The sequence below is a fragment of the Rhizobium altiplani genome, assembly GCF_001542405.1.
Classification (GTDB): Bacteria; Pseudomonadota; Alphaproteobacteria; order Rhizobiales; family Rhizobiaceae; genus Rhizobium; species Rhizobium altiplani.
Genome location: NZ_LNCD01000070.1, coordinates 1 through 55822, shown reverse-complemented (window position 1 = coordinate 55822; position 55822 = coordinate 1). Strand labels below are relative to the sequence as shown.

Annotated in this window: 54 protein-coding genes and 2 tRNA genes; 34 read left to right on the top strand and 22 right to left on the bottom strand. The window is 61.3% G+C overall.

Translation table 11 applies throughout. From position 1 onward, the window contains the following. Nucleotides 1-3: 3 nt before the first annotated feature. Nucleotides 4-2721, top strand: a complete 2718-nt coding sequence (gene ppdK, locus AS026_RS15360; protein WP_062370467.1) for a pyruvate, phosphate dikinase — start codon at nt 4-6, stop codon at nt 2719-2721. Here the strand turns inward: ppdK and AS026_RS15355 are convergent. Next, entirely contained in the window at nt 2654-2929 is a 276-nt protein-coding gene (locus AS026_RS15355; RefSeq protein WP_082728544.1) for a hypothetical protein, read from the bottom strand. The genes ppdK and AS026_RS15355 overlap by 68 nt on opposite strands. A 181-nt stretch (nt 2930-3110) precedes the next feature. Between AS026_RS15355 and AS026_RS15350 the strand changes: the two genes are divergently transcribed. After that, nucleotides 3111-3356, top strand: a complete 246-nt coding sequence (locus AS026_RS15350; protein ID WP_018116436.1) for a hypothetical protein — start codon at nt 3111-3113, stop codon at nt 3354-3356. 19 nt (nt 3357-3375) lie between these two features. Here the strand turns inward: AS026_RS15350 and AS026_RS15345 are convergent, their stop codons facing one another. After that, nucleotides 3376-3762, bottom strand: a complete 387-nt coding sequence (locus tag AS026_RS15345) for a hypothetical protein (protein ID WP_018860461.1) — start codon at nt 3760-3762, stop codon at nt 3376-3378. A 213-nt stretch (nt 3763-3975) separates the two neighbouring features. Between AS026_RS15345 and AS026_RS15340 the strand changes: the two genes are divergently transcribed. After that, nucleotides 3976-4884, top strand: a complete 909-nt coding sequence (locus AS026_RS15340; protein ID WP_062370463.1) for a DUF1499 domain-containing protein — start codon at nt 3976-3978, stop codon at nt 4882-4884. 74 nt (nt 4885-4958) lie between these two features. On the opposite strand, the gene AS026_RS15335 is transcribed toward AS026_RS15340, so the two are convergent. Together AS026_RS15335 and AS026_RS15330 are read right to left on the bottom strand one after the other, a co-directional pair. Next, complete coding sequence (locus AS026_RS15335) at nt 4959-5876, bottom strand: MBL fold metallo-hydrolase (protein ID WP_062370461.1); 918 nt, start codon at nt 5874-5876, stop codon at nt 4959-4961. After that, nucleotides 5877-6173: a cupin domain-containing protein gene (locus AS026_RS15330; protein WP_018116440.1), complete on the bottom strand. Its 297-nt coding sequence runs from the start codon at nt 6171-6173 to the stop codon at nt 5877-5879. Between the two features lie 161 nt (nt 6174-6334). Between AS026_RS15330 and AS026_RS15325 the strand changes: the two genes are divergently transcribed. Next, nucleotides 6335-6409: transfer RNA gene (locus tag AS026_RS15325), tRNA-Gln, on the top strand. A 133-nt stretch (nt 6410-6542) separates the two neighbouring features. Here the strand turns inward: AS026_RS15325 and AS026_RS15320 are convergent. Further along, on the bottom strand, nt 6543-6956 hold the full coding sequence (locus AS026_RS15320) for a hypothetical protein (protein ID WP_025661130.1): 414 nt from the start codon (nt 6954-6956) through the stop codon (nt 6543-6545). A gap of 272 nt (nt 6957-7228) precedes the next feature. Here AS026_RS15320 and AS026_RS15315 point away from each other — a divergent pair. From AS026_RS15315 to AS026_RS15310, 3 genes are all read left to right on the top strand, one after another. Beyond that, nucleotides 7229-7305, top strand: a tRNA-Pro gene (locus tag AS026_RS15315). 581 nt (nt 7306-7886) lie between these two features. Next, nucleotides 7887-8144, top strand: a complete 258-nt coding sequence (locus AS026_RS41705; protein WP_131815323.1) for a hypothetical protein — start codon at nt 7887-7889, stop codon at nt 8142-8144. A gap of 373 nt (nt 8145-8517) precedes the next feature. Continuing rightward, entirely contained in the window at nt 8518-8751 is a 234-nt protein-coding gene (locus AS026_RS15310) for a hypothetical protein (RefSeq protein WP_018858477.1), read from the top strand. 145 nt (nt 8752-8896) lie between these two features. On the opposite strand, the gene AS026_RS15305 is transcribed toward AS026_RS15310, so the two are convergent. Then, nucleotides 8897-9112, bottom strand: a complete 216-nt coding sequence (locus tag AS026_RS15305; protein ID WP_018116466.1) for a hypothetical protein — start codon at nt 9110-9112, stop codon at nt 8897-8899. 125 nt (nt 9113-9237) lie between these two features. Between AS026_RS15305 and AS026_RS15300 the strand changes: the two genes are divergently transcribed. Continuing rightward, nucleotides 9238-10059, top strand: coding sequence for a bifunctional allantoicase/(S)-ureidoglycine aminohydrolase (locus tag AS026_RS15300; protein ID WP_018116467.1), 822 nt, complete (start codon nt 9238-9240; stop codon nt 10057-10059). 59 nt (nt 10060-10118) lie between these two features. On the opposite strand, the gene cysN is transcribed toward AS026_RS15300, so the two are convergent. From cysN to AS026_RS15285, 3 genes are all read right to left on the bottom strand, one after another. Then, nucleotides 10119-11606, bottom strand: a complete 1488-nt coding sequence (cysN, locus tag AS026_RS15295; protein WP_062370459.1) for a sulfate adenylyltransferase subunit CysN — start codon at nt 11604-11606, stop codon at nt 10119-10121. A gap of 1 nt (nt 11607) precedes the next feature. Continuing rightward, nucleotides 11608-12561, bottom strand: coding sequence for a sulfate adenylyltransferase subunit CysD (cysD, locus tag AS026_RS15290; RefSeq protein ID WP_018116469.1), 954 nt, complete (start codon nt 12559-12561; stop codon nt 11608-11610). Nucleotides 12562-12672: 111 nt separating this feature from the next. Further along, the gene (locus AS026_RS15285) at nt 12673-13419 is read right to left on the bottom strand and encodes a phosphoadenylyl-sulfate reductase (protein ID WP_018116470.1); all 747 of its coding nucleotides are present in this window, start codon (nt 13417-13419) and stop codon (nt 12673-12675) included. Between the two features lie 413 nt (nt 13420-13832). Here AS026_RS15285 and AS026_RS15280 point away from each other — a divergent pair, with 413 nt between their 5' ends. The 3 genes from AS026_RS15280 to AS026_RS15270 all read left to right on the top strand — a co-directional run bounded on the left by AS026_RS15280 (nt 13833) and on the right by AS026_RS15270 (nt 15288). Then, nucleotides 13833-14279 (top strand): RrF2 family transcriptional regulator, encoded by a 447-nt coding sequence (locus tag AS026_RS15280; protein ID WP_018116480.1) that lies wholly within the window; start codon nt 13833-13835, stop codon nt 14277-14279. 142 nt (nt 14280-14421) lie between these two features. Continuing rightward, the gene (locus AS026_RS15275; protein WP_018116479.1) at nt 14422-14808 is read left to right on the top strand and encodes a DUF6152 family protein; all 387 of its coding nucleotides are present in this window, start codon (nt 14422-14424) and stop codon (nt 14806-14808) included. 3 nt (nt 14809-14811) lie between these two features. After that, nucleotides 14812-15288: a DUF6644 family protein gene (locus AS026_RS15270; RefSeq protein WP_062370457.1), complete on the top strand. Its 477-nt coding sequence runs from the start codon at nt 14812-14814 to the stop codon at nt 15286-15288. Between the two features lie 14 nt (nt 15289-15302). On the opposite strand, the gene betA is transcribed toward AS026_RS15270, so the two are convergent. The 3 genes from betA to betI form a co-directional block, all read right to left on the bottom strand. Further along, a complete protein-coding gene (betA, locus tag AS026_RS15265) occupies nt 15303-16955 on the bottom strand; it encodes a choline dehydrogenase (protein WP_062370455.1) in 1653 nt (550 codons plus the stop codon). 107 nt (nt 16956-17062) lie between these two features. After that, a complete protein-coding gene (gene betB / locus AS026_RS15260) occupies nt 17063-18532 on the bottom strand; it encodes a betaine-aldehyde dehydrogenase (protein WP_062370453.1) in 1470 nt (489 codons plus the stop codon). Beyond that, a complete protein-coding gene (gene betI, locus AS026_RS15255) occupies nt 18529-19128 on the bottom strand; it encodes a transcriptional regulator BetI (RefSeq protein ID WP_018116475.1) in 600 nt (199 codons plus the stop codon). The genes betB and betI overlap by 4 nt, the downstream gene beginning before the upstream one ends. Nucleotides 19129-19270: 142 nt before the next feature. On the opposite strand from betI, the gene AS026_RS15250 reads away from it, so the two are divergent. From AS026_RS15250 to AS026_RS15235, 4 genes are all read left to right on the top strand, one after another. Then, the gene (locus AS026_RS15250; protein ID WP_062370451.1) at nt 19271-19819 is read left to right on the top strand and encodes an HdeD family acid-resistance protein; all 549 of its coding nucleotides are present in this window, start codon (nt 19271-19273) and stop codon (nt 19817-19819) included. Between the two features lie 183 nt (nt 19820-20002). Beyond that, entirely contained in the window at nt 20003-20245 is a 243-nt protein-coding gene (locus tag AS026_RS15245; protein WP_018116473.1) for a ribbon-helix-helix domain-containing protein, read from the top strand. Between the two features lie 137 nt (nt 20246-20382). Continuing rightward, complete coding sequence (locus tag AS026_RS15240) at nt 20383-22188, top strand: GGDEF domain-containing protein (protein ID WP_062370449.1); 1806 nt, start codon at nt 20383-20385, stop codon at nt 22186-22188. Nucleotides 22189-22266: 78 nt separating this feature from the next. Continuing rightward, on the top strand, nt 22267-23262 hold the full coding sequence (locus AS026_RS15235) for an NAD(P)H-quinone oxidoreductase (protein WP_025661139.1): 996 nt from the start codon (nt 22267-22269) through the stop codon (nt 23260-23262). Here AS026_RS15235 and AS026_RS15230 read toward each other — a convergent pair. Next, complete coding sequence (locus AS026_RS15230; RefSeq protein ID WP_062370447.1) at nt 23259-24473, bottom strand: MFS transporter; 1215 nt, start codon at nt 24471-24473, stop codon at nt 23259-23261. The two genes, AS026_RS15235 and AS026_RS15230, sit on opposite strands and share 4 nt — an antisense overlap. A 206-nt stretch (nt 24474-24679) precedes the next feature. Next, complete coding sequence (locus AS026_RS15225; RefSeq protein ID WP_062370445.1) at nt 24680-26113, bottom strand: MFS transporter; 1434 nt, start codon at nt 26111-26113, stop codon at nt 24680-24682. 107 nt (nt 26114-26220) lie between these two features. Between AS026_RS15225 and AS026_RS15220 the strand changes: the two genes are divergently transcribed. The 3 genes from AS026_RS15220 to AS026_RS15210 all read left to right on the top strand — a co-directional run bounded on the left by AS026_RS15220 (nt 26221) and on the right by AS026_RS15210 (nt 28833). Beyond that, nucleotides 26221-26841: a helix-turn-helix transcriptional regulator gene (locus AS026_RS15220; protein WP_062370443.1), complete on the top strand. Its 621-nt coding sequence runs from the start codon at nt 26221-26223 to the stop codon at nt 26839-26841. 95 nt (nt 26842-26936) lie between these two features. Further along, a complete protein-coding gene (locus tag AS026_RS15215) occupies nt 26937-27944 on the top strand; it encodes an asparaginase (protein WP_025662832.1) in 1008 nt (335 codons plus the stop codon). A 139-nt stretch (nt 27945-28083) separates the two neighbouring features. After that, the gene (locus AS026_RS15210; protein ID WP_025662831.1) at nt 28084-28833 is read left to right on the top strand and encodes a hypothetical protein; all 750 of its coding nucleotides are present in this window, start codon (nt 28084-28086) and stop codon (nt 28831-28833) included. On the opposite strand, the gene AS026_RS15205 is transcribed toward AS026_RS15210, so the two are convergent. After that, nucleotides 28808-29563, bottom strand: coding sequence for a DeoR/GlpR family DNA-binding transcription regulator (locus tag AS026_RS15205; protein WP_062370441.1), 756 nt, complete (start codon nt 29561-29563; stop codon nt 28808-28810). The two genes, AS026_RS15210 and AS026_RS15205, sit on opposite strands and share 26 nt — an antisense overlap. Nucleotides 29564-29683: 120 nt before the next feature. Between AS026_RS15205 and AS026_RS15200 the strand changes: the two genes are divergently transcribed. After that, a complete protein-coding gene (locus AS026_RS15200) occupies nt 29684-30040 on the top strand; it encodes a hypothetical protein (RefSeq protein WP_026371959.1) in 357 nt (118 codons plus the stop codon). A 93-nt stretch (nt 30041-30133) separates the two neighbouring features. Beyond that, complete coding sequence (locus AS026_RS15195) at nt 30134-30751, top strand: glutathione S-transferase family protein (RefSeq protein ID WP_025662373.1); 618 nt, start codon at nt 30134-30136, stop codon at nt 30749-30751. Nucleotides 30752-30778: 27 nt separating this feature from the next. Here AS026_RS15195 and AS026_RS15190 read toward each other — a convergent pair whose 3' ends face one another. Both AS026_RS15190 and AS026_RS15185 read right to left on the bottom strand, forming a co-directional pair. Next, nucleotides 30779-31129 (bottom strand): MmcQ/YjbR family DNA-binding protein, encoded by a 351-nt coding sequence (locus AS026_RS15190; RefSeq protein WP_025662372.1) that lies wholly within the window; start codon nt 31127-31129, stop codon nt 30779-30781. Between the two features lie 50 nt (nt 31130-31179). Continuing rightward, nucleotides 31180-31368, bottom strand: coding sequence for a hypothetical protein (locus AS026_RS15185; protein WP_025662371.1), 189 nt, complete (start codon nt 31366-31368; stop codon nt 31180-31182). Nucleotides 31369-31488: 120 nt separating this feature from the next. On the opposite strand from AS026_RS15185, the gene AS026_RS15180 reads away from it, so the two are divergent. Then, a complete protein-coding gene (locus AS026_RS15180) occupies nt 31489-32385 on the top strand; it encodes a LysR substrate-binding domain-containing protein (RefSeq protein ID WP_025662370.1) in 897 nt (298 codons plus the stop codon). On the opposite strand, the gene AS026_RS15175 is transcribed toward AS026_RS15180, so the two are convergent. Together AS026_RS15175 and AS026_RS15170 are read right to left on the bottom strand one after the other, a co-directional pair. Beyond that, nucleotides 32386-33045 (bottom strand): glutathione S-transferase family protein, encoded by a 660-nt coding sequence (locus tag AS026_RS15175; protein ID WP_025662369.1) that lies wholly within the window; start codon nt 33043-33045, stop codon nt 32386-32388. Nucleotides 33046-33144: 99 nt separating this feature from the next. Beyond that, nucleotides 33145-34521: a TIGR03808 family TAT-translocated repetitive protein gene (locus AS026_RS15170; protein ID WP_100248174.1), complete on the bottom strand. Its 1377-nt coding sequence runs from the start codon at nt 34519-34521 to the stop codon at nt 33145-33147. Nucleotides 34522-34631: 110 nt separating this feature from the next. On the opposite strand from AS026_RS15170, the gene AS026_RS15165 reads away from it, so the two are divergent. From AS026_RS15165 to AS026_RS15145, 5 genes are all read left to right on the top strand, one after another. Next, on the top strand, nt 34632-35642 hold the full coding sequence (locus tag AS026_RS15165; RefSeq protein WP_029867593.1) for a ligase-associated DNA damage response exonuclease: 1011 nt from the start codon (nt 34632-34634) through the stop codon (nt 35640-35642). Beyond that, a complete protein-coding gene (locus AS026_RS15160) occupies nt 35642-37270 on the top strand; it encodes a cisplatin damage response ATP-dependent DNA ligase (protein WP_062370437.1) in 1629 nt (542 codons plus the stop codon). The genes AS026_RS15165 and AS026_RS15160 overlap by 1 nt, the downstream gene beginning before the upstream one ends. A gap of 110 nt (nt 37271-37380) precedes the next feature. Then, nucleotides 37381-38304, top strand: coding sequence for an alpha/beta hydrolase family protein (locus tag AS026_RS15155; protein ID WP_025662365.1), 924 nt, complete (start codon nt 37381-37383; stop codon nt 38302-38304). Between the two features lie 109 nt (nt 38305-38413). After that, nucleotides 38414-39244, top strand: a complete 831-nt coding sequence (locus AS026_RS15150; protein WP_062370435.1) for a L,D-transpeptidase — start codon at nt 38414-38416, stop codon at nt 39242-39244. A gap of 167 nt (nt 39245-39411) precedes the next feature. After that, nucleotides 39412-40140 carry a L,D-transpeptidase family protein gene (locus AS026_RS15145; protein WP_029867486.1) on the top strand — a complete coding sequence of 243 codons (729 nt, stop codon included), beginning with the start codon at nt 39412-39414 and terminating at the stop codon, nt 40138-40140. A gap of 37 nt (nt 40141-40177) precedes the next feature. Here AS026_RS15145 and AS026_RS15140 read toward each other — a convergent pair whose 3' ends face one another. Continuing rightward, nucleotides 40178-40891 carry a DUF1194 domain-containing protein gene (locus tag AS026_RS15140; protein WP_062370433.1) on the bottom strand — a complete coding sequence of 238 codons (714 nt, stop codon included), beginning with the start codon at nt 40889-40891 and terminating at the stop codon, nt 40178-40180. Nucleotides 40892-41004: 113 nt separating this feature from the next. Between AS026_RS15140 and AS026_RS15135 the strand changes: the two genes are divergently transcribed. Next, nucleotides 41005-42927, top strand: coding sequence for a BTAD domain-containing putative transcriptional regulator (locus tag AS026_RS15135; protein WP_062370431.1), 1923 nt, complete (start codon nt 41005-41007; stop codon nt 42925-42927). Nucleotides 42928-42961: 34 nt separating this feature from the next. Here AS026_RS15135 and AS026_RS15130 read toward each other — a convergent pair whose 3' ends face one another. Next, nucleotides 42962-43429: a MarR family winged helix-turn-helix transcriptional regulator gene (locus AS026_RS15130; RefSeq protein WP_018859622.1), complete on the bottom strand. Its 468-nt coding sequence runs from the start codon at nt 43427-43429 to the stop codon at nt 42962-42964. A gap of 123 nt (nt 43430-43552) precedes the next feature. On the opposite strand from AS026_RS15130, the gene AS026_RS15125 reads away from it, so the two are divergent. The 3 genes from AS026_RS15125 (at nt 43553) to AS026_RS15115 (ending at nt 45161) form a co-directional block, all read left to right on the top strand. Then, the gene (locus tag AS026_RS15125; protein WP_062370429.1) at nt 43553-43975 is read left to right on the top strand and encodes an organic hydroperoxide resistance protein; all 423 of its coding nucleotides are present in this window, start codon (nt 43553-43555) and stop codon (nt 43973-43975) included. An 87-nt stretch (nt 43976-44062) separates the two neighbouring features. Continuing rightward, entirely contained in the window at nt 44063-44446 is a 384-nt protein-coding gene (locus AS026_RS15120; RefSeq protein WP_062370427.1) for an MbcA/ParS/Xre antitoxin family protein, read from the top strand. Continuing rightward, nucleotides 44406-45161 carry an RES family NAD+ phosphorylase gene (locus AS026_RS15115; protein ID WP_062370425.1) on the top strand — a complete coding sequence of 252 codons (756 nt, stop codon included), beginning with the start codon at nt 44406-44408 and terminating at the stop codon, nt 45159-45161. The genes AS026_RS15120 and AS026_RS15115 overlap by 41 nt, the downstream gene beginning before the upstream one ends. 23 nt (nt 45162-45184) lie before the next feature. Here the strand turns inward: AS026_RS15115 and AS026_RS15110 are convergent, their stop codons facing one another. Then, entirely contained in the window at nt 45185-45631 is a 447-nt protein-coding gene (locus AS026_RS15110) for a MarR family winged helix-turn-helix transcriptional regulator (RefSeq protein WP_062370423.1), read from the bottom strand. Between the two features lie 89 nt (nt 45632-45720). Here AS026_RS15110 and AS026_RS15105 point away from each other — a divergent pair, with 89 nt between their 5' ends. The 4 genes from AS026_RS15105 to AS026_RS15090 all read left to right on the top strand — a co-directional run. Next, complete coding sequence (locus AS026_RS15105) at nt 45721-46449, top strand: DUF899 domain-containing protein (protein ID WP_062370421.1); 729 nt, start codon at nt 45721-45723, stop codon at nt 46447-46449. A 33-nt stretch (nt 46450-46482) separates the two neighbouring features. Further along, nucleotides 46483-46950: a DUF1579 domain-containing protein gene (locus tag AS026_RS15100; protein ID WP_062370418.1), complete on the top strand. Its 468-nt coding sequence runs from the start codon at nt 46483-46485 to the stop codon at nt 46948-46950. 59 nt (nt 46951-47009) lie between these two features. Continuing rightward, complete coding sequence (locus tag AS026_RS15095) at nt 47010-47789, top strand: VOC family protein (RefSeq protein WP_062370557.1); 780 nt, start codon at nt 47010-47012, stop codon at nt 47787-47789. Between the two features lie 336 nt (nt 47790-48125). Then, a partial coding sequence (locus AS026_RS15090) for a DUF5801 repeats-in-toxin domain-containing protein (protein WP_131815322.1) occupies nt 48126-55822 on the top strand: 7697 nt, incomplete at its 3' end.

The following is a 55822-nucleotide window of genomic DNA, read 5'->3' as shown; positions in this document are numbered from 1 at the left end:
AATATGACCAAGTGGGTCTATACATTTGGCAATGGTCAGGCAGAGGGTAGTGCCCTTGAGGGCGAGCGTTTGGGCGGCAAAGGCGCAAACCTCGCGGAAATGTGCAACCTGGGTCTGCCTGTCCCTCCTGGTCTGACGATCATCGCCGGCGCCTGCTCTGCCTACTACAAGAACGGACGGCAGATTGCAGAAGAGCTGAAGGCACAGGTCCGCGCCGGCATTGAAGGGATCGAGGAAATTACCGGCCGGCGGTTCGGCGCGGGCGATCGGCCGCTGCTGTTGTCCGTGCGCTCGGGAGCGCGCGTTTCGATGCCGGGGATGATGGACACCGTCCTCAATCTCGGCCTCAACGATGAAACCGTACAAGCGCTCGGCCACGATGCCGGCGACGCACGGTTCGCCTGGGATAGCTACCGCCGTTTCATCCAGATGTATGCCGACGTCGTCATGCGTCTCGATCACGAGGTGTTCGAGGAGATCCTCGAGGACGAGAAGGCGCGGCTCGGCTATGAGTTTGATACCGAACTGACCGCCAACGAATGGCAGCACGTGGTCTCGCTCTACAAGAGCCTGATTGAGGAGGAGCTGGGCGAGGAGTTTCCTCAAGATCCCGAGGTGCAGCTATGGGGCGCTGTGGGCGCCGTCTTCGCCAGCTGGATGAGCGTCCGCGCAGTCACCTATCGCCAGCTTCACAATATTCCTGAAGGCTGGGGCACGGCGGTCAACATCCAGGCGATGGTCTTCGGAAACCACGGTAATTCGTCCGCGACCGGTGTTGCCTTCACGCGCAATCCGTCGACGGGCAATAAATCGCTCTATGGCGAATTCCTCGTCAATGCGCAGGGCGAGGATGTGGTTGCCGGCATCCGCACGCCGCAGAGCATTACCGAGGAGGGACGCATCAGCTCCGGTTCCGAACGACCGTCGATGGAAAAGCTGATGCCGGATGCCTTCAAGGAGCTGTCAGGCATCTGTTCTGAGCTTGAAACGCATTATCGCGAGATGCAGGACATCGAGTTCACCATCGAGCGCGGAAAGCTCTGGATGCTGCAGACCCGCGCGGGCAAGCGCTCGACGCGCGCTGCGATGAAGATCGCCGTCGACATGGTAGATGAGAAACTCATCACCGAAGAAGAGGCGGTGCTTCGCATCGAACCTTCGTCACTGGACCAGCTCCTGCACCCGACGATTGACCCGCGTGTTACCCGCGAGATCATCGGCACCGGCCTGCCGGCCTCGCCCGGCGCGGCGACCGGCGAGATTGTCTTCACCGCCGAGGAGGCCGTGACAGCGTCCGAGGAGGGGCGCAAGGTTATCCTGCTGCGTGTCGAGACCAGTCCAGAAGACATCCACGGCATGCACGCGGCCGAGGGCATTCTGACGACACGTGGCGGCATGACCAGCCATGCCGCCGTTGTCGCACGCGGCATGGGCATCCCCTGCGTGGTCGGCGCTGGTGGCATGCGCATCGACGCCCGCAACGAGCGGCTGATCGGCGTCGGCGTCACGCTGAAGAAGGGCGACGTCATCACCATCGACGGTTCGGCCGGGCAGGTGTTGAAGGGTGACGTGCAGATGATCCAGCCGGAGCTCTCCGGCGATTTCGGGCGCATCATGCAATGGGCCGATCGGGCGCGGCGCATGACCGTGCGCACCAATGCCGATACGCCGGCTGATGCGCGCGCGGCTCGCTCCTTCGGTGCCGAGGGCATCGGCCTTTGCCGCACCGAGCACATGTTCTTCGAGGGCGACCGCATTCATCTGATGCGCGAGATGATCCTGGCGGAGGATGAAACCGGCCGCCGCGCCGCTCTCGATAGCCTGCTGCCGGTCCAGCGCCACGATTTCACCAGCCTGTTCAACGTCATGCACGGCCTGCCGGTGACGATCCGTCTGCTCGATCCGCCGCTGCACGAATTCCTGCCGAAGACGGACGAGGAGATCGCCGACGTTTCTGCCGCAATGGGCATGGACGCTGCAGCACTGCGCCAGCGCGTCGATGCGCTGCATGAGTTCAATCCAATGCTCGGCCATCGCGGCTGCCGACTGGCGATTTCCTATCCTGAAATTGTCGAGATGCAGGCGCGCGCCATTTTCGAGGCGGCGGTCGCCGCAGCCCATGAAACGGGCGCTGCCGTCGTGCCTGAGATCATGGTGCCCCTGGTCGGGCTGCGCTCCGAGCTCGACTACGTCAAGGAGCGCATCGACGCCATCGCCGGGGACGTCATGGCGGAGGCCGGCATGCGGATCGACTACCTGGTCGGCACGATGATCGAACTGCCGCGCGCGGCCCTCAGGGCCCATATCATCGCTGAAGCGGCGGAGTTCTTCTCCTTCGGCACCAACGACCTGACGCAGACAACCTTCGGCATCTCGCGCGACGATGCATCCGCCTTCATTCCGACCTATCAGCGCAAGGGGATCATCGAGCACGATCCCTTCATTTCGCTGGATTTCGATGGTGTCGGGGAGTTGATCCGCATTGCCGCCGAACGCGGTCGGCGCACGCGCAACGACATGAAGCTCGGGATTTGCGGCGAACATGGTGGCGATCCGGTATCCATCCATTTCTGCGAGGAAATCGGATTGGACTACGTGTCCTGCTCACCCTTCCGCGTGCCGATCGCCCGGCTTGCCGCCGCGCAGGCGGTCATTACCAATGGCGCCCGTATCCGCGACCGTAGTAAGGACGGTCGAGATCATAGGACATCTGCAACATGAGCAAATCGCTGTCGTAACGCGCCTGGGTACGGCGATAGAGATCGATTCGCTGCATGCAGCCTGCGAAGCCGTCCGTACCGCGCCGGAAGCCGTAGCGCAAGCATTGAGCCTCGTCGGCAGCGCGCCGCTCTTCCGGCGTCATTGTTTGGCAGGCCGAGAGGCCGATTGATACCGCGGCAAGCGCGAGAGCTAAAACGAGCGTACGCATCGACATGTCTCTGCAATCAAAACTCTGCGCCATCAGATGACGCCAATCGGCGGTTACAGTCAACCAAAAGAATAACTTAGGTCGAAGCGGTGCGCTGCATCGCTGCTTTCAACGCCTGTGGCCTTCCGTCTGTGGAGGATCGTCTGTAAGAAGACGGCTCGGACGACATTGGAAGATAAACATGGCACTACGCGATCGATTCTCGAAGAAACTGACCTGCCCGCAATGCGGCAACGCCGGCTTTGCGGAAGCGTCCGAGACGGATGATCCGAAGCGCAAGCATCCGGGCTTCAGCGTCGATCATCTACCGCGCGGCTTCTTCATCCAGCGCGCGTCCAACCATCAGGAAACTTCCATGATCAAGTGTGAGTGCGGGCGCAAATTCCCGTTCCGCAGCCTGGCTGAAGCAGCGGCGCAACGCGATTAGAGCCGAAAGGCTCTCTAGCTCAGAACCGTTCAAGAACCTTGATGAAGGCGTCGGCGAAGCGGATGAGGTGGGCCGTCGCAGGATCCGGCGCTTCCATGCGAATTTCCGTGCCGCTGTGATCCAGCACGGCAAGAACGACACGCATCTGTTCGCTCATGGACGGGATGCGCAGCACTGCAATGCGCTTGCAATCGTCCATCAATCCCTCGGCGGGAAGATCAAACAGGAATTCTCCGCCAGCCTTGGCGGATGCTACGCGGACGGTTTCGCAGAAGTCGGATTTGCCATCGTATCCGTCGAGCGACAATTCCAGTTCCAGAAGCTCTATCGGCAGAAGCGGATCTGCATGATCGGCTGCGCCCAGCGTCGGCGACTGGGTTCCCGATGCGGGCTCCGGTGCAATCATTGCCCTTCTCCTGTTGGTCGGTTGCGACCCAAACCATACAAAATCAAGGAATATCAGAAAATGCTTACGCACGCCATTGTCGTCTTCCCCGTGGATTGCGCCCATCGGAATGACACAACAGTTTCAATTTAGGCGAATCTTGCACTAAACAAGTGGAGGGCGATTTTGCGCGTTCATGCGGGACGCGCCGCTTGCGAGTAACCGGTAAGTTTGATGGCAATCCGTTTCGACCGCCCTGTTTCAAATGCTGCCCGCTTCTCGCGGCGCTTCGCAGCGTTTGCCCTGGTTCTCTGCCTTGCGGCTCTGGTTGGTCATCGCTTCGCCGGCCTTTCTACGCCATACCTTGTGCTGGTTCTACTCGTTTCCGCGGGCTTCGCGCTGCTTGGGACCCTGCTTGCCGTTGCCGGGCTGCGCAGCCTTTGGCTGACGGGTGCCGAAGGCGGGCTAGATGCCTTGAAAGCCTTGATCTATGTGGCCCTTCCGCTCGCGATCGGCGGGATTGCCGCCGAACGCTATTTCGCGCTGCCGGCGATCTATGACGTGTCAACCGATATCGTCTCGGCGCCGGACTGGCTGAAGACGCCGAACGTAGATCAGATCTGGCTGAAGCGAGAGCCGGCGGTCACGCCCGAGGACCGCGAAAAGCAGCTCGAAGCCTACCCGGAACTCACAGGCCGTCGCTACGACGGCGCTATCGACCGCGTGCTCGAAGCCGTCAAGAAGGTCGCCAAGGAGAATGGCATCCGCATTACCCGCGCCGACGGTGACAGCGAGCCAAGCCCCGATATTGAGAAGCGACCGGCGAAGCCGCAGCCAGATGATGCTGCGGTTGCTGAGGCGCCAGAAGCCGTGCCGGTCCCGACGCCACGGCCCTACGACGACGACGTTGCGCAGCTGATTCGCCGGGCAAATGGCGTAACGCTGCAGGGCGAAACCCGCACCTTGGTTCTCGGCCTGCGCTTCGACATCGTCATCCGCCTGCGAGAGGAAGCGGAAACCACCTTCGTCGACGTTAGGGTCGCCTCGCGCTACGGCCCGCATGATCTCGGCCTCAGCGCCGATATCGCGGAGAACTACCTCAAGGCGCTCGATTCCGAATTGCTCGGCATCGCCGGCAGCTAACCTCGTCCGCCTCAATATTTGCCATCGAAGACGATGACAGGCTTGTCGTCGGCAAATGCAGGCGGCGACGTGAGCTATTTCCGCGTCGCAGGTCGGTAGGAGCCGAAAAGGGCAGGCGGTCCATCCGTTTCGATCTCGCCCCGCTCCACCAGATCCTCGATATGGGCGAGAACCGAAAGCGCCGCAGCGCCATGCAGGCGCGGATCGGTCTCGCGATAAATCACCTTCACCATGTCGGGGATGTTCGTATCGCCAGCGCGGATGCGGCCGAGCACGGCGCGTTCGCGCATCCGCCGATGCGTTTTCAGGGCTCGCATGAAAGAGATCGGTTTGCGGACGGGGCCGCCATGTCCGGGAAGCAGCAGGCGGTCGTGCCTCTCGATCAGCTTGTCGAGGGAGGCCATGTAGTCGGCCATCGAGCCATCGGGCGGCGCGACGATGGAGGTAGCCCAACCCATGACATGATCGGCGGAAAACAGGATTCCAGTTCCCTCGAGCGCGAAGGCCGCGTGATTAGCGGTATGCCCGGGCGTCAGCACGCCAGTCAGCCTCCAGCCGTCGCCCTCGATCGTCTCGCCGTCGCCGATTGTGACGTCGGGCCGGAATCCCAGGTCCGAGCTTTCGGCGAAGGGATTGATCTCGCCCTGATGCAGTGGCCGGGCAGCGCGGTGTGGTCCCTCGGCGACGATCCGCGCCCCGGTCGCCGCCTGCAGGCGCCGAGACAGCGGGGAGTGGTCGCGATGGGTATGACTGATGAAGATATGGGTGACCTCGCGTCCATCGAGCGCTGCCATCAATGCCTGCAAGTGTGCCTCGTCCTCCGGCCCAGGATCGATGACCGCCACGGAGCGATCCCCGACGATGTAGCTGTTCGTGCCGTGAAACGTGAAGGCGCTCGGATTGTTGACCGTAATGCGCTGCACGTCTGAGGCAACAGGCACGGCCTGGCCATAGGCGGGCTCGAAGGCCAGATTGAACTCGGGACTTGCCATTTATTTGTATTCGATCTCGATGAAGGACATCGGCTGATTGCCGGCATTGACGACATTGTGCTCGGTCCCGGCGTCGCGGCGGTAGGCAGCGCCCTTGGCAATATCGACCCTGCGACTGCCGCCCTTTTCCTCCAGCAGAAACTGGCAATCGGTCATCGGCACGACGACATAGCCCATCCCATGCGTATGGACGCCGGTATCGGCACCTGGCTCGAAATCCCAGCGCGTGATCCGAACCACGGCATCGTCGAGCAGCAGCGTTGCGAGGGCAGGCGGTCGGGCGCGGTACTGGCTCATCGTTACTCCATCGTCCTGGACGGCTGCGGCGAGACCTAGCATGGTGACGCTAAAAGCGCACAGAAATATGCAATGGCCCGAAACTTAATGATTGTGACCTCAGGCGAGCTTTGCTAAGCAGGCGTCGATTTGGCAAGCGGGTCTCCGCTTTCAAGCTCTGGTGGGGCGTCGCCAAGCGGTAAGGCACCGGTTTTTGGTACCGGCATTCCCAGGTTCGAATCCTGGCGCCCCAGCCATTGAATTCCAGCAATGGTGAAGTCTTTTTGCCGCGGTGTCAGCCGCGAACGGAGGCCGCGCAGCAACTCAGAACACTCGATATAGAAAAAGGCGACCAATGGGCCGCCTTCCAAACGCTCGCTCTGTCGTTTCTTACTGCGCGGGCTGCGCCGGCGCCAGGAACTCGGCGCAATAGGACGGGCCGTTCACGCCCGGGATATCGCCGACGACATGGATGCTGCGGATCGTGTAGTCGGCGTTGGTGACGATTTCGGCCTGGCAGCGGAAATACTGCGTGCGGGCCGCCGAAATCTGCTTGCCGCGCTTGCCATCTGCACCTTCTGCGTATTTCGCCGGGATGCGGACCGTCTTGTAGCCGCCCTTCCAGGTGTAGGTGACGCCGCCGTCGCTCTCGACGTCGCTGATCGGCGGGCCGTAGGCGGCAAAGAACTTGCCGGCCGACTGGCCAACCCAGCGGCTGGAGATCGGATCTGCGGAGGTCGGAATCGTCGTGCAGCCGGCAAGCGCAATGGCAAGCCCAGCCGCGGCAAAGGTGCGGAGTTTCATTCTATCGTCCTTGAAAAGTTGTCGCGCATTCGACGGCGGGAATCGCTGGTCTGCAGCGGTTTCCGCTTGTCCTGCCGAGCGCTTTAACGCGGAACCCAGCAAAAGAAAATCGGCCCGCCTTCGCAATCGCAAAATATGCCGCAAGTGTGTCATTTTGCTCCACTTAGTGCTCTCAGGAGGTGCGCCGGCCCTGTCGAAAAAAAATGCGCCGGCTTTTGAATTTTGGTGCTTGCGCAACGAGATGGGCCGGTCTATAGAGGCGCCGCTGGTCACGGAGTGTAGCGCAGTCTGGTAGCGCACCACGTTCGGGACGTGGGGGTCGAGTGTTCGAATCACTCCACTCCGACCAGCCGAAAAGCCCGCGCAAGCGGGCTTTTTTCATTTGTGCCAATGGACGCACAAAAACCTCACCAACAGATTCACCAGGTGATTGGAATTCCAATCCGTCGGAAAGCCGTCGGCGGCTACAAATTCTCGACTGTGGTTTGCTTAAGCCGACGGCGAAGACAAACGCGCCGCCGACACACGGAAAGAGCAACTCGAAATGCCGTCATCTCTGTTGGCTGGACAGGTTGGATATTGGGCGGCGATTTGGGGTACGAGTGATAATTGAAACGCTGATGCCGAAGCTCCGCTGTACGAGCTGTGGAAATGTGGGGTGCATCTCCAGTGGATCTTGACTCTTTACTTCGCGTCCATCCGAATTACGCGGCCGGAAGCCGTAACTGTGCATTCTAGAGTGTAATGTCGGGTCGCGATCGTCAGAAGCCAGGTGGGACCGGTCCGCTCGGCTGCTTTGACGACGTTCGTTCCCCCTCGGGGACTCTGATATCGATCGGCCCGTCGGCTGCACGCGCGCAAAGCGCGAGCCGGAACGTTGCTCAAGTCCGGCGATCCTGCGGAAGCTTCGCTGCATGCAGACGGCTTCAATTGATCGATACGCGAGTAGCGGCCAAACGACGCGCGTACATCGACACACGTGCCTGTCTTGGCGTTCCACCAAGTGCTGCTCCTGACGTGCCGGTAGCCACGGGCCTGCATCTTGGACACGGCGTCCGTCGCACGAGTACCGACGAGATCGGCGACATCACTGGGCGCGGCAGCGAAAGCAAAAATAGAAAACGAGCAAAAGATGGCCGCAAGGCCGACTATCCTTTTCACGAAACCCTCCTTAAATCGAGCCTCTGAAGACCATCGCTTTGCCATCCGCGGTTAAAACGGGTGCCTCGAACAGTAGCCGCAATAGTCGGTAGAGAACATGTCTTCTGGGTGGATCGGATCACAAACGAGACCAACGGTTAAGTAAGCAACAGTAAATTTACGGCTCGTGAAGATTCACGATCTATCCGGACTTCTCGGGATCAGCCTTGGAGTCCTGGACCGACTCTACGGCAAGCATCGGATCCACCATCAAAGATCGACATGGCTGTCGCATCGTCTGTCGCAAACAGAGGCTCATATGTCGCATTTCGGTATCCATAAAAATAAGCGAGAACTAAAGTACGCAGCTTCACATAAAGATATATCAGACAAGCGCGCTTCGGCGGGCGGGGAACAGTGCATGAAGACCTCAGAATACAAAGCTGCGGTTGCCGTCACGGGACTGAGCGCCGCTGGTGTCCAAAAGCTCTTTGGTGTCGATCAGACGACGACACGTCGCTGGGCGTCGGGTGAAACCGAAGTACCGCGCGCGGTCGGCCTGTGCCTGCTGTTGATGGCGTCGGCAAACGTGTCCGTCGCGCAGGCTGAGATCTTGGCCGATGACACCGATGTCAGGCTTGCCAGGATCGCGTAAGACGGCTTGCCCAATCATTTCAGCAATCGGATGCAGCACCCGTAGTGGCCAGGGTCCCCGACCCTCGGGCCCGGCTACGGACGCGCAGCCCCCATTGCTTCGATCCAGCACCGCTGGTGCAGCGGCTGTTCCGGCTTCGAGCGCACTATGCTCCGAGAATGGCATCGATTTCGGCAATCAGGGTCGCATAGGTCTCGATATGCCGATAATACTCGTTGCGGATCTGCTCGGTGATATCGGAGAGCGGCCCGCCACCCTCCGCGCGGAAGTGTTTGACGTCGTTCTCGGACATGGATTTGAGATTGTCCTCGTATTCCTTGACCCTCTGAACATAGTCTTCCCGAAGTTTTTCGAGACTCATCAATCCCTCCTGAGCTAGCGAGGCACCGCGGACAGTCTGCCGCGGCGACGGCAATCTAAAGGTTGCCTAGAAGAGATGCGGCGCTTAAACCAGATTGACAATCCCGGCCCGTGAAAAGGGAACCAATGAGCAGCTCGAACTTCTACTCCAGCATGGGCGGCCTGCCGCCGCAGACCGAACTCCTCTCCAGCAAGGCGGTGTTCACGACGGCCTATGCCGTCATCCCCCGCAGCGTCATGACTGACATCGTCACCAGCTATTTCCCGCACTGGGAAGGCACGCGCGCCTGGGTGATCTCCCGCCCGCTGACCGGTTTTTCCGAGACGTTCTCGCAGTACATCATGGAAGTGCAGCCGGGTGGCGGCAGCGACCGGCCGGAACCGGAGAAGCGCGCCGAAGGCGTGCTCTTCGTCGTCGACGGTGAGATGACCGTCGAGTTCGACGGAAAGGCACAGCAAATGCGCCCCGGCTCCTTCGCCTTCCTGCCCGCCGGCTCCTGTTGGGCGCTGTGGAACAAGAGCGCTGCACCCGTGAAGTTCCACTGGATCCGCAAGGCGTTCCAAGAGGTCGAGGGGCAGGAGCCGCCGCCGGCGATCTTCACGCATGAGGAAAATCACCCGCCTCAACCGATGCCGGATACGGACGGCGCCTGGGCCACGACGCGCTTCATCGACACGGCCGATCTTCGCTACGACATGCATGTCACGATCGTCACCTTCGAGCCCGGCGGCGTGATCCCGTTCATGGAAACGCACGTGATGGAGCACGGCCTCTACGTGCTCGAGGGCAGGGCCGTCTATCGTCTCAACAAGGATTGGGTCGAAGTCGAAGCCGGTGACTTCATGTGGCTGCGCGCCTTCTGCCCGCAGGCCTGCTATGCCGGCGGTCCCGGACGCTTCCGCTACCTGCTCTACAAGGACGTCAATCGCCACATGCCACTGTGGTAGGGGTCACGCGGCGAGTTTAGAATGAGAAACGGGGCCGATGTGGCCCCGTTTCCGTTTGCCTAGATGTCGCTTGCCGCGTTCGACCAGAGGTCGGCCGCCTCAGCGGCGGTCATGCGTCGCACCTCCGCCTCGTGGCGGCGGTTGGCGAAGAGTTCGCTCGCCATGATCTGGTCGGCGAGATCGGCCGGCAGAGACAGGATCACGCGGGCATCGCCGCCGTGGATGCCGCCGAGCTCGCTCCGCTTTCCGCTGACCATGCCGCCGGCCACCGTATTGTTGGTGTCGGGGTCGATCAGGATAAAGGAGCCGGTCGCCCGGTTCTGCTCGTAGGGGTCGAAGATCGCTTGTTCGTCGAAGGCGAGGCGCACCTTGCCGATCGCATTCATGTAGAGCGTATCGACAGGAGCCCAGGCGCCGGTCTTCAGTTCAAGCTGCGCCAACGGCTGTACCTGCACGCGCTGGCGGCGGCTGCCGCTCTTCAGCCAGTAGCGCTTGCCGGCTTCGATACCCTCCGGCTGCAGTGCGACGATCTGCGCGTCGAAGGAGAGGCCGACCTGCGGCTGGCTGTCGATCGAGACGATCATGTCGCCGCGCGCGACGTCGACCTGCCGGTCGAGGACCAGCGTGATCGCATCGCCGGCGACTGCCGCGTTGCGCACCAGATCGAAGGTGACGATCTTGGAGACGTTGGCGACCATGCCGGACGGCAGGATCATGACGCTATCACCCGGCTTGACGGACCCGCCGGCAACGGTGCCCTGGTAGCCGCGGAAGCTTTCGCCGGGGCGGGAGACGCGCTGCACCGAGAAACGGAAGCCGGTCGCCTGCGAGGAGCGAACGGTCGCAAGTTCGAGCGTCTCGACTAACGTCGGGCCGGCATACCACGGCATCGACGCTTCACCGGAGTAAACGACGTTCTCGCCCTTCAGGGCCGACATCGGGATCGCGGTGATCTGCTTGACGCCGAGCGACAGCGCGAATTCGCGGAATTCATGCGTAATCTTCTCGAAGCCGGCGCGATCGTAGTTCGTCAGGTCGATCTTATTGATGGCAAGCACGAACTGCTTGATGCCGAGCAGCGAGGCGATCGTTGCGTGGCGACGCGTCTGCTCCAGAATGCCGGCGCGCGCGTCGACGAGCAGCACGGCGAGGTCGGCGGTGGAGGCGCCGGTTGCCATGTTGCGGGTGTACTGCTCGTGGCCGGGCGTGTCGGCAACGATGAAGGAGCGCTTGTCAGTCGAGAAGTAGCGATAGGCGACATCGATGGTGATGCCCTGTTCACGCTCGGCCTGCAGGCCGTCGAGCAGCAGGGCGAAATCGGGCAGGCCGAGATCGTTCTGCTTGCCGGTGGAATCGCGCTGTAGCGTGGCGGCCTGGTCTTCCTTGACTGCCTTGGTATCCCAGAGCAGGCGGCCGATCAGGGTGGACTTGCCATCATCGACGCTGCCGCAGGTGATGAGGCGCAGCGGTCGCGAGTCGCGGGTCGCCGTCGCGGGTTCTGCGGCGGGCACGGCGAGGGCGTGTGCGGCGGTTACGGCTGCGGTCATCTCAGAAATATCCTTCACGCTTCTTCTTTTCCATGGAACCGGACTGGTCGCGGTCGATGGCGCGGCCCTGACGTTCGGAGACAGTGGCAATTTCGAGTTCGGCAATCACCTCTTCGAGCGTGGTCGCCTTCGATGGGATGGCGCCCGTCAGCGGAAAATCGCCGAGGGTGCGGAAACGGATCATGCCTTCCTGGCGCACTTCGCCGGGCAACAGTTCCAGCCGCGGATCTTCGGCAAGGATCATCATGCCGTCGCGCTCAACATAGGGGCGCTTCTTGGCGTAGTAGAGCGGCACGAGCGGAATGTCTTCGGCCTGGATGTAGCGCCAGATATCGACTTCGGTCCAATTCGACAGCGGGAAAACGCGAACGCTTTCGCCCTTGCGGATCTGGCCATTGTAGATGTTCCAGAGTTCCGGGCGCTGGTTGCGCGGATCCCAGCGATGATCCGGCGTGCGGAAGGAATAGATGCGTTCCTTGGCGCGGCTGGCTTCCTCGTCGCGGCGCGCGCCACCGAAGGCGGCATCGAATTGGCCGGCGTCGAGGGCCTGGCGCAGCCCCTCGGTCTTCATGATGTCGGTAAAGGCGGCCGAGCCATGCGTGAACGGCGTGATGTTTTCAGCCGCACCGCGCGGATTGATGTGCTCGATCAGGTCGAGGTCGTATTTCTTCGCGGTTTCATCGCGAAAGGCAATCATCTCGCGGAATTTCCAGCCGGTGTTGACATGCAGCAGCGGGAAGGGGACGCGACCGGGATAGAAGGCCTTACGGGCCAGATGCAGGAGGACCGACGAATCCTTGCCGATCGAGTAGAGCATGACGGGACGCTCGAATTCGGCGGCGACCTCACGGAAAATGTGGATCGCTTCGTTTTCGAGCGCCTTCAAATGCGGGTCGAGCGGCGGCTTCGCGCTCCGGGGATTGTTGAGTTCCGTATCCGGACGGCTATCGGGCATTTCTAACTCCAGGCTTCAATCATTCTCGGAAGGGAGGCATCCGGAATGGGTGCATTTCAGACTTCGAGGAGCGCAGGCGACGGGCCGCGCTCCGATCCCGAAGTCGACGGGTTACTGTTGTGCGGCAATCGCCGAGGCCTCTTCAGCCACGTGCAGGCCGCATTCGCGCTTTTCGTCCTGTTCCCACCACCAGCGGCCGGCGCGTTCCGGCTCGCCCGGCTTGATCGCCCGGGTGCAGGGTTCGCAGCCGATCGAGGGATAGCCGCGGGCGTGCAGCGGATTGATCGGCACGCCGTTGTCGGCGACATAGGCCTTGATAACGTCGAGGTCCCAGTCGGCGAGCGGGTTCACCTTCAGGAGATGACGCTCCGCGTCATATTCCGCAAACGGCGTCTCAGCGCGGTTGGCCGATTGGCCACGGCGCAGGCCGGTGATCCAGATCGTCGCCCCTGCCAGGGCTCGCGCAAGCGGCTTCAGCTTGCGCACGCCACAACAGGCATGCCTAGCTTCGACGCTCTCGTAGAAGCCGTTGAGGCCGTACTTGGCGGCATAGGCATCGATATCTGCCTGTTCGGGCTCGTAACGGCTGATGTGAAGATCGTATTGCTTCTCGGTCTCGTCGATCAGCGCCAGCGTTTCCGGAAACAACCGTCCGGTCTGCAGCGTCACGACGTCAATCGGAAGGCGGTGGTTGCCGATTTCGGCGGTGATGACTTGGTCCTCGATGCCGAGGGAGGTGGTGAAGACGACGCGGCCGCCAAGACCGGCGACGAGCGACAGACGCTCCGCAAGGTCAAGGCTCGCGAGGTTCGCGTTCAGCGTTTCCGCTTCAGCGTTCGGATTGGCAGCAACAGTCATGGGGATCCTGTCCTTGATGTTGGCCGGAGTATCGCAGGTCGGGCTTGGATCGGACAGAAAAACGGATTTCGAAAGCAGGCGCGATAGGAGCAAATATCTCTCCCCGGCCGCTGCAATGCGGAAAAGCAGCCGCACCGGCGATGGTTTGTCGACGGTCAGCCAAATTGTCTATTGATTTAGTAGAGTAACGCGTTGCCTGTCAATCGGAAATGTGAAGTGATGACATCGCAAGTGCATTTTGACGTAGATTTGCAGTATTGGCCGAGCGTGAAAAAACAAGGCCAAAAACCTTGTCTCTCAAGGGTTTCGCCGGCTTGTTCAAATTCCGTTCATGCTGCGCATGCCATAGAGACAGGATCCTGCTTGCGGCGGGTCTGTGATTCCGCCCGCCATGTGTGTGTCGACGGTCAAAAATGATTACGCAAAAGGCAAAATATGCGCTGCGGGCGCTGACGGTGTTGGCGGCAGCCGATGACGGCGAGCCGGTGATGATCTCAGACATTGCGGCGCAGCAGAAGATCCCGAAGAAGTTCCTTGAACAGATCCTTCTCGACCTGAAGCATCAGGGCATCGTCGTCAGTCGCCGCGGCAAGTCGGGCGGGTATCTGCTGCTGAAGCCGGCCGACATGATCACCTTCGGTGAGGTGCTTCGGATCATCGACGGCCCGATCGCACCGCTTCCATGCCTATCGATCACCGCTTATCGCAAATGCGATGATTGCGATGGCGAGCAGAACTGCGAGATCCGCCATGTCTTCGCCAAGGTGGCGGATGCGACCCGCAAGGTGCTGTTCTCCACGACGATCGCAGATGCTGTCGCGCCGGCAAAGGTCGCGGAAGTCACCCGCCTGCTCGCCTAGGCTTTACGATAGCGAATGCTGAGACCCGTTGCTTGAGGCCATCAGGCACGCGGACGTGGCCGCTTCAAGATTTGGTGAGATAGCTTTCAATTGCCTGGCGCTACGCCAATTCGCCCCTGTCCTGAGGCAGGGAGAAACGAATATGCGTCTCATCAACTCGAAACGGATGGTAATTGGTGCGATCCTCGCGCTGAGCGTGGCGACGGGAGCCGCAGCGCACCATGGCTGGTCGTGGGCCGAGGGTGAGCAGACGGAGCTGCGCGGCACCATCGAGAAGGTAACGATGGGTGGCCCGCACCCGACGCTCGACGTTGCGACAACGGCCGACGGCATCTGGCTCGTCGAACTTGGCAATCCCAGGCAGACTGAACGCTCGGGCTTTGTCGAAGGCTCCGCGAAGAAGGGGGATCCGATTGTTGTCCTCGGAAACCGTTCGCTGAAGGCCGACGAAAAGCGGATGAAGGCGGTGCGGATCACCGTCGCCGACAAGCGCTACGACATCTATCCGGAACGGATCCAGACGAACTAAGCAATGGCGATCGAGTTCCTCGAATGGCTCGCCGCAACCCCGCTGTCGTCAGGGCTGCGGCGCTCGGCGCTTGTCTACATGGTCGTCAACGCCGCCCATATCCTTTCGATCGGGCTGCTGATCGGGGCGATCCTGCCGCTGGATCTGCGGCTGATGGGCTGCGTCGGCTCGGTGCCGCTGGCGGTGGTTGGCCCGTTCCTGTCGCGGGCCGCGGCTGTCGGGCTCATGGGAGCTGTTATCACCGGCTTTGCCCTTTTCAGCGTCAAGCCGATCGAATACGCCGAAAATCCCGCCTTCCTGGCGAAGCTGGGGCTGTTGGTCCTCGGCATTCTGAACGCCGCCGTGGTCCATGCCCAGGCAGCCTGGCGACGGGCCGTGTCAGGCTCTGCGCCCGCGTTGAGCTTGCGCCTGCAGGCGGGCCTTTCCGCGGCCGTATGGATATCCGCGCTCCTTGCCGGCCGCTGGATCGGCTTTGTCTGATGGCAATCGGCAGGTTACCGATCACTCACTTCCCAGCGCGGATTGATCCACGGCTCCTGGTTGGAGCGCGGCAGCGGCTGCTTGCCGAGGATATGGTCGGCAGCCTTCTCGCCGGTCATGATCGACGGGCCGTTGAGATTGCCGTAGGTGACGTGCGGGAAGATCGAGCTGTCCGCGACGCGCAGCCCGTCGACGCCGATGACGCGCGTTTCGGGATCTACGACCGCCATCGGGTCGGTTTTCGCGCCCATCTTGCAGGTGCCGCATGGGTGATAGGCGCTTTCCAGGTGCTCGCGCAGGAAGGCGTCGATCTGCTCATCGCTCTGGACGGCCTCGCCCGGCTGGATCTCCGGGCCGCGATACTGGTCGAACGCCTTCTGGCCGAAGATCTCGCGGGTGAGCCGCACGCAATGACGGAACTTTTCCCAGTCCTCGGGATGGCTCATGTAGTTGAAGCGAATGACCGGATCGGTCTTCGGTTCCGAGGAACCAAGCGTGACATTGCCCCGCGACTTCGACAGATTGTAGCCGACATGCACCTGGAAGCCGTGGCTCTTGGCTGCCGCCTTGCCGTCATAGCTGATCGCGACCGGCAGGAAGTGATACTGGATGTCAGGCTGCTTGACGCCAGGCGCGGAGCGCAGGAAGGCGCAGGCCTCGAACTGGTTCGAGGTGCCGAGCCCCGATTTGGTGAACATCCATTGCGCGCCTGCGACCCCCTGCCAGAACCAGGGAAGCCAGGAATAGAGCGAAACCGGCTTGGTGCTGACCTGTTGGAAGTAGAATTCCATGTGGTCTTGCAGGTTGGCGCCGACGCCCGGCCGGTCTGCCTCTATCTCGATCCCCATCTCCTGCAGATGCGCGCCCGGCCCGATGCCTGAGAGCATCAGGAGCTTCGGCGAATTGAAGGAGGAGGCCGAAACGATGACCTCGCGATTGGCCTTGACGATCTCGACCCTGCCGCCGCGCTCGATTTCGACGCCGGTCGCCCGGCCGTTCTCGATTATCACCTTCTGGGCGTGGCCATAGACGACTTCGACATTCGGCCGCTTCAGCGCCGGTTTCAAATAGGCTGACGCAGCCGACCAGCGCCGGCCGCCGAAAATCGTCTGCTCCATCAGCCCGAAGCCTTCCTGCTTCGAGCCGTTGTAATCCTCGGTTGCCTCAAAGCCCGCCTGCTTGCCGGCCTCGATGAAGGCGCGAAACAGCGGGTTGCGAAAGACGCCGCGCTGGACGTGCAGCGGACCGTTAGTGCCGCGCCAGCCTTCCTCGCCGCCATGGCTGTGCTCCATCCGCTTGAAGTAGGGCAGCACGTCGGCATAGGCCCAGCCTTGCGCGCCGAGCTCTTCCCAGCGGTTATAGTCCTCGGCGTGGCCGCGCACATAGACCATGCCGTTGATCGAGGAGGAGCCGCCGATCACCTTGCCGCGCGGCGCGGTGATCCGCCGGTTGTTCAGGTTCGGCTCGGGCTCGGAGAGATAGCCCCAGTTGTAGCGCTTCATGCTCATCGGCCAGGCAAGCGCCGCCGGCATCTGGATGAACGGCCCGAAATCGGAGCCGCCCGCCTCGATGACGATGACGGTATTCTTGCCGTCTTCCGAAAGCCGGTAGGCGAGGGCGGAACCCGCCGAGCCGGAGCCGATGATGACGAAATCTGCCTGCTGCATGATGTGCTTCTTTTCCGATTCACCACCTCGTCCTCGGGCCCGCTGGTGAGCCGATCGTGACGAAGCGAAAATTGAATGCTACCTGCCGGGACCGGCCGCCTGCTGCCTCAATAGGGCGCCTGCACCGGCCCCATGCCGACATAAACCGTCTTCAGCTCCGAATAGTGCTCCAGCGCGGCCAGCGAATTCTCGCGTCCGAAGCCGGATTGCTTGGAGCCGCCGAACGGGATTTCGACAGGGCAGAGATTGTAGGTGTTGATCCACAGCGTGCCCGCCTCGAGCTGGTCGACGACGCGATGGGCGCGCGTCAGGTCGGCGGTGAAGACGCCGGCGGAGAGACCGAATTCCGTGGCGTTGCCGCGGGCGATCACCTCCGCCTCGTCGTCGAAGTCGAGCACGCACATGACAGGGCCGAAGATCTCCTCGCGGGCGATCGTCATCTCGTCGGTGACGTCCGCAAAGACCGTCGGCTGCACGTAGTAGCCTTCGCCGGAGACGTTGTTCGGGATGCCGCCGCCGGTGACGAGCCTTGCGCCTTCCGCCTTGCCCTTCTCGATGTAGGAGAGAACCTTGTCGCGCTGCGCCCAGGACACCATCGGCCCGAGCTGGGTCGCCTCGTCCATCGGATCGCCGATGGCGATCGCCTCGGTGCGAGCCTTCAGCCGCTTCAGGAACTCCGCCTTGATTTTCCGCTGCACGAAGACGCGGGTGCCGTTCGAACAGACCTGACCGGTCGAATAGAAGTTGCCGAGCATGGCGCCGCCGACGGCGCTGTCGATATCAGCATCGTCGAAGACGATTAGAGGCGACTTGCCGCCGAGCTCCATGGTGACGTGCTTGAGATTGCCGGCAGCGGCCGCGGCGACCTTGCGGCCGGTCGGCACCGAGCCCGTCAGCGACACCTTGGCAACGTCAGGGTGATTGACCAGCAGGGGGCCGGTCTCGCGGTCACCCTGGATGACATTGTAGAGCCCCTTCGGTAGGCCCGCCTCATGAAGGATCTCGGCAATGGCAAGCGCGCCGAGCGGCGTGTTTTCCGACGGCTTGAAAACCATGGCATTGCCGGCGGCGAGCGCCGGTGCACCCTTCCAGCAGGCGATCTGCTGTGGATAGTTCCAGGCGCCGATGCCCACGCAGACGCCGAGCGGCACGCGCTTGGTGTAGGCGAAATCGCCACCGAGCGGGATGTAGGAACCATTGAGGCCGGCAGCGGCAATGCCGCCAAAGTATTCGAAGCTGTCTGCCCCCGATGTCGGGTCGGCGACAATGGTTTCCTGGATCGGCTTGCCGGTATCGAGCGTCTCGAGTTCGGACAGCTCGCGGTTGCGCTCGCGCATGATGTCGGCGGCACGTTTGAGGATGCGGCCGCGCGCCGTCGGGCTCATCGCCGCCCATTCCGGCTGGGCGCGCTTGGCCGACGCGATCGCCTTTTCGACGATAGCAGGGGTTGCCGCGTGCAGCCGGGCGATGATTTCGCCGGTCGCCGGATAGATGCTTTCGATGACGCTGCCCGCGTCATCCTCGACATATTCGCCGTCGATGAAATGGGAGGCTTTTGGCTGGGCTCTGAGGGTCACTGGATCTGTCCTTTCGCAAGGGCGGCAAGCTGTGAATTGATATAGTCTTCGGTAAGCGCGATCGATGCCTCGATGCTGACAGGCGCCGATCTCAGACTTTGGCGGATGTAGAGCCCGTCGATCATCGCAGCCGCGCCTTCGGCAATGCGTTCTGCGGCATCGTAAGGGCAGAGCGCTTTCAGGTTGGCGATGAGGTTCGACTGCAGACGGCGGGCATAGATGACAAGGAAGCGCCTGGTTTCCTCGGAGCGCTGCGCCTCGGCGTAGAAGGCGAGCCAGGCGGCGATTGTTGCCGGCGCGAACTGGTCTGCCTGGAAGCTGACGCGGATGACGGCGGAGAGCTTCTCGCGCGGTGCGTCCACCGCCTTCAGCGCAGTCACGACGTCGTCGCGGAGCTGCTTGAGGAGAGAGCGGACAGTCTCGATCAGCAGCTGTTCCTTGCTGCCAAAGTAATGATGCGCCAGCGCCGGCGACACGCCGGCTTGCCGGGCAATTTCGGACATGGTGACAGTCAGCGAGCCGTGATCGCCGATCACGCGCAGCGCGGCATCGACAAGCGCCTTGCGGCGAACCGGCTCCATTCCGACCTTGGGCATCGCATCACTCCATGAAGATGCCATCCAGCATAATTTTGATTGACTGATCAATCAATAAAAATCTGACAACACTTCCAGAAGGCTAACCTCTTCCAATTCCGCGATTTTGCGGCATAGTCTTCTACCAACCAGGAGGCGTGCCATGGCAGATATTTCTGATCGACTGGGTTTTTCGTCGCTGCAATCGAAATGGGGTTGGTTCGCGGCACTTGGCGTGCTGCTGATCGTCTGCGGCTTTATCGCGTTGGCAAACGTCGCGCTCGCGACCGTTGTCTCCGTCTACTATGTCGGAATCCTGATGCTGATCGGCGGTGTGGTCTACCTGATCCACGCTTTTCAGGTGAGAAGCTGGGAGCAGGCGCTGGTTTGGGCCTTGAGCGGCGTTCTGTATTTGCTGGCCGGTTTCTTTGCCTTCGAGAATCCCCTTCTGGCATCGGCTGTGTTGACGCTGTTTCTGGCGATCGCCTTGCTCGTTGCTGGCGTGTTCCGAATCTGGGTCGGCTGGCGTATGCGCCCCGTGAAAGGATGGGGCTGGGTCCTTTTGAGCGGTATCATCACGGCGCTGGCTGGCGTGGTTATTGCGCTCGGATGGCCGGTCAACAGCCTTTGGATCCTGGGACTTTTCCTCGCCTGTGACCTTCTGCTGCAGGGTTGGTCGATGCTCGCTTTCGGTCTTGCGGTCCGTCGCTGACTTATGCCCGCAATTCACAGGCAGACATCACGGACTGTTTCCTTTTTGACAAGTATGTGAGTGGGGTCTAAAATTTCGCCCAATAAGAGGCAGCCGAGGCGGCGGCGTTGGCAATGCCGTGGACGGGTTAATCCGTCTCCCCAGAGGACAGGCACTGTCCGACGAGGCAAAGGGAGGAATCTCATGCCGATGGTTACCGTATCCATTTCGCCGCTGCAGGCTGCGGATATCCGCGCCGCTGTCGACAATGGCACCTATGCGTCAAGCAGCGAGGTTGTGCGCGAGGCCCTGCGCATGTGGGAGGCCGCCCGCAAACTCGGCGGATGCCCCGAAGGCGCCTTCGATCAGAGCGGCGTCTCCCGGGGTGGCAAATGCGTCGCCGACATGTTCGCCGATCATGAGGCTGAGAACAGGCATACAGTCTGACCAAGCCATTGATTGATCGATAAAATTCGATCGAAAATGGACGTGGCTTCACAAAAGTTTCATATTCGGGAAAGGGTTCGTTGATCCTTCTCCGCCAGTGTCCCTGCGCAAAACAATAAGACACAGTGGAGATTGGCATGTCTTTGGCTGCCACCGTCGATCCGGCGCTTGTTCGTCGCTACGCCAGCGATCAGATCGTGACCCTTGCGAAACTCGTCATCGAGAACGCGTTCCAGCCCATCGTGGAAGCAGGGACGGGAGTGGCGTTCGGCTATGAATCGCTAATGCGCGGCCAGGAGCGCATTGGTTTCAACTCTCCGATCGAAATCCTCGACGAGGCTCACAAGAACCACCAGCTTCTGCAACTGGAGCAGATGGTGGCAAGCCGTGCGCTTGCGAAGTTCGCAACGCTGCCGCACTTTTCCAGTTCGACACTGTTCCTCAATCTCGATGTTCGGCTGATCCCGCATGGCGAGCGCCTGGTGGAAGGCCTGCTGCAGCACCTGAAGCTCGCCAATATTCCTCCGTCTTCCATCTGTTTCGAGTTTTCCGAACGCTTCGACAATACTAGCGTGCCCGAATTTGCGGCGCTCGTATCGCTTCTCCGCAAGGCCGGCTTCAAGCTGGCGATCGACGATTTCGGTGTCGGCCACGGCGAGATGAAGCTGCTCTGCGACCACCCGGTCGATTACCTGAAGATCGACCGCCATTTCATCGCCGACATCGACAGCAGCCCGCGCAAGCGCCATCTTCTGAAAAACATCGTCCACATCGCCCATGTGCTCGGCACTCGCGTCATCGCCGAGGGCATCGAGACGGAGGCGGAATTCGTCGCCTGCCGCGAGTTCGGCGTCGATCTCGTCCAAGGCTGGTTCGTCTCCCGCCCGACCACCCATGTCACCGAGTTGCAGCCGTCGTTTCCGCACCTGTTGGACCTCGGCAAGAGCAAGCGAAATCCGCAATCGCTCGACGAGATCCTGATCCGCAAGCAGATCGAGATGCTGCCGACAGTCTATGAAAACGACACAATCGACAGTGTCTTCGAGCTGTTCCGCCGCAATCCGCAGCAGGCGTTCTTCCCGGTGCTGAATGCGAACGGCGAGCCGCGCGGTATCCTGCACGAACGGCATCTGAAGGAATACATCTACCAGCCTTTCGGTCGCGATCTCCTGAAGAACAAGGTCTACGAGCGAACGATTTCCCACTTCGTCGAGATGGCGCCGATCGTCGGGCTTGATTCCGATACCGAACAGCTAATGGCGATCTTCGCCAACATGGAAGGCACGAACTGCCTGCTTTTGACCGACAACATGCGCTATGCGGGTGTCGTGTCAGCCGCCTCGCTCATCAAGGTCATGAATGAGAAGAAGCTGAAGACGGCCCAGGACCAGAACCCTCTGACTGGACTGCCGGGCAACAGGGCGATCCGCGACTTCATGCGCGAGTCCAGTCTCGATGGCGACGAGAAGCGTCACTTCTGCTACTGTGATTTCGACAACTTCAAGCCGTTCAACGATGCCTATGGCTTCCATCTCGGCGACCACGCGATTTCGCTCTTTGCCGCGCTCATGCGCCGCTATTTTTTCGCTGAACGTCATTTCCTCGGGCATGTCGGCGGCGACGATTTCTTCATCGGCGTCCGCGGCTGGGCCAAGGAAGAGCTGACCGAAATTCTCGACCGCCTGATCAGCGATTTTCACGAGGATGTGCTCGGCCTCTATTCCGATACGGATCGCGCCGCTGGCAGCATTCGCGGCCATGACCGCGCAGGCGTCGAGGCACTGTTCCCGCTGATGCGCTGCTCGATCGGCGTGCTGGAGCTACCGGAAGGTCTTGTCATCGACGACACCAATCGCGTCAGCGCCGAAATTGCTCACATTAAGGCCGTGGCTAAGGAAAGCGAGGAGGGGCTCGTCTTCCACCTCCTGGGCGAGACGAATTGACGCCATCCGTTCTTCCTGCCTTCTCAAATCCGAAGCGCTGGACTATCTCACGTGCTTTCGGAACGAGGAGACCGGACCATGTCTTTGCCCACGCAGATGCGCTTCATCGACCTGCCGAGCTTCGGCGCGCCTGAAGTGATGCGGATTGCCACCGGACCCTTGCCGATACCGGGTGAGGGGCAGCTTCTTGTTCGCACCGAGGCGATCGGCGTCAACCGGCCCGACGTCGCTCAGCGTCAGGGCACCTATCCCCCGCCCAAGGACGCAAGCCCTGTCCTCGGACTTGAGATGGCGGGCGAGATCGTTGCCGTTGGCGCTGGCGTCAGAGATTTTGCCGTCGGCGATAAAGTTTGCGGCCTGACGAACGGCGGCGCCTATGCCGAATATTGCCTGCTGCCCGCCGGCCAGGCGCTCCGTTTCCCGAAAGGCTACGATGCGGTCAAGGCGGCCGCCCTCCCGGAGAACTACTTCACCGTCTGGGCCAACATGTTCCAGATGGCCGGGCTGACCGAAGGCGAGAAGGTCCTCGTGCACGGCGGCTCGAGTGGTATCGGAACGACCGCCATCCAGCTTGCGCGGGCCTTCGGCGCCGAGGTCTACGCGACCGCCGGTTCGCAGGAGAAATGCGACGCCTGCGTCAGGCTCGGTGCAAAGCGGGCCATCAACTATAAGACCGAGGATTTTGCAGAGGTCATCAAGACCGAGACGGGCCAAGGTGTCGATATCATCCTCGATATGATCGGTGCTGCCTATTTTGAGCGGAACGTGGCATCGCTTGCGAAGGACGGCTGCCTCTCGATCATCGCCTTCCTCGGCGGCGCTGTCGTGGAAAAGGTCGATCTAGCGCCGATCATGGTCAAACGGCTGACGATCACCGGCTCGACGCTGCGCCCGCGCACGCCTGAGGAAAAGCGCGCGATCCGGGACGATCTCCTTTCCCAGGTCTGGCCGCTTCTCGAGGAAGGCAAGCTTGCGCCTATTATCGATACCGTCGTTCCTTTCGAAGACGTCGCCAAGGCGCATCGGCTGATGGAAACGAGCGGTCACATCGGCAAGATCATGCTGCGGATCTAGGCCGGTCGCGGGACCGGTCGGGGGGCTCTTTCAAGGAACAGCAGTAGGCCAACCGAAGCGAGACCGACCACGGCGGCAAGCAGTGCTGTGCCTGAATATCCTGTGAAGCCGGTCCCGGCGGCGAAGATCGACGCACTGATGCCGTTTGCGACGAACGTGTTGACCGAGACCAGCGAACTGCCGAGTCCCGGGCGATCGGCAATCAGATCCTGCAGGTAGGTGATCGGTATGCTGAGGATGGCTGCAGCACCGCAGGCGTTGACCAGCACGAGGGCATAGATCTGCCAGGGCGCCGAGGCAAAGCTCAGCAATATCAGATACAGACAATAGATGAGCGCTCCGAGCGCAAGCACATGCACGTTGCGGAAGCGCCGCTGCAGCGCGCCCCACATCAGCATGAACGGCATTTCCAGGAAGGCGACGAGGCCGGCCATGAAACCGACATCGACCACCGTGCCGCCTGCGGCATCGGTAATGATCAACGGCGAAACGACACTGTTCAACCGCTGCAAGCCGAGCAGCAGCGCCATGAGGCAGACCCTCACCAGCACATGAGGGGAAAAAATCCTGCCGAGCGACGAGAAGAAGCCGATATTCAGGGAAGGGGAGGCTGCGCCCGCCGGCGCAGGCTTTGCCACGAACAGGTAGAGGCAAAAGCAGGTCAGGCTCGCGAGAGCCGCAATGCCATAGGCCGGTGTCATCGATTGCGAATTGATGAGGTACAGGCCGATCAGGCCAGGCGCCAGCGCCCAGGAGCCCGAGAACAGCGCGCGAACCGTGGACGTGATCGCTGCCGCCTTTCCGCGGTCCATCGTGTTCGTCGTCGCGCGGATACTGGCAAACAGGATCGAATAGGTGGAATTGCTGATGGGGATCAGCACCAATATGCCGAACATGAAGACTGCGGCAGTGCGGAATTCGTAGATCATTCCGAAGCCGAGCATGCCGCACACCGACAGCGCCAGCACCAGCGGGCGCCGATCGCTGAGCCTGTCGGACCAGATGCCGAGCGTCAGGCTGGTAGCGACGTTGACCAGCGCCGCAAGGAAGATCAGCCCGGAATAGCTGCGGTCGGACAGGCCGAGTTCGTTGATGCCGATGATCGATTGATAGGGCATCGTCGAGGCATAGGTGAAGGCGAGCGCAACCAGCGTCAGCGCTGGGACACGGATTTGACGATCGCGGAGGATGGACGAAAAAGCGGATGGCATGGCGTGATTCCCGATGCCACTGATATAAACCAGTAGTGTGCTCTCGAATAACCAGAGTTTGTGATGGCAGGGGTCAAATCACGTGATGGGTGGTCCCATGCCGTGATCGCGGCCGGTCGACAAGAGCCGATCCGCCCAATTGCTGGGATGGAAACGAGCGGTCACATCGGCAGGTCATGCTGCGTCTGTGACCGCTCGCACGTCGCTCACCGGGCCTGCCGTTCGGCGGGCGACGAGAGGGTCAGAGACGTTGCGACCGCGATCAGGCCTGGAAGGGCCATCAGGACGTAGAGCCAGTGGGCAGACGAGACGCTGCCGGCAACCCCGCCAGGGTTCACCAGTCCGGTGCTGTTGACGATCACACCGGCGACGGCGGCGCCGAAGGCGCTGCCGAGGGACTGTACCGTCGAGATCGCAGCCGAGGCCTTGTCTTGTTCGGAGTTATCGACAAGGCTCAGGACCTTGGTCACCAGATGCGCCCAGCCAAGGCCAACACCGAAACCCATCAGGAACATGCCGATGACAGCCGGGCCGAGAATGGCCAGGTTGCCCGATTGGTTATCCGCTGCGAGGAAGATGGTCAGCGAGGCAACCGCAATCATCTCGATCACGCAGCCGGCGGCGATCGCCGCGCTGGCACGCTTTTCGGACAGCGTTGCGCTGAAGAAGGCGGCAAAGGTCCAGCCGAGCGCGACAAGGGCGGTCAGATAGCCTGACACCAGCGGCGTCACGCCATGCAGGGCCTGCAGGAAATAGGGTATGTAGATGTCGCTTGTGAGCACCAGCAGTAGCACGAACATCGTCAGGTAGACACGTGCCACAGGCTTTGCGAGCGTGACCGCGCCTGTCGGGAGGAGACGGTTCCTGCCGCGCCGTTCGACCGATAGCATGGAGACGATCGCGACAATCGATGCTGCAAGCAGCAGTGCTTTGAAGCTTGTCACATCGATCGTTCCGGCAATGCTGACCAGCATCACGGCGGCAAGCAGCAAGGCAATCTGCAGCATCGGGGTCTTGCCATGGGCGCGGTCATCCTCGGCGCGTGGCAGCAGCCAGGGCGCAAGCGACGCCATCAGCACGCAGAGCGGGACGAGCAGCATGAAGGCGTGGCGCCACGCGTTGCCTTCGGAAAACAAGCCGCCGAGGCTGGGTCCGACCAGGGTCGAGACACCCCAGATGGCGGCATAGAGGGTTGATGCCTTCTGCCACAGCGGTTCTGGGTAGGCGAAGCGAATGAAAGCATAGGCAAGCCCGGCAAGAATACCGGCGCCGAATCCCTGTACCGTACGCCCCGCCAGCACAAATGGCATTGCCGGGGCAAGCGCGCAGACCAGGCTGCCGGTGCCGAAGATGAGCGCGCCTGCGACGTAGACACTGCGCAAGCCGATGCCTCGAGGACGCGTCGCGACAAAGATCGACCCTAGGACCGCAGCGGCAACGAAGAGCGTCGTCATCCATGACAGCAGTTCGAGCCCGCCGATGTCGCGCACGATCGACGGCGCGATTGTCGCGGTGATGTAGGTCTCAACCGCGTAGAGGGTGACGCCACCGCCGAGCATGAGTGTCGCGGGCAAAAGCGGCGCGGAAAACAGGTGAAAGACGGATGGCCTGTCTGCGGAAATCTCTTCAATGCCGGTCATGTCTAATGCCTTGTGTGCTTCCCGGGATATGCATTATTTTTGCAAGTTATTATTTGGAAAAAATACACGGCCATGTTATTAAAGCAAGTGCAAGCTTGGAAAAATAGATGAGACAATCCCAGGCCAACCGAATCCTGCTGCTAATCAAAACGGAAGGACCTCAGCTTGCCGCGACACTCGGCTCAAAGCTCGGCATATCGTCGGAAGCCGCCCGTCAGCAATTGACGAAGATGGCGGAGGATGGGCTGGTCGAAGCAGTGAACGAAAGTGCGACCGGCAGGGGGAGACCGAGACAGCTCTGGAACCTGACCACTGCCGGCAACCAGACCTTTCCCGATGGCCATGCGGAACTCACCGCCACGATCCTGAGCACGCTGGTCGCGCAGCTGGGGACGCCGGCCCTGGATGCCGTCATTTCCGCCCGCGAAGCAGATACCCTCAAGCGCTACCGCAAGGAAGTCGACGCTGCCGACACAGGATCGCGTGTGCGGCAGCTCGCCGCCATACGCACTAGCGAAGGATACATGGCCGACAGCTGGGAAGAGGCGGACGGTTCGCTTCTGCTTGTCGAAAACCACTGCCCGATCTGCGCCGCCGCAAGCGTCTGTGCCGGTTTTTGCCGCTCCGAGCTGGAGACCTTTCGCGCCGTCCTCGGCGCCAAGGTCGAGCGCGAGGAACATATCCTGCTCGGCGCCCGCCGTTGCGCCTATCGCGTCACGCCGCTTTGAGCGGCGCCGCGGTACAGGAGTCGACGAAAGGCAATTGCTTTATCGACGCGACTCGCTATGCGTGACGCATCTGCCTACATGATCAGGATCAAGCCATGACCAATCCCGTCACCGTCGAAGTCACCCGAGGCTCGCTCGTTGAAAGCCGCCATCGCGGCGCCGTCGTTGCCGTGGATGGTGATGGAAAGATCGTGTTCTCGATCGGCGACATCGACGCGCCAACCTTCCCACGTTCTGCCTGCAAGGCGATGCAGGCGCTGCCGCTGATGGAAAGCGGTGCTGCGGACGCCTATGGCTTCGGCGACAAGGAACTGGCGCTGGCCTGCTCCTCGCACAATGGCGAGGACGAGCATCTGGCGCTCGCCGCCGCCATGCTGGCGAAAGCCGGTCGCGATGTCGAAACGCTCGAATGCGGCGCTCATTGGTCCTCGAGCCAGAAGGTGCTGATCCACCAGGCGCGCACGATCGACAAGCCGACGGCATTGCACAACAACTGCTCCGGCAAGCATGCCGGCTTCATCTGCGCTTGCTGCCATCAGGACATCGATCCGAAGGGATATGTCGGCTACGACCATCCGCTGCAGGTCGAAATTCGCGGCGTCATGAAAAGCCTGACGGGTGCGGCGCTCGGCCGTGACAACTGCGGCACGGACGGCTGCTCCATCCCGACCTACGCGGTTCCCTTGCGCGGCCTGGCGCAGGGCTTTGCCAAGATGGCGAGCGGCAATGGCCTCGAGCCGCTCCGCGCCAAGGCTTCCCGCCGGCTGTTCGATGCCTGCATGGCCGAGCCCTTCTATGTGGCCGGAACGGGCCGCGCCTGCACCGCGCTGATGGAGGCCGCACCTGGTCGCATCTTCGCCAAGACGGGGGCCGAGGGTGTCTTCTGCGCGGCGATCCCCGAGCAGGGAGTCGCGATCGCTCTGAAATGCGACGACGGCCATTCGCGTGCCTCCGAGGCAATGGTTGCCGCCGTCCTCAGCCGCTTCTTCGGCAAGGACGATGCGATTCGCGCGCGCCTGGCCGCCATGGCGACCGTCCAGATGCACAATTGGAACGGTATACATGTCGGCGATATTCGCGCGACGGCTGCGCTGACGGCATAAGCCGTTCCGGAACGGGACAGTTGTGCCGCGAAAATAGAAGTTGCTAATGTATGTGAAACTACAGCCCACGAGAACGGATGCGGTTTTTGTGGGCTGAGTTACCCTTTGCCCAGTACATCGAACGCCATGAGGGCAGGATATGTTTGCGGGCCGCTATCTTTGGTGGATGTTGATCGCCATCGCGATCTTCCTCTTCTTCACCATGTGTTTTGACTATGTGACCTGGCTGACGGTCGTCTCGTCCGGCTGCGCGCGGATCGCCGGCTCCTGCGGGCCGATCATCGTCACCATGACCGGTTCCATGAAACCGTCGGGCGTCTACCTCGCGGGGGGCATCATCCTCGTCGTGACGCTTGCCCGCATCCACTATCTGTCGATGAACTGGATCTGGGGCGCTATCGTCGCAATCTGGTTCGTCGCATCGGCGCCGTTTCCTCTGCTCCTCGCCAACGGCTGGACCGGCCAGTTGAAGCCGGAGACCGTGCTGGATGGGCTGCCGGTGGCGTTCCTGTTCTTTGTGATCTTCTGTGCCTATATCGGCTGGTCGTTTGAAGAGAGTGGCGCGCGGCCGCTTGGCGCGTGGCGTGCGCTGCGTACAATCATTTCCGTCACCGCCGTCTATGGCGCGCTATTGGCGCTGTCGGAAGCACCCGCCTTCGCGACCATCCCGGGTCGTGTGCTTGGCGAGATGCGGCTTTCGACGTCAATTGCTGCGCTACAGCCCGGATTGCATGACGTCCTGACCCTCTGGGCCAGCCGCGACACGTTCGCCTATATCGTCTTCGCTGTCTTTGTCGTCGGTCTCGCTGCGAGCCTGTTGCCACAGAACCTCGAGGAACTCAGAGCGCGCTTCGTCCCGCCGTTCATGCTTCGAGGATCTCGGCAGTAAGATTGCGATAGGGCTCTATGGCTGCCGCTGGGATATCAGAGGCGACGATCAGCCCTGATACGCCTGAGATCGGAAGGACCTGGCAGGGAGAGACGTGGTCGAACTTCTCCTCCGTTAGCGGCACGTAGGTTTCGGCCGCGCAGGATGCGATGTGCCGCTTGATGGCCGCCTCCTCGAAGTCGCCGGTCGACAGCCCGTGTACCGGATGCACAGCCGTCACGCCGAGAAAGAACATATCCGGCCGAAGCTGCGAGATCGCGGCCATCGCAACGGCGCCGACCGCGACCATCGAGTGCTTGTAGAGCTTGCCGCCGATCAGGATGACGCTCGCCGTCGGGTGGTGTTCCAGCTCCGCAGCGATCGTCGGACTGTGCGTCGCGACCGAGAACGCAAAGTCGCGCGGCAGTTGCCGGGCAATCTCCGCCGTCGTCGTCCCGCCATCCAGAAAGATCAGCTGCCCGGGTTGCACGAGCGAGGCGGCCTTTCGTCCCAACCGCGACTTCGCCTCGGACGAAACACTCTTTCGCGTCGAGAAATCCGGCAGCTCGGGCGCAACAGGCATCGCCCCGCCGTGAACCCGCTTCAGCAAACCTTCCGCCGCCATCTCCCTGAGGTCGCGGCGGATCGTGTCCTCCGAAAGCGAGAAGTCTTCGGCGACACGTTTGGCAATCACCTGGCCGTCTCGCCTGAGAATATCGAGGATCAACGATCTGCGCTGGGTCGTAAGCATGCCTTCATCCCGTATTTGCACGAATTATCGTGAAATTGCACGAAATGAATCGACATTCAAGAAATATCGTGCAGTTATCGGCCATCTCGTGCATGAAGCCGAGGGAAATGGAGCTTGATGATGTTGATCTTGATTGCTGGTCCCTACAGGTCCGGAACCGGGGATGACCCGGAAAAAATGGCTGCCAATCTGCAGCGGCTGGAGCAGCCCTCGCACAGGCTGTTCCAGGCGGGCCATGTACCGATGATTGGGGAATGGGTGGCGCTCCCCGTGTGGAACGCGGCCGGCGGCAAGGCTGTCGGCGATGATCTCTACGAGGAGATCTTCCACCCCGTTGCCGGCCGCCTGCTGCAGCTTTGCGATGGCGTGCTGCGGCTTGAGGGCGAATCGAAAGGCGCCGACAATGATGTTCGCATCGCCCGCGAACGCGGCATCCCGGTCTGGCACCGGATCGAGGATGTCCCCGGCTGCGCTTGAGGCAGCCTGACTTTTAAGAGGCCGGCTCGCCGGCCTCGATCTGTGCGTTTGCGGAGAGCCGCGCTATAAAGTCAGCATCGAAGGGAGTCGATCATGCTGACACTGTACTACGCGCCGCATACCTGCGCGCTCGCAAGCCTCATTGCGCTGGAGGAGTCCGGCCTGCAGTTCAAAACGAAGAAGCTGAACTTCGCCGAAGCGGAGCAGCGTTCTCCCGAGTACCTGGCGATCAATCCCAAGGGCAGGGTTCCCGCTCTGGTGACGGATCGCGGCATCATTACCGAAACGCCGGCAATCCTCGCCTATATCGCTCAGGTCGCCTCCGCCGCGCAATTGGCCCCGCTTGATCCTTTCGAGTTCGCCCGCATGCAGGCCTTCAACAATTATCTTTGCTCGACCGTGCATGTGAACCACGCGCACGGCCGCCGGGGCAGCCGGTGGGCCGATGATCCGACAGCCCATGAAGCGATGAAGGCGAAGGTGCCGCAAACCATGGCCGAATGCTTCGAGATCATCGAGGCGAAGATGCTGGAGGGCCCATGGGTCATGGGCGAGTACTATTCGGTCGCCGATCCCTACCTCTTTGTCATGACCGGCTGGCTGCGGTCCGATGGCGTCGATCCGGCCCGCTTCCGGAAAGCGACGGCGCACTATGCGCAGATGATGGAGCGCGCGGCCGTGCTGCGGGCATTGGAGCGCGAACAGGCCTAAACAGACGTCGCCCGGCCGCCGGGCACATCAGCCATGAAAATTCGCGGCAAGCCTCTTTGGCGCGCGGAACCGCCACGCGCCGATCAGCCGTTCCTTCAGTTCGGCGTCGCTGATCATCGCGGCGTGCAGGGGCATATACGGCCAGCCGATATAGTGGGGTGTCTGATAGTAGATCTCGGGCGCCATCTCGATCAGCCGTTCCTTGTCGTCGATCGAGATGCAGAGCACGATGGTCTCGTTGTTCTTGACCGCCGCGAATGATTTGCCGCCGACTTTCAGCGCCGGGTTACCGTAGGACGTGCTCTCCTCGACGTCAGGCAGATTGGCTTCCGCCGAAAGACGCTTGAGGCGCGCAAAGATCGTATCGACACTGGTCATGTGAGCCCGCTCGAAACTGAAGCGGGCCAAGACTAGCAGATTTTACCGGGCTATGCGCACTTTGCGAGCTGTAGCGGTTCCTGCTCGGGCGCGCGTGGTTGCGGGCCGAGCGGCAGGTCTGCCAACGCCGTCGGTGACATGCGGGCCAGTTCGGGATGGTAGAGCGGATCCCGCTTGCTGTCCGCGCTGTAGGGCGGTTCGATTGTTTCCACGCTCAAGAAAAACTTTAGTATTTGCATGGCGCGCCTCGCTTCCTTCGAGAATGGCGAACGGAGCATCTGTTCAACACAGGCGGATTATCGCGGGCGGCCAGCCAGGTTTCAATTGAGATTACCAATCTCTCGGTATAGAAAAACTATATGAGAAACCTGAACTCGGTTCACTTGAACGGATTGCGCGCGCTCGAGGCTGTCGGCCGGCTTGGCTCCCTACAGGCCGCCGCAGAGGAACTGGGCGTCTCCATCGGCGCTGTCAGCCAACAGGTCATCAAGGCCGAAGCGCAGCTCGACCACGTGATCTTCGAGCGCACGCCAAAAGGCATGGTCGCGACTGAGGCGGGCACGCGCCTGCTGGCCGGCCTGACCGAGGGCTTCAATGCGCTGTCGCAGGCCGTCGCGACGACGCAGCGGCGGGACGACAGCATTCTGACGATCTCTGTGGCGCCGGTCTTTGCCGCGCGCTGGCTTGTCTATCGGCTCGATCGCTTTGCCGAACGGCATCCTGAGATCAGCCTGCGGATGGATGCCACCACCCGGCTCGTCAATCCGGCGCTCTGCGATGTCGATGTCGGCATCCGCGTCGGCAACGGTCAGTGGTCGGACGTAAAGGCCGAACTGCTGCTGCAGCAGCAGGTCTTCCCGGTCTGCTCGCCCGCTATGGCGGCGCGACTGCACGAGCCCGCCGATATACTGTCGCTGCCGGCGGTCATCGACGGTCACGCCATGTTCACTTGGGAAGTGTGGATGCGAGAGGCCGGATTGTCGGGCGCGACGCTCGAGACGCGCCACGTCTTCAACGATGCCTCGCTCTGCCTCGATGCGGCTATCGCAGGGCAGGGCGTCATGCTCGCCTGGCAGACGCTCGCGGACTTTGCCCTGCAGCAGGGGCAGCTGGTTGCGCCTTTCGGCATTCGCGCGAAAACCGGCTTCGGCCACTATTTCGTAACGGCCGAAGGCGCGCGCGAACCCAAGAAGGTGAAGGATTTCAAGGCCTGGATCCGCGAGGAAATGGCCAGCACCCTCAAGCTCTTTCCCTGATCAAACCGGTTCCTGCGACCGCGTCGCCTGCATCGCGATATAGGCCGGCCGTGACTGGCAGCGCTTGATCCAGGCGCTGACATTGGGATGGGCGTCGAACAGCGCCTGTTCCGTCTGCGCGTAGCGAAGAACTTCCGCGATATTGAGATCAGCTGCGGTGAAGCGGTTGCCGACAACGTATTCGTTGGTCGCCAGATGCTTGTCGAGCGTCGCGAACGCCTTCTTCAGCGATCGGACGGCGACGCTGATCGTTGCCTTGCCCTCGTCGCTGTTTTGCTTCTCGTCGTCATAGACATAGACGATCTTCACCGTATGCGGCTCAACCTCGGTGGCCGCCCAAATGGTCCACATCGTCATCAAACCGTCTTCCGCGACGGTTTGGCCGGCCAGTGGTCCGCCATGCTTGCGGGCGAGGTAAAGGGTAATGGCAAGCGACTCATGCATGACGAGGTCGTCGTCCTTGATGCTGGGGATCAGCGCCATCGGATTGACCGCCAGGAAATCAGGCGACAGGGTATTGATAGGCGCATCGGCGGCAAGCGGATTGGCAAGTCGCCTTGCCTGAATGACCCGCAGGGACTCGAATTCGAGACCCAGTTCCTCAGCCATCCAGTAAACGCGCGAGGCGCGCGAGCGATAAACTCCGTAAATTGTCAGCATCTCGATGTACCCCTTGTTCGGCTGGGCGCAGGGTAGGAGCCGAAGCGTCGCAGCGGAAGCCGCCAAGCCTTATGAATCGATGAAAGCTTTTGATGCTTTTCAGGAGATGCGGTTGCGCTCGACCGTCAGCTGCGCAAAGCGCGAGGCAGCGCCCGCGGTCGCCAGCTCGCCGGACACCTTCCTGTCCCATTCGAAGCCGAGGACGGCACCACAGGGCGTTTCCTGAAACACGTTGTCGGTGATGATGGCCGCGCCTGCACCTTCCGCCACCGAGACCGCGCAGCCGATCGGGGCCTTGCGGATGATATTTCCGGTCACGACGAGGTTGCGGAGATAGGGTCCCCAGCCGAGCTGCATGCCCCAGCGTGGCGCACCTTCGATGATGTTGCCGGAGACCAGTGTATCCGCCTCGGCGGCAATGCCGATGCCGAAGCCGACCTCGTGCTCGTAGGGACCCTTGAGCGTCAGGTTACGCACGACGTTGCCGGTAACGCTCGCCAGCCTGCCGCCCTGGTCGAAATTGGCGATCGAGATGCCGTTCGCCGCACCGTCCACCATGTTGTTGGACACGACAGCGCCCACAAACTCGAACTCGACATAAACAGCGGTCTCGCCCGAACGCTGGCATTGGTTGCCTGTGATCTGGATATCCGAGGCCGAATTGGCGCGGATGGCGGTAAATGCGCAGTCCGACACGTGATTGTTTGCGACCATGACGTTGTCAGCGCGGAAGATATTGATGCCGTTGCCGTTTTGGCCGGTGCCGCCGTCATTGGCCTTGATCCGGTAGATGCGGTTGCCGTTGACGACGCTGTTATCAGCCGCCTTCGTCCAGCGATGCACGAGAATACCGCCATTGCCGCAGTCGAAGACCTCGTTGCCGGTGATCGAAAGCGCGTCGGATTCGACGGCGTAGATGCCGGATTGGCCTGCACCCGATATGCGGCTGCCCGTAATCCGGCCGCCGCATCGCTCCAGTCGAACGGCATGTTTGCGGCTGGCGGCGATCTCGCAATTGTCGATGATTACCTCGGCGACGCCGGTGAATTGCAGCAGCCCGCCGGCATCATCACCGAGCGAACGATTCTGCCCGTCGATGATGATGTTCGAGAGTTCGATGTTCTTGACCTTCTCAGCGCTGAAGAGGTTGCCGCCGCCGGTGTAGACGATGCGCGATACGCCGGGAACGCCGGTGATGCGCGTATTCTCCCGCAGTACGAGATTGGAAGCCTTGTAGGTGCCTGGTGGCAGGAAAACCGGTGCGTTCTCCGCCGCCGCTTGGTCGATCATCTTCTGCAGGCTGACGCGCTTGCGGTCCGGCGCGCCTGGCGTTGGCTGGTAATCTCCCGCGTCAATCGCGCCGCGCAGGCCACCATCGCGCGTTGTCGCGAAGCTGCGCGATGCCATCAGCGCAAAGGCGGATGCTCCCGCAAGACGGAGCAGGTCACGACGGGAGGTTAACGGACTTTCCTTCATTTCGACCGCCTTGCAGGAAACGTGCCGGCGCGCCTGTTTCATTTTGGTACAGATAGGCATCTTCCCGTCGCCCACTGGCCCTTCCGTCCTTTCCCGCTATCTTTGCAGGCATGAGACCAGATGCATTGCTCTATCCCGCCCCCGAGGGGCTCTATTGTCCCGAGGGAGGATTCTATGTGGATCCCGTGCGGCCGGTCGAGCGAGCCCTGATCACCCACGGTCATTCCGATCACGCGCGGCCCGGCCATGCAAACGTGCTTGCGACACGCCAGACGCTCGACATCATGCAGATCCGCTATGGCGATGGATTCTGCGCAAGCGAACAGGCTGCCGCTTTCGGCGAGGAGATCCTGATTAACGGCGTAAAGGTCAGCTTTCATCCGGCTGGCCATGTGCTCGGCTCGGCACAGATCGCCATCGAGAAGAGCGGTACCCGCATCGTCGTCTCGGGCGATTACAAGCGGCGGGCAGACCCGACATGCGCCGCCTACGTGCCGGTGCCCTGCGATGTCTTCATCACCGAGGCCACCTTCGGACTCCCGGTATTCCACCACCCAGATCCCGTCGATGAAATGGGCAAGCTTTATGCGTCGCTGCGGCAATTTCCGGAGCGCACGCATCTGATCGGTGCCTATGCGCTCGGCAAGGCGCAGCGCGTCATCCGCTTGCTGCGCGATACCGGCTTTGACCAGCCGATCTATATCCACGGCGCGATGGAAAAGCTCTGCGACTACTATGTAGAACAGGGCATCGACCTTGGTGAGCTTCGCCCGGCGACCATCGAGAGCCGCGACAAGTCCGCCTTCAAGGGAGCCATCGTCGTCGGCCCGTCCTCCGCCTTCGCCGACCGCTGGGCGCGGCGCTTCAATGAACCGCTGCCCGCATTCGCCTCGGGGTGGATGATGGTGCGTCAGCGTGCCAAGCAGCAGGGCGTCGAACTGCCGCTTGTTATCTCCGACCATTGCGACTGGCCGGAATTGACGGAGACGATCAGTGATCTGCGCCCCGAGGAAGTGTGGGTGACGCATGGTCGCGAGGAGGCGCTGGTTCGCTGGTGCCAGTTGCAGGGCATCAAGGCCCGGCCGCTGCACCTGGTCGGTTATGAAGACGAGGCCGACTGATGAAAGCATTCTCCGACCTTCTCGACCGCCTCGTGCTCACCCCCAGCCGCAACGACAAGCTGAAACTGCTTTCCGACTACTTCTGCGACACCCCGGATCCGGATCGCGGCTACGGTCTCGCCGCCATTGCCGGCACGCTTGAAGTGCGCAACGTCAAGCCGGCCATGCTGCGCGAGCTGGTGCTGGAGCGGATGGATGAAGTGCTCTTCCGCTATTCCTATGATTATGTCGGCGATCTCGCCGAGACGATCTCCCTTGTCTGGGACGCCGAGAAGGACATCGAGCGGTCGGCGCTCGCCCAGCCACGGCTTGGCGATGTCGTCAGGCAGATGAACGCGCTTGGGCGCACCGAGGTTCGCAGCTTCGTGCGCGACCTGCTCGATCGGCTGGACACATCAGGTCGCTTCGCCTTCATCAAGCTTGCGACCGGGGCGCTCCGCATTGGGGTCTCGTCCCGTCTGGCGAAACAGGCGCTCGCCGATATGGGCGGCCGCGATGTGACCGAAATCGAGACGCTCTGGCATGGTCTGCAGCCGCCCTACGAACCGCTGTTTCGCTGGCTGGAAGGGCAAGGTGACAAGCCGGTGCTGGCGACGCCGGCGATCTTCCATTCCGTCATGCTCGCCAATCCGGTGGAGGAGGGGGATCTCGAACAGCTCAACCCGTCCGACTATGCCGCCGAGTGGAAATGGGACGGCATTCGCGTGCAGCTGTCGCGCTCCGGCGACACGCGCAAGATCTATTCGCGTTCCGGCGACGATATCTCAGGCGCGTTTCCCGATATCGTCGATTCGATCAACTTCGACGGGGTGATGGACGGTGAACTCCTCGTTGGCGGAACCACCCGTTCGAACAGCCCGACGCGTACCTTCTCCGATCTGCAGCAACGTCTGAACCGCAAGACGGTGACGGTGAAGATGCTCGACGAGTATCCGGCCTTCATCCGTGCCTACGACCTGCTGTTCGATCGGGAAGAGGACATACGCGGCCGCTCCTATGTCGATCGCCGCGCGCGTCTTGCGGAGGTCATCGATCATGCGCCGCACGACCGTTTCGATCTTTCACCCCTGGTCGAGTTCTCGTCGTGGAACGAACTGGATCAGCTGCGCTCGTCACCGCCAAATCCTGTCATTGAAGGGGTGATGATCAAGCGCCGCGACAGTGTCTATCAGGCCGGGCGGCTGAAGGGTCCGTGGTTCAAGTGGAAGCGCAATCCCTATAACGTCGACGCCGTGCTGATGTATGCGCAGCGCGGCCACGGCAAGCGCTCCAGCTATTATTCCGATTTCACCTTCGGCGTCTGGACCGAAACGCCGGAGGGAGAACAACTGGTGCCGGTCGGCAAGGCCTATTTCGGCTTCACCGATGCCGAGCTGGAATTGCTGGACAAGTTCGTGCGCAACAATACGACGGAGCGCTTCGGTCCGGTGCGGGCCGTCAGGGCAGACAAGGATTTCGGTTTTGTTGTCGAAGTCGCTTTCGAAGGCATCAATCGCTCCACCCGCCACAAATCGGGCGTGGCGATGCGCTTTCCGCGGATCTCCCGCCTGCGTCCCGACAAACCGTCCTATGAGGCGGATCGCCTCCAGACGCTGGTCGCCATGATCGATGCTAAGGGCGAGCAGTAGGTTTTTCTGGCGCAAAACGCCGCAGGGACACCGTTTTCAACACAACGTGTGTTGGCGGTCGCGCGCTTCCGGTGCAATTTTCGAATCGCCGGGAACCATGGAAGTGTGAAATGACGTCAGACGAAGGCAATTCTTTTCTCCGACAGCGCCGCACGGTTCTTGCAGGCCTGGCTGGAGCCCTCCTGCTCCCGCGCATCGCAAGCGCATTCGAGGTTCCGGAGGTGCCAAGGCTGATCGATCACGATTACGCCAAGGTCCGCAAGCGCTTCCATACCAAGCTCTTGCAGAAGGGGCCGGCTCCCGACAAGTACGAACCGCTCGACGCTCCGCCGGAAGGTGAGAAGATCTTCTATCGTTCGGGTTACGGCGGCGAATTGGAGTTGGTCGCCTGGGTTTCCAGATACAAGCGCGGCAGCAAGCCGAAGCCGGGCGTGCTGTTCCTGCATGGCGGCAACGCGATGGGGCTTGGGCATTGGGTCCTGCTCAAGGCCTATGTCGATGCCGGATTCGTGGTGATGATGCCGTCGCTGCGCGGCGAGAACGGCCAGATGGGCAATTTCTCGGGCTTCTACGACGAGGTCGACGACGTGCTCTCGGCCGCCGACCGGCTGCAACACCTTCCGGGCGTCGATGCCGATCGCCTGTTCATTGCCGGCCACAGTGTCGGCGGCACGCTGACCATGCTTGCGGCGATGAGCAGCCACAAGTTCCGTGCGGCGGCACCGATCTCCGGCAATCCGGATGCCTTCCGTTTCTTCAATCGCTACCCGCAGGACATTCGCTTCGACGACAGCAACGCCCACGAGTTCGAAGTCCGCAGCGCGCTCTGCTATGCCAAGAGCTTCAAGTGCCCCGTCCGCGTCGTTCACGGTACCGAAGAGGCGCATTTCAATGACCGCGCCGGTCTGCTTGCAAGCCGTGCCCGCTCCGGCGGGGTCCGCATCGAAACGGATACGGTGACCGGCAACCATACGTCGGCGCTGCCGGCGGAGATCGAGCAGAGCATACGGTTCTTCCACGGCGTCGCGGCCTGATCGTGGTCTGACATCGATGAGAGGCTGACCGGGTGACCAGCCTCGCGCCAGCCGCAGGTGTCATCCTCGCCGCAGCTATACGTCTCGCTGTTGTCGATGAGGGTGTTTTATGACTGTTCTCAGCCGGGTGTCGCCATTTGCCGGGCTTGCGGCCGCTGCTCTTTGCCTGAGCGGCTGCAACATCCTTGTCCCGGATACCGGTGCCACCGATCCCGCCCGCTTCGTGCAGGAAACGTCGCCCGTTTTCTATAATGGTGTGGATCCGATGCGCGTCAAGCCGCTGGATACTCCGGTCCCGCAGAGGCCGGGTGTGCCGCCGACAATCTATAACCAGACCTATGGTATCCCAGGCGCGAATTTCAGCCGGACCTACGGCCTGCCGGTCACCAATCCGGTGAATGGCGCGATGTATGGCCAGGTGCGCGATACCGACTTTACGCTGCCGGCCATACCGGTCAGCCGCATCGATCCGCAATATCTGCGGCAGGAGGTCGGCTATCCGACCAACGAGAAGCCCGGCACGATCATCGTCGACACGAAAACCAAGCACCTTTATTTCGTCGAGCCGGGCGGCAAGGCGATGCGCTACGGCGTCGGCCTCGGCCGTGAAGGCTACGCATGGTCCGGCCGCGGCGTCATCCAGTGGAAGCAGAAGTGGCCGCGCTGGACGCCGCCCGCCGAAATGGTCTCGCGCCAGCCGGATGTCCGGGCCTTCTCTGCGGAGAACGGCGGAATGAATCCGGGCCTCGGCAACCCGCTCGGAGCGCGCGCGCTTTACATCTTCAAGGACGGGCAGGATACACTCTACCGCATCCACGGCACGCCGGATTGGCAGTCGGTCGGAAAGGCCACGTCGTCGGGATGCGTGCGCATGCTGAACCAGGATGTGGTCGACCTTTATGACCGCGTTCCGGCAAAGGCCGAAATCGTCGTGATGTAGTCGCGCAACAGCTCTGGTGATATCGTCTCGCGGCAGACGGACACGACTTCGTGAGGTGGTGGTTTATTTAACGTATGGCGATAGATTTCTTGTCTTGTCACCGGCGTTGAGCCACCTTCCGCGAAGGGCGTCCGTCCTTCCGGCGCAACAGGAAACCAGACCCGCGTATGAGCTTCGAAAAAACCCTTTCCCGCCGCAGCTTCCTTTCCTTCTCGGCAGTGACCGCAGCTTCGGCGCTGACGGGGTGTGCATCCACGGCTGGACCGCCGCCCTATGCCACGGCTCAGCCGGTCGTCATGCGCAGTCCGGTCAACATGTTCCAGGCACCGCAGACGCCAGGTGACGCCGAGCTGGCGGTCATGTATGGCCCGATCGAGGACGGCGGCTTTCTCATTCCGGCCGTGCCCTACCAGCAGATCGATCCGCGCTTCTACCGTCAGCAGGTGGTTGATCCGACCGGTCAGGCGCCCGGCACGATCGTCGTCGATACACCCTCGCGCTTCCTCTATCTTGTTCAGCCGGGCGGCACCGCCATGCGCTATGGCGTCGGCATCGGCCGCGAAGGGTTCGCCTGGCAGGGTTCCGGCGTCATCCAGTGGCGTCAAAGATGGCCGCGTTGGAAGCCGCCGAATGAGATGGTCGCGCGTCAGCCCGAACTCGCCAAGTATTCGATCGAGAACGGTGGCATGGAGCCGGGCTTGAAGAACCCGCTTGGCGCGCGGGCGCTCTATATCTTCTCGAATGGCGAAGACACGCTCTACCGCCTGCATGGTAATCCGGAATGGCGCTCCATCGGCAAGGCCGTTTCATCCGGCTGCGTGCGCCTCCTGAACCAGGACATTATCGATCTCTATGACCGCGTGCCGAACAAGGCTCCGGTGGTGGTTCTGCAGTGATCCAAGAGGGTGCGGCCGGCTGATTGGCTGGTCGCATTCACTGCCGGTGCTCGGCGACCTGAACTTCTGTAGGCGGTGACAATTCCCTGATAAGCTTCTTGCGGATCGCCGTCGCATAATCAGCAAAGCTCCTGATTTCCATCACGAAGGCATCCTCGCCGAGGATGACGCGCGTCTCGTAGTAGTCGGGAAGATCGGGTTCCTCGTCGGAAATGACCAGTCCATTGACGGTCGTCCCCATCTTCATGGCGCGCTGTCGCGCCTGATAGAGCGACGGCGTCTGTCGTCGTTTCGGCGCAACCGTCTCCTTGCCGTCGCCGGAGACGTTGATGATGGTCTTGACGGCGCAGAAGCGGGAATCGGCGAGCATATCGAGGGCGGACCACATGCCGTTGCCGATGTCGGTGTTGCCGAACACCCTGCGCTGGTTGGCGTCGATCGCGGCCGCGAAGGCTTCGGCACCGTTCCCGTTGTGTATGACGAACCAATCCAGTTTTTGGGTGGAGAATTCACCATCTCCCCAGAAGACTGCGGATACCGCAACGTTGCCAGCACTTCTCAAGATGGCCAGGACGTCGTTGTCTCGGAAGGCAGTGGCGATCGCGGACTTCTGAAAAGCATATTCTTCGTCGGTGATGCTACCGGATCCGTCGACGGCCACAACCAGCGCGATATCCGCGCAGGCCAAGGATGGAGACGCGGGCAGTATCAAAACCGCAGCCGCGGCCATACCAATCAGCATCTTGAGCATTTCCGCATCCCTCGTTCGCCCATAGCCCAAAATTGACTATGACAAGCGGTCGCTTTCCTGCTGTTATACCGCTGTTATTTGGTCATGCTAAATTAGAAGTTGAGATAGTAGCGATGCGGTTCATGCTGCGCCTGTTCGGTCGATTCCAGCTTCTCTCCCCCGCGGGCGAGAGCATTGTGATCGCTTCGCGCAAGCATCAGGCGCTGATTGCGATGCTGGCGCTGTCCAACGGCAAGCCTGTTTCGCGATCGAAACTGGCGGGCATGCTGTGGTCCGAGCGCACCGAGGAGCATGCACGCAACAGTCTCCGCCAGGCGTTCTTTGCAATCCGCCATGCGGTCAACGGCCACGGCGTGTCACCTCTCGTCTTCGACAGCGGCGCCGGCTGGATGAGAACTGATGCCATTGTCACCGACATTCAGACTCTTGCGGAAAGCGCAAAGGCGGGATCTCTGCCGTCACTGGATGCTTTTGAGGGCGAGTTTCTCGAGGGATTGAGCTTCAACGACGAGACATTGGAAACATGGCTTCGGATTGAACGCGGCCGACACCATAATTTGCTGGTCGACTGCCTTGCGGATCTAACCGAAGGTTTGGAGAGGGCGGGCAGCACGGAGCAGGCGGTTCTCGCTGCGCAATGCCTTTTGCGGCAGGATCCCTACCACGAGCCATCTCATCGAACGATCCTGCGCCATCACAAGGCCCGAGGCGAGCGCGCCCGTGCCATCAGGCATTACGAAGGCCTGAAGGCATTGCTGGAGGCCAATCTCGGTGTCGCGCCTGATCTCGAAACGCAGCAGCTCATCGATCGAATTCGCGAACAGCAGGAGCCGTCCGTGGACTTGACCAATGGCAAGCCCAGGATCGCGATCCTGCCAATCAGGAGCCTTTCACATGATGGAGACGACAGTCTCGTCGCCGAATCCCTGACGCGCAAACTGATCGGGGAACTCGGCCTGTTCTCGCCGCTCTCGGTGGTTGCCGCCGCGACGATGTTTGCCGTGAATGCGAGGCACGAGACCGTCGAGGAAATCGGCAGACGGGTCGGCGCCGACTATGTCCTGGAGACTGCGGTTCAGGGCGACGGGGAGGCCGGCTGGGCGATGGTGCAACTCGTGTTCGTGCAAAGCGGCACACAGATATGGAGCCGCAAATATCTCGACGAACGCACGAATTCCGACCTCGGGCAGGACCGGCTTGTCCGCAAGATCAGCGGCAATCTCTATCATATCGTGATGAAGCACGCGGCAGCCAGTTCGGCCACCGAGCCGGAGGGCGAGGTCGGCACGGACAAACTGTATCTGCAGGTGTTCAATCATGTCGAGCGGCCGACGTTGAAGGGGATGATCCGTGCCCGGCGTCTCTGCGAGCGGATCCTGGCCATCGATCCCAATCACGTTCTGGTCCGCGAGAGCCTCGCCTGGATACACTTCCACTCCTGTTTCAACGGCTGGCTGGACGATCCCGTAGGGGGCTTCCAGCAGGCGCGTGAAATCGTTCTGGTGGGGCTGGGCCTGGATGACCACGAACCCTATCTGCTCAGCGCCTTCGGCCTTGCTGAAGCCTACCTGGGAAGCGCCAGGGCCGGCCTGGACGCGTTGCAAAGGGCCGTCGACCTCAACCCCAACGACGCCGAATTCCACACGTGGCTCGGCATTGGACTTACCGTCGCCGGTCTGATCGGCGAGGCGCATATGGCGTTCGATCAGGCCGATCAGGTCAGTCCGGACTATCATCCGATTTTCCTGTTCCGGGGCGATGCCCATTTCGCCTCCGGGAAGTATGAGGAAGCGATCGCCTGCCTTGATCGCTTCCTGACCGTGCTGCCGGACTATCATTGGGCGCGACTCCTGCGAGCGGCGTCATACGCAGCGCTGGGCAGGGACCTGATGGCGCGGGTTGACGTGGCTTATGTGAGGGAAAGCACGCTTTTGTTGAACGGTCGGTATCTCGAGCAGCTGCTTCAGGCACGCGGCTCATCGTTCCGGCAAGATTTGTGGTTGCGGCTGGAGGCTGCGGGCTTGCCGTGGGCATGATGTCGTCTCGGCTCCGGCTTGAATGTCTTGGTGCTCAAGCCGCCGATGTCAGATTGGAGCGGAGGCCCTTCAACAGCCCTCGGATCGTCTTCATTTCCTCGAGCGTGCAGCCTGCGGCCTGGCCGATTGCGCCCATGATGGTGTCGATCTCGCTCCGCATCGCTCGGCCGTTGTCGGTCAGCGACACGATAACCTGCCGTTCATCGCGGGAATCGCGTGTGCGCTTGATCAGGCCATTCTGTTCCAGGCGCTTGAGCAATGGCGACAGCGTGCCCGAATCGAGATCGAGTTGCTCGCCGATCGCCTTGACCGGCTGCTCGGACTTCTCCCAAAGCGCCAGCATCACGAGATATTGGGGATAGGTGAGGCCGACCCTGTCAAGGATCGGCTTGTAGGCGCGGGTAAAGGCATGCGCCGTCGAATAGACAGCAAAGCAGAGCTGGTTCTCGAGCCGCTTTTCCTCTTCCGGAATTTCCATCGTCTTGGCCAGATGCGCTTTCATTGTCGTCCTTCCACGGGCTCGATTGTCCTCTTTTCGAGCTCGAAATGCAATTTGCAAAATTCACTTGCGGACAATTTAATTGTGCGATAAACAAAATCCAACCCCAACGCAAAGGAGACTGACATGCCTATCCTCTACACGACCAAAGCTTCCGCCACCGGTGGCCGCGCAGGTCGCGCCGTTTCCGAAAACGGCGTTCTCGATGTGACGCTGACGGTTCCGAAGGAACTCGGCGGCGATGGCGCGACCGGCACCAACCCTGAACAGCTCTTTGCAGCCGGTTATTCGGCCTGCTTTCTCGGTGCGCTGAAATTTGTCGCCGGCAAGGAAAAGGTCAAGATTCCTGAGGACACCACGGTCAGCGCCACGGTCGGCATCGGCCCGCGTGACGACGGCACGGGTTTCGGCATTGAAGTTGCCCTGACGGTGAACATTCCCGGCCTCGACAAGCCGACCGCCGAAAAGCTTGCCGCTGCGGCCCACATCGTGTGCCCCTATAGCCATGCAATGCGCACATCGACGGAGGTTCCGGTTGCCGTTGTTTGATCAATGCGAAAGGGAGCGCCGCGCATCGCGGCGCTCTTTTCATATGAAATTTAGATGCTATATTCTTTCCTGTGAAAGGAGTATGGCATGGCTGTAGCACATCCGCTCTCCGGCGCCCGGGCTCCCGAGGCGGCCGTGATCACCAAGGCCGCCGTCAATGCCGCTGGTCGTCTCGGCCTCAACGCCAGAACGCTTTCGGCGGTGCTCGGCGTTTCCGAGGCGACTGTCTCGCGCATGAAGCGGCAGGATTATCTGCTTGAGCGCGGCTCGAAGTCCTTTGAGCTCGCGGTCCTGCTGGTCCGTCTGTTTCGTTCGCTCGACGCGATTGTCGGCGGCGACGAGACCGTTGCCCGGCAATGGCTGCGCAACGCCAACACGGCGCTCGGCGCCACGCCGCTCGAAAAGATCGTCAGCATTTCGGGATTGACCGATGTCCTTGCCTATCTGGACGCCCGCCGCGCTATCGTCTGAGACGCGGGCGATCTCGGGCAGGTTCTGGCGTCTGGTCGAGGCGCAGCACCAGATTTCGACGCTGAAGCTCGTCGATACGCTCGATGAGCAGGCGCTGCTCGAAGCCTTGCTCGAAGAAAGCAAGCCGGCGCTGCCGCCGGAATGCATCGGGCTGGACTACTTGCTGGCGACCCCGTTCCGCTATGGCGCCGTCTATCCGCATGGGTCGCGTTTCCGCCGGGCAGGGCGCACGCTGGGCGTCTTCTATGCGTCCGAGGGGGTAGAAACCGCGCTTGCCGAAATGGCGTTCTACCGACTGCTGTTTTATTCGGAGTCGCCCGCGACATCGCTTCCTGTCAATGCCGCCGAGTACACGGCTTTTTCCGCGGCCATCGCGACCGCATCGGCAATCGACCTGACGCGCGCGCCTCTCGATGCCGATCGGGCGATATGGACGGATCCTCAGAATTATGCGCCCTGTCAGGCCCTGGCCGACGCTGCTCGCGAGGCGGGTTGCCAGGCAATCCTCTACGAATCCGTGCGCGATCCGCAACGCCGCCGTAATATCGCGCTCTTGACGGCAGCGGCATTTGCCGCCCGCGAGCCTGTCGAGCGTCAGACCTGGAGGATCCGACTTTCGGGTATTGGCGTCCAGGCGCTCTGCGATTTCCCGAAAGTCAGAATTGGATTCTCGGTGGAGGATTTCGCCAGCGACCCGCGCATGGCGCGCGACTGACGATGTCGCAGGCGGCCCGAGCTTCAGGCGAGCGCCTGCAGGTCGCGCCGCAACCTTCCCATGTCACCGTCCGGAAGGGCTTCCTCGAGGCTGGCGTGGGTGCTTTCCCAGATCGGCACTGCGGCCGCGAGCACGGCCTTTCCCTCCGGCGTCAGGCTTAGCAGGCGCCGGCGCTTGTCTTTCGCATTCTGCGTTACATTTACCCAACCACGGCGCTGCAACGGCTTGAGTGCAGCCGTCAATGTCGTCTGGTCCATCGCAAGCAGGGTTGCGACCGGTCCCATAGGCGGCGGTTCCGGGCGGTTCAGCGACGTCATCAGCGAGAACTGGCCGTTGGTGAGCCCGACAGGGCGAAGGGCATCGTCGAACAGGCGCGCCAGCGCGCGCGCCGCCCGTTGCACATGCAGGCAGAGGCACGTGTCACGTACGAGAAGCGTCGTCGAAAAAGGAATCTCTACCGCGTTTGACATGCTCAATTTCTATTGATATCAATGTAATTAGTCAAGGAAAAGGAGCATGGACCGCCACGTCTCGATCGCGCCGGAGGAGGGCGCACGTGATGCAGAACCAAGTCGTTTCCCGTGAAGAATGGCTGGAAGCCCGCCGCGCGCTGCTTCTCAAGGAGAAGGAAGCAACGCATCTGAGAGACAGGGTCAACGCCGAGCGTATGGCTTTGCCCTGGGTCAAGGTCGAGAGGAACTATGTTTTCGATACGCCGCAGGGCAAGAAAAGCCTTGCCGAGCTTTTCGACGGCCGCAGCCAGCTCCTGATTTATCACTTCATGCTTGGGCCTGATTGGGAAGCCGGTTGCCCCGGATGCTCGTTCCTGTCCGATCATGTCGACGGAACGCTGCCGCATCTCAACAACCATGATGTCACCTGGGTCGCGGTTTCGCGCGCGCCGCTCGCAAAGATCGAGGCTTACAAGAGGCGCATGGGGTGGAAATTCCCCTGGGTCTCATCCTTCGATAACAGCTTCAACTTCGATTACCACGTGTCCTTCAGCCCGGACGATCTGGCGAAGGACAAGGTCTTCTACAACTTCGAGGCGATTGATCCGGCCAACGCCAATGACGAGCTTCCCGGTCTCAGCGTATTCTACAAGAACGACGCAGGCGAAGTCTTCCATACCTACTCGAGCTACGCCCGCGGCCTCGAAGAAGCGGTCGGCACCTTGATGATCCTCGATCGCGCGCCGAAGGGACGTAACGAAGACGCGACCATGGATTTCGTCAAGCGTCACGACGAATACGAGCCGGCCAAGAGCGCGCCGTCCTGCTGTCACTGATATCTGCGACCATCATCCCAAGGGAGAAGGACGATGCAGCAAGCAAAAGTTCTGAAGGAGCACGAGTTCCTGGAAGACCTCGTTGGCGTATGGGACGTGACGGCACCCGAGATGACCGGACAGGAACCGTGGACGGAGATCGTGCGGTCGCTTCATGGCATCTGGTTCGTCGCCGAAGGCTCCGGCACCATGCCGGGCGGTAGCGCGGCAACGACGGTACTCACTCTCGGCTACAGCGCCGACAAGGGAAAATACGTCGGCACCTGGATCGGCACGATGATGGATCACATGTGGGTCTACGAAGGCGAGCTCTCCGACGACGGCAAGACCTTGAGCCTCTATACGACCGGCCCCGATTTCGCCGACGCAAGGAAGCTTGCCGAGTATCGCGAGCAGATCATCTTCCACGATCGCGACCACCGCACTTTCAATTCTGCTGCCAGACAGCCCGACGGTTCCTGGAAGCAGTTCATGGAAGCGCACTATACCCGCAAGCAATAGCTGCGGTCTGCGGACGGCGCTGCCGTTCGTCGAAAATCCAAACCCAAATGGAGATCACGATGTCCGAAACCCACGGCAAATTCATCTGGTGCGAACTGATGACCCCCGATCCCAAGGCCGCCGCCGAATTCTACGGCAAGGTTGTCGGGTGGACGACAAGTGACATGACGATCCAGGACCTACCGCCCTATACGATCTTCGAAGCGAATGGCGCAGGCGTCGCCGGCCTGATGGACTTTCCCGCCGAGCTGGAAGGGAAAGGCATTCCGCCGAACTGGACGGGCTATGTCGCGGTCGATGATGTCGACAAGTCGGCGAAGGACTTTGCCGCCAACGGTGGCTCGGTTCGTCGCGAGCCGGCGGATATTCCGACGGTCGGACGCTTTGCCGTCGTTGCCGATCCGCATGGGGCGGTCATCTGCATCATGACGCCGCTGCCAAGGGACAATCCGTCGCCGCCGCCGCCGATGGGTACGCCCGGCCATATCGGCTGGCACGAGCTCTATGCTGGCAACGGTGCCGAAGCCTTCGCATTCTACTCGAAGGTCTTCGGCTGGACGAAGGATCATGACTTCGACATGGGGGAGATGGGCGCCTATACCATCTTCGCGGAGCACGGCACGCAAATTGGCGGCATGATGACCAAGCCGCCGACCGTTCCCATGCCGGCATGGGCCTATTATTTCAATGTGCCGGCCATCGATTCGGCTATCGAACGCGTCAAGGCGGGTGGCGGCACGGTGCTGAACGGCCCGATGGAAGTGCCCGGCGGCAGCTGGATCATCCAGGCGGCCGATCCTCAGGGTTCATTCTTCTGCCTCGTCGCGCCCGCTCGATAAGCGCGCTAAACGACGATTTTCAACTCAGCGCGAGATGGCCGGACGCCGTCTCGCGCTGAACTGTTTGAGGGGTCCAGGAGGTCTAGCGGAAAGCGCTGATGGCAGCGTGAGCGTAGAATCGAGGAAGCCGGGATACGCGGCCGGAGCGCGTTTGTACTTCATTAATTTTATTAGAATTTTAGCGTTTCCGGCGAGGTTCGGGGCCGCCGCGTTAACTCTTCCTAAAACATTTTTGGGTGGAAGCATAACCGGCTATGCCTGAAGCGGCTGCAAGTATTGATTTTGGCTCTTCCGCGTAATTGATTGGCCCCAGTTTCTCATTGGGGTTGTTTTGTTATGTCTATCGAAGATCCGCGCATTTCCGCTACTGCAAGCGAAAACGTCTCGCACGACTTCCGCCAGGACATTCATGAAGACGCAAGTATTGAGACTTCCGCTCGTCAGGGCGTTGAGGTCGCGCAGGCCGATAATAACCAGCAGCCGGAGAAGACCGACCGCGTGCCGGCGGCTCCCCAGACGGCAGCTGCCAGCGCCCATCCGGCCGAAATCGTTCCGGATCAGAACAACGTCGCCCACCTGCCGGCTGACGTATCGATCGACGACATCCGCGTCGAAGGCAACAATCTCGTGCTCATCCAAGCAGACGGCACGGAGATCGTCATCGTCAACGGCGCCCTGCACGTGCCGACCTTCCTGCTCGGCGAAGTCGAGCTGCCGCAGCAGGCCGTGATCGCTGCCCTCGAGCAGAACAACATCAACGTTGCGGCGGGTCCCGACGGCTCCTATTCGGCCCATTCCGGCTCCCCAAGCTCGGGCGGCAACTTCGACACGATCCAGCAGCCTCCCCATCTGCCACCGCTGATAGCGGACCTCCTGCAGAACACGGACCAGCCGGATGGTCAGCCCGGCCGCCTCTTCGGCGGAGTCGGCAGGCACGGCCAAGATGCAACCCCACCGACATCGCCAGCGGTCCCGGACGGTTCGCCGACAGTCAGCCTGCACGTCATCAACCTCGGCAACCTTGCCGCGACGCTCGTACTCGATGAATCGGCAGGCATCCAGACCAGCCCGGACAACGATACGGCGCTCTCCGATGTTGCGGACCGGTTCAAAGGTGTTAGCAATCAAGGCTCCGATGGGCATATGAACGGGGCGCAATACGCGACCGCCGGCCTCCTGCAGGCCGATATCCAGTTCGGCATCAATGGTCCTGCCGCCACGAACGCGGTCCAGTGGTCGCTCGAACTCGGCTCCGGCAACAATCACGATTCCGGCCTCAAGACCACGGGCGGCCACGAAATCTACTTCTTCGAGGAAAATGGCCTAATTGTCGGTCGTTATGACGCCGAGAACGGCGAGGTCACCAGTGCTGATTCCGCCGCATTCGCCCTTGCGATCGATCCAGTCACTGGCCAGCTGTCGATGGTCCAGTATGTCTCGATCTACAACGCCGATAGCAACTCACAAGACGAGATCGACTTCATCAAGTCCGGCCAGGTCCTCGCCAAGGTCACGGTCAGTGATTTCGACGGCGACAAAGTCGACGCAACCGTTGATATCGGCGACAAAATTGGCTTCAGCGACGATGGCCCAATTCTGATCTCGGTCCCGGCACTGGCCGGCGACTATTCGGGCTCATTCTTCTTCGACGGCTTCACCTCCAACGGCAATGCCTGGAACGAGAACAGCGGCGTCAACAGCACCGGTGTCTCGGGCAACTGGCATATCGCCTGGGCGGACGGTTCCGAGGGTACCCCGCAGCTTGAGCGCGTCGGCGACGGCTATCTCGGCATGCATTCCTCGACGAACGGATACATGATCGACCTCGACGCATCGCCGGGCGATGTAGCGGTCTCGCAGGTGCTCAAACTGGCAGAGGGCGAAAGCTACACCCTCACATTCGAGGCCGGCGCGGCACAGGCGGGCAGCAAGCACCTGGTCGTCACCTTCGGCGGCGTCGTCGTGCTCGAAATCGACCCGCCCGCACAGATGACGACTTATAGCATCTCCATTGTCGGCGGCGCCGGCAATGCATCGAACACGCTGGAATTCAAGGAAACCGGGCACGCCGACTACTACGGCACGTTCCTCGCCAATGTGTCGGTGACCGGCAACAGTGCCATCCTTGACGACGAGGACGTCGGCAAAGCTGGCAACCAGGGCGGCACAGGTGACGACGGTCACGGGGCCACCGCGTTCGGCACGATCGATTTCGACGCGGGCTCGGATGGGCTCGGCCATATCCAAATCACCGGCCTGGAATCCGTCGCCGGCCTCGGCAACGCTGAGCTTTCGGTCATGTACATTGACGACACCGGCAAGGGTACAGCAGAGGCACTGGGCGAAGGGGTCTGGACGCCGAATGGGCAGGGCGGCTCCATGACTTGGAGCAGCCTGCACGTCCAAAACGCGATCGTCGTCACGGTCAATGCGGACGGCACCTACTCGGTTACGCTCAACGCCGCCCTCGCTCACCCCGCAACCGGCACCGAGGACAATCTCGTACTGAACTTCGGCTTCGACATCTATGACGGCGACGGCGACCACGTATCCGGGAAGATCAGCGTCAATGTCGATGACGACAGCCCGAGCATCAACCAGCAGGCACTTCAGAGCGCCACGGTCGCCGAAGACGACATCAAGACGTCGTTCTCGCAGGGTACGAGCCCGAACGACGGCAACGCGGACGGCTCCTATACCGGCAATGCCTCTAACAATCTGCCAGGCCCCGCGACAGTCAGCGGCTCGATCGCGAACGTCGTGAACTTTGGCAATGACGGCAAGGGCGGTTTTTCCTTCACCGGCGACTTAAGCAGCCTCGGTGCGCTGTCCTCGCATGGCGACGCGCTGAGTTACACCGTCGCGAACGGCGTCCTCACCGCGACGGCGGGCGAGAGTGAGGGGGCGCGCGTCGTCTTCACGCTGACCCTGTCGAATGACGGCGACTACACCTTCAAGCTCTTCGATCAGCTCGACCATGGCACCGACGCCACCAATGGGAGCCTGTCCATCGACTTCGGCGGCCTGATCCAGGCGACCGATGGCGATGGCGACAGCATTCCGCTGACCGGCGGCCTGAAAATCGCCATCACCGACGACGCGCCGACTACGGCCGGTCGCGCCCATGTCTCGGGTACGGTCGAGGAAGAGCAGCTCAACGGCAATGAGGATACCAGTGGCGGCTCGGGCTCGGCCACGGACGACGACATCAGCCACCACGGCCATTTCCACGACAATACCACCGCGGTCGTCAGCGGCAGCGGCGCGAATTCGCTCGCCACCTTGGTCAACACCGGCGCCGACGAAGGCGGGCATTTCTCGTTCAACTCGGAGCTGGTCGGCAACGCCATCGAGACCGACGGCGGCGCGAGCGTGAAGTCGGGCGGCAGCCTCGTTTCGGTAACCTCGGTCGCGGAGGGCGCCGACGCCAACGGCCACTATCAGACCATCACGGCCGGGACCACTGGCGAAGGCGCGCATGACGTCTTCACTCTCACCGTCTATGACAACGGCAGCTGGAAATTCGAACTCAAGGATAATCTCGACCACAGCTACGGCAACAATGGCGAGGGCGTGCTGAAGCTCGACCTGTCAAGCCTGGTCCAGTACACCGATTTCGACAACGACAGCGTAACGTTGGACGCCAAGAGCTTCCTCGTCAGCGTCATCGACGACGTGCCGGTGGCGGCGATCTCTGCCTCCGCGTCGAAGGCACCGACCCTTGAGACGCAGGATCACGACACGATCGGGAGCGGGGTCGGCGGTACCGACACGGCGAGCGCCGATTTCTCCGGGGCGTTCAAGATCACCTCTTCCTATGGCGCGGACGGCGCCGGTACTACAAACACCACCTATGCGCTCAGCCTCAGCGGCAATTCGCATCATGATGACCATGACGATTGGGATCGTGGCGGCTTCGGCGACCGCGTCGACTCCGGGCTCGAAAGCAACGACCATGCGATCTATTTCTACGAGATCAATGGTGTAATTGTTGGCTCAACCGCCTCCTCGTCCCACAGCGTCGGGCAGGGCAACACCATCTTCACAATCTCCGTGGACGGTACTGGCAAGGTCACGCTGACCCAGTACGACGCAATCGATCATGTCGGCAACGGCAATGGCTCGGTCATCTCGCTCGACGAGGGCCTCGTCAAGCTGACGGCGACCGTGACGATCACCGACCATGATGGCGACAAGGCGACCGATAGCGCTTCGATCGATCTCGGCTGCAATATCAGATTCGACGACGACACGCCGTCGATCACGCTGACAGCGGGCAGCGACGCCGCGCTCAACCTGACCACGCAAGACGCCGACACCATCGGAAACAATTTCGATACGGCCAGCCGGAGCTTCGCCGGCGTGTTCACCGCCGTTTCCAGCTACGGCGCGGACGGCGTTGGCAACATCGTCACCAGCTACGCGCTTTCGGTGAGCGCTCAGGGCGGATTGAGCGGCCTGTCGCATGACGACCAAGCGATCCACCTGTTTGTGAAGAACGGCGTTGTTTACGGTTCCACCGCCGGTTCGGCAAACGACATCAACGTTGGCAACACGGTGTTCAAGATCGAGGTAAGCAGCGGCGGCACAGTGACGCTGACGCAGTACAGCGCCATCGATCATCTCGGCGAGGGCAATAATACGAGCATCTCGCTCGCCAACGATCTCGTCAAGCTGACGGCGACGGCGACGATCACCGACGATGACGGCGACAAGGCGAGCAGCAGCGCCTCGATCGATCTCGGCGGCAATATCAAATTCGACGACCATACGCCGTCGATCACGCTGACAGCGGGCAGCGACGCCGCGCTCACCCTGACCACACGGGACGCCGATACCATCGGCGCCAATTACGACACAGCCAGCCGGAACTTCGCCGGCGTGTTCCATTCTGTCTCCAGCTATGGCGCGGATGGCACGGGAAGCACCGTCACCAGCTACGCGCTCTCGGTGACCGGCCAGCCGGACAGCCAAAACCGCGTCGACTCCAAGCTCGATAGCCACGGGCAGACGATCTATCTCTATAAGATCGGTGACACCGTCTACGGCTCGACGGCTTCCTCGTCCGACAAGGTCGGGCAGACCAACACCATCTTCAAGATCACCGTGGACAACGTTGGTGAGGTCACGTTGACCCAGTACGACGCGATCGATCATGGCGGCAACGGCATGGTGATCTCGCTCGCCGACAATCTCGTCAAGCTTACGGCGACCGCAACGATCACCGATGGTGACAATGACAGCAAGAGCAGCAGCGCCACGGTCGATCTCGGCGGAAATATCAGCTTTGATGACCACACCCCGTCGATCACGCTGACCGCTAGTGGTGAGGCGAACGTTGTGCTGGCCACGCAGGACGCCGACACCATTGGCGCCAATTACGATACGGCTAGCCAGAGCTTCGCCGGCGTGTTCAACGCTGTTTCCAGCTACGGCGCGGACGGCGCGGGCGATCTCGCCACGAGATATGCGCTTTCGGTGACCCAGGGCGGCACCTCCGGGCTCAAGAGCGATAACCAAACTATCTATCTCTATCAGAGCAATGGAGTGATCTACGGCTCGACCGCCTCCACGTTCCAGGGTGTCGGGCAGAGCAACACCATCTTTAAGGTCACGGTGGACGATACCGGCAAGGTCACGCTGACCCAGTACGACGCTATCGATCACGGCGGCGACGGCACGGTGGTCTCGCTTGCTGACAATCTCATCAAGCTGACGGCGACGGCGACGATTATTGATTATGACGGCGACTCGAAGAGCAGCAGCGCCACGATCGAGATCGGTCGCAATATCACTTTCGCCGACGATGGTCCGAAGCTGATCGCTAGTGCGACGGTGACAGCCAAAGTCGACGAAGACGGCCTCACCTGGGCGAATGCCGATGCCAACCGCACGGGCGAGCATGCCGACACCGACACTAGCACGCCGAGCAACCGCCTGACGGCGACGGGAATCCTGTCGGCTCTGGTCAATTTCGGCGCGGACGGTCCCGGTCCCAATGGCGGCTTCGCCCTGAAGCCGGTCAGCGCGGCCGAACTTTCCGGCGTTACGTCGCATGAGCAACAGGTCTACCTGTCGTCGAATGGCTCGACGTTGACCGGTTATGTCGAGGCAGGTGGTGGCGTCGGCTATAATGCGGCGTACGACAAACCTGTCTTCACCCTGGTTCTCGGGGCGAACGGCGCCTACATCTTCACGCTGATCGCGCAGCTCGACCACGCGACGGGCAACGGCGAAAACACGCTGACCTTCGACCTTTCCAACTATGTCACCGCGACCGACGGCGACAACGACACCATCGATCTTGGACCCGGCAGCCTTCAGGTCAGCGTGCTGGACGACATTCCGGTCCTTACGACCCGCGCCTCGAACGATACGACCGAACAGGTTCTGACCGGTACGACGACCTACACCTGGACCACGACGGAAGTGGTCGCTGATACGTTCGCGTTCAAGGGCGGCAATCAGTCGGAGCGCACGCTTGTCGGTACCGGCAGCGCGGCCGGACATGACCTGCTGCTGACGGCCAAGAGCGGTGGCTATGGCGATACGGTCAACACTAGCAGCAACAATATCGGCGTCTCCAACCCGTGGATCGACGGCCCCAGCGAAGTTCTGTCCATGAACTTCGTAACCAATGCTGGGAAGAGTAATCAGGCAGCGGATCCGCATTCGTCGGCACAGTTCAAGGTTGATGTTACTGGTAACAGCAACACCGCCGCAGTCTTCATCAATGCCACCAACAACGGCAACTTTGTAGCGCTGACCTTCCTGGTCAACGGGAACGCGGTTAGCGCCGACGCGGTCTATCAGGGCAATACGCTGACTGGCTATGTGCTGGCCAAGGTTCCCGATAACGCGGTGATCAGCGTCAAGGCGGCAAATGCAAACGGCACCTTCGACGTGCTCAAGGTTAGCAATTACGATGACGTGAACTACGGCTTTAACAGGACATACCACGGCGACAAGTTTGGCATTTCCAATATTGAGACGTCTGTGACTGTGGAGGTCGAGCACTCGAAGCAAGTGCCTGTCTATACCACCGTTACCCACCATGAGACGTTGGCGGTCAGCATCGATGAAAGCGCGGGAGTTGCCGCGTCGGGTCCAAACGCCGCCGACGATACCGCCAACACCCCGCCGGCGGCGATCTACATGGCCAACGCCATCGGCTATGCCGAGTCCGCGACGAGCGTGCTTTCCGGACCGAACGCTCTGTTCACCGGCAGCGTCGGCGCTGACAAGAGCGGTACCTGGTCCTTCGCCATCACCAAGGCCGACGCCAGCGCCTTCAGCGGCGTGGATTCCGGTCTGACCACGCTGGACGGCACCTCGATCAAGATGACGACAGCCTCGGACGGAACGCTGATTGGCTACACGGGCAACAATCCGGCCGCCAACCAGATCTTCAAGGTATACGTTGATGCCGACGGTCATGTCTGGATCGCCCAGTACCAGCCGATCCATAACAACGAAGCCGGCTCCAGCCAGGCAGCCTATGACGACGTCGTAAAGGTTGTCGTCGACGGTGGCCTCCACATCCAGGCAACCCTGACCGACGCAGACGGCGACAGGACCAGCGCCGTATCGCAGGTGGATCTGACGGTCCAGTTCCAGGATGACGGTCCGGTGGCGCACGACATGGTTGCGCGGTCGGTTGTCGAAGGCTCGGTCGCCGAAGGCACGCTCGATTTCGCCCGGGGCACCGATGGCGCCACTGTCTCTCAAATCAACGGCGTCAACCTGACGTTTGGAAATGACGGTTGGTCGCAGGGCGTCACGACGGCGCAGGGAACGCTGCGGGTAACAGCTGACGGAAACTATCAGTTCACCGCGCATTCCGACACCGTCTACAAGGATGCCGGCTCGGCAAGCTTCACCTTTACGGTAAAGGATAGCGATGGCGATACCTCGACGGCGAACGTGTCGTTCAATGTCTCGAACACCACGGACGTGACGACGGTCAACCTTTCCGGCTCGTCCGTAACCGAAGGCTCAACTGCCAGCTACGTGTTCACGGCAACGCTGACGAA

Bases quoted from the DNA above. Each gene is read 5' to 3' on its own strand.
- ppdK (WP_062370467.1), top strand. From the start codon at position 4: ATGACCAAGTGGGTCTATACATTTGGCAATGGTCAGGCAGAGGGTAGT.
- AS026_RS15355 (WP_082728544.1), bottom strand. From the start codon at position 2,929: ATGCGTACGCTCGTTTTAGCTCTCGCGCTTGCCGCGGTATCAATCGGC.
- AS026_RS15350 (WP_018116436.1), top strand. From the start codon at position 3,111: ATGGCACTACGCGATCGATTCTCGAAGAAACTGACCTGCCCGCAATGC.
- AS026_RS15345 (WP_018860461.1), bottom strand. From the start codon at position 3,762: ATGATTGCACCGGAGCCCGCATCGGGAACCCAGTCGCCGACGCTGGGC.
- AS026_RS15340 (WP_062370463.1), top strand. From the start codon at position 3,976: ATGGCAATCCGTTTCGACCGCCCTGTTTCAAATGCTGCCCGCTTCTCG.
- AS026_RS15335 (WP_062370461.1), bottom strand. From the start codon at position 5,876: ATGGCAAGTCCCGAGTTCAATCTGGCCTTCGAGCCCGCCTATGGCCAG.
- AS026_RS15330 (WP_018116440.1), bottom strand. From the start codon at position 6,173: ATGAGCCAGTACCGCGCCCGACCGCCTGCCCTCGCAACGCTGCTGCTC.
- AS026_RS15320 (WP_025661130.1), bottom strand. From the start codon at position 6,956: ATGAAACTCCGCACCTTTGCCGCGGCTGGGCTTGCCATTGCGCTTGCC.
- AS026_RS15310 (WP_018858477.1), top strand. From the start codon at position 8,518: ATGAAGACCTCAGAATACAAAGCTGCGGTTGCCGTCACGGGACTGAGC.
- AS026_RS15305 (WP_018116466.1), bottom strand. From the start codon at position 9,112: ATGAGTCTCGAAAAACTTCGGGAAGACTATGTTCAGAGGGTCAAGGAA.
- AS026_RS15300 (WP_018116467.1), top strand. From the start codon at position 9,238: ATGAGCAGCTCGAACTTCTACTCCAGCATGGGCGGCCTGCCGCCGCAG.
- cysN (WP_062370459.1), bottom strand. From the start codon at position 11,606: ATGACCGCAGCCGTAACCGCCGCACACGCCCTCGCCGTGCCCGCCGCA.
- cysD (WP_018116469.1), bottom strand. From the start codon at position 12,561: ATGCCCGATAGCCGTCCGGATACGGAACTCAACAATCCCCGGAGCGCG.
- AS026_RS15285 (WP_018116470.1), bottom strand. From the start codon at position 13,419: ATGACTGTTGCTGCCAATCCGAACGCTGAAGCGGAAACGCTGAACGCG.
- AS026_RS15280 (WP_018116480.1), top strand. From the start codon at position 13,833: ATGATTACGCAAAAGGCAAAATATGCGCTGCGGGCGCTGACGGTGTTG.
- AS026_RS15275 (WP_018116479.1), top strand. From the start codon at position 14,422: ATGCGTCTCATCAACTCGAAACGGATGGTAATTGGTGCGATCCTCGCG.
- AS026_RS15270 (WP_062370457.1), top strand. From the start codon at position 14,812: ATGGCGATCGAGTTCCTCGAATGGCTCGCCGCAACCCCGCTGTCGTCA.
- betA (WP_062370455.1), bottom strand. From the start codon at position 16,955: ATGCAGCAGGCAGATTTCGTCATCATCGGCTCCGGCTCGGCGGGTTCC.
- betI (WP_018116475.1), bottom strand. From the start codon at position 19,128: ATGCCCAAGGTCGGAATGGAGCCGGTTCGCCGCAAGGCGCTTGTCGAT.
- AS026_RS15250 (WP_062370451.1), top strand. From the start codon at position 19,271: ATGGCAGATATTTCTGATCGACTGGGTTTTTCGTCGCTGCAATCGAAA.
- AS026_RS15245 (WP_018116473.1), top strand. From the start codon at position 20,003: ATGCCGATGGTTACCGTATCCATTTCGCCGCTGCAGGCTGCGGATATC.
- AS026_RS15240 (WP_062370449.1), top strand. From the start codon at position 20,383: ATGTCTTTGGCTGCCACCGTCGATCCGGCGCTTGTTCGTCGCTACGCC.
- AS026_RS15235 (WP_025661139.1), top strand. From the start codon at position 22,267: ATGTCTTTGCCCACGCAGATGCGCTTCATCGACCTGCCGAGCTTCGGC.
- AS026_RS15230 (WP_062370447.1), bottom strand. From the start codon at position 24,473: ATGCCATCCGCTTTTTCGTCCATCCTCCGCGATCGTCAAATCCGTGTC.
- AS026_RS15225 (WP_062370445.1), bottom strand. From the start codon at position 26,113: ATGACCGGCATTGAAGAGATTTCCGCAGACAGGCCATCCGTCTTTCAC.
- AS026_RS15220 (WP_062370443.1), top strand. From the start codon at position 26,221: ATGAGACAATCCCAGGCCAACCGAATCCTGCTGCTAATCAAAACGGAA.
- AS026_RS15215 (WP_025662832.1), top strand. From the start codon at position 26,937: ATGACCAATCCCGTCACCGTCGAAGTCACCCGAGGCTCGCTCGTTGAA.
- AS026_RS15210 (WP_025662831.1), top strand. From the start codon at position 28,084: ATGTTTGCGGGCCGCTATCTTTGGTGGATGTTGATCGCCATCGCGATC.
- AS026_RS15205 (WP_062370441.1), bottom strand. From the start codon at position 29,563: ATGCTTACGACCCAGCGCAGATCGTTGATCCTCGATATTCTCAGGCGA.
- AS026_RS15200 (WP_026371959.1), top strand. From the start codon at position 29,684: ATGTTGATCTTGATTGCTGGTCCCTACAGGTCCGGAACCGGGGATGAC.
- AS026_RS15195 (WP_025662373.1), top strand. From the start codon at position 30,134: ATGCTGACACTGTACTACGCGCCGCATACCTGCGCGCTCGCAAGCCTC.
- AS026_RS15190 (WP_025662372.1), bottom strand. From the start codon at position 31,129: ATGACCAGTGTCGATACGATCTTTGCGCGCCTCAAGCGTCTTTCGGCG.
- AS026_RS15185 (WP_025662371.1), bottom strand. From the start codon at position 31,368: ATGCAAATACTAAAGTTTTTCTTGAGCGTGGAAACAATCGAACCGCCC.
- AS026_RS15180 (WP_025662370.1), top strand. From the start codon at position 31,489: ATGAGAAACCTGAACTCGGTTCACTTGAACGGATTGCGCGCGCTCGAG.
- AS026_RS15175 (WP_025662369.1), bottom strand. From the start codon at position 33,045: ATGCTGACAATTTACGGAGTTTATCGCTCGCGCGCCTCGCGCGTTTAC.
- AS026_RS15170 (WP_100248174.1), bottom strand. From the start codon at position 34,521: ATGAAGGAAAGTCCGTTAACCTCCCGTCGTGACCTGCTCCGTCTTGCG.
- AS026_RS15165 (WP_029867593.1), top strand. From the start codon at position 34,632: ATGAGACCAGATGCATTGCTCTATCCCGCCCCCGAGGGGCTCTATTGT.
- AS026_RS15160 (WP_062370437.1), top strand. From the start codon at position 35,642: ATGAAAGCATTCTCCGACCTTCTCGACCGCCTCGTGCTCACCCCCAGC.
- AS026_RS15155 (WP_025662365.1), top strand. From the start codon at position 37,381: ATGACGTCAGACGAAGGCAATTCTTTTCTCCGACAGCGCCGCACGGTT.
- AS026_RS15150 (WP_062370435.1), top strand. From the start codon at position 38,414: ATGACTGTTCTCAGCCGGGTGTCGCCATTTGCCGGGCTTGCGGCCGCT.
- AS026_RS15145 (WP_029867486.1), top strand. From the start codon at position 39,412: ATGAGCTTCGAAAAAACCCTTTCCCGCCGCAGCTTCCTTTCCTTCTCG.
- AS026_RS15140 (WP_062370433.1), bottom strand. From the start codon at position 40,891: ATGCTCAAGATGCTGATTGGTATGGCCGCGGCTGCGGTTTTGATACTG.
- AS026_RS15135 (WP_062370431.1), top strand. From the start codon at position 41,005: ATGCGGTTCATGCTGCGCCTGTTCGGTCGATTCCAGCTTCTCTCCCCC.
- AS026_RS15130 (WP_018859622.1), bottom strand. From the start codon at position 43,429: ATGAAAGCGCATCTGGCCAAGACGATGGAAATTCCGGAAGAGGAAAAG.
- AS026_RS15125 (WP_062370429.1), top strand. From the start codon at position 43,553: ATGCCTATCCTCTACACGACCAAAGCTTCCGCCACCGGTGGCCGCGCA.
- AS026_RS15120 (WP_062370427.1), top strand. From the start codon at position 44,063: ATGGCTGTAGCACATCCGCTCTCCGGCGCCCGGGCTCCCGAGGCGGCC.
- AS026_RS15115 (WP_062370425.1), top strand. From the start codon at position 44,406: ATGTCCTTGCCTATCTGGACGCCCGCCGCGCTATCGTCTGAGACGCGG.
- AS026_RS15110 (WP_062370423.1), bottom strand. From the start codon at position 45,631: ATGTCAAACGCGGTAGAGATTCCTTTTTCGACGACGCTTCTCGTACGT.
- AS026_RS15105 (WP_062370421.1), top strand. From the start codon at position 45,721: ATGCAGAACCAAGTCGTTTCCCGTGAAGAATGGCTGGAAGCCCGCCGC.
- AS026_RS15100 (WP_062370418.1), top strand. From the start codon at position 46,483: ATGCAGCAAGCAAAAGTTCTGAAGGAGCACGAGTTCCTGGAAGACCTC.
- AS026_RS15095 (WP_062370557.1), top strand. From the start codon at position 47,010: ATGTCCGAAACCCACGGCAAATTCATCTGGTGCGAACTGATGACCCCC.